This window comes from Streptococcus oralis (assembly GCF_019929345.1).
Classification (GTDB): Bacteria; Bacillota; Bacilli; order Lactobacillales; family Streptococcaceae; genus Streptococcus.
Map to the genome: position 1 here is coordinate 1 of NZ_JAHZPJ010000007.1, position 57,671 is coordinate 57,671.

60 protein-coding genes, 1 pseudogene and 1 CRISPR repeat array (1 of these 62 running past the window's edge) are annotated in these 57,671 nt (G+C 39.3%); of the genes and pseudogenes, 21 read left to right on the plus strand and 40 right to left on the minus strand.

Annotated elements, in window-relative coordinates; all coding sequences use genetic code 11:
• The first annotated feature begins 398 nt into the window (after nt 1-398).
• From cas9 to csn2, 4 genes are read left to right on the plus strand one after another with little or no spacing between them, the layout of a single operon-like run.
• Nucleotides 399-4,571 (plus strand): type II CRISPR RNA-guided endonuclease Cas9, encoded by a 4,173-nt coding sequence (cas9, locus tag K1I97_RS05735; RefSeq protein ID WP_223331901.1) that lies wholly within the window; start codon nt 399-401, stop codon nt 4,569-4,571.
• The gene (gene cas1, locus K1I97_RS05740) at nt 4,571-5,437 is read left to right on the plus strand and encodes a type II CRISPR-associated endonuclease Cas1 (RefSeq protein ID WP_223331900.1); all 867 of its coding nucleotides are present in this window, start codon (nt 4,571-4,573) and stop codon (nt 5,435-5,437) included. Before cas9 ends, cas1 begins: the two co-directional genes overlap by 1 nt.
• Nucleotides 5,434-5,778 carry a CRISPR-associated endonuclease Cas2 gene (cas2, locus tag K1I97_RS05745; RefSeq protein WP_002876413.1) on the plus strand — a complete coding sequence of 115 codons (345 nt, stop codon included), beginning with the start codon at nt 5,434-5,436 and terminating at the stop codon, nt 5,776-5,778. The genes cas1 and cas2 overlap by 4 nt, the downstream gene beginning before the upstream one ends.
• Nucleotides 5,768-6,430: a type II-A CRISPR-associated protein Csn2 gene (gene csn2, locus K1I97_RS05750; protein ID WP_223331899.1), complete on the plus strand. Its 663-nt coding sequence runs from the start codon at nt 5,768-5,770 to the stop codon at nt 6,428-6,430. The genes cas2 and csn2 overlap by 11 nt, the downstream gene beginning before the upstream one ends.
• Nucleotides 6,431-6,520: 90 nt before the next feature.
• Nucleotides 6,521-7,018: direct repeats of the CRISPR family, unit length 36 nt; unit sequence GTTTTAGAGCTGTGCTGTTTCGAATGGTTCCAAAAC.
• A 48-nt stretch (nt 7,019-7,066) separates the two neighbouring features.
• On the opposite strand, the gene K1I97_RS05755 is transcribed toward csn2, so the two are convergent.
• From K1I97_RS05755 to pbp1b, 6 genes are all read right to left on the minus strand, one after another.
• Nucleotides 7,067-7,747: a rhomboid family intramembrane serine protease gene (locus K1I97_RS05755; RefSeq protein ID WP_223331898.1), complete on the minus strand. Its 681-nt coding sequence runs from the start codon at nt 7,745-7,747 to the stop codon at nt 7,067-7,069.
• Entirely contained in the window at nt 7,731-8,270 is a 540-nt protein-coding gene (locus tag K1I97_RS05760; RefSeq protein WP_223331897.1) for a 5-formyltetrahydrofolate cyclo-ligase, read from the minus strand. Before K1I97_RS05760 ends, K1I97_RS05755 begins: the two co-directional genes overlap by 17 nt.
• 11 nt (nt 8,271-8,281) lie before the next feature.
• Nucleotides 8,282-9,412, minus strand: coding sequence for an N-acetyldiaminopimelate deacetylase (locus K1I97_RS05765; RefSeq protein ID WP_223331896.1), 1,131 nt, complete (start codon nt 9,410-9,412; stop codon nt 8,282-8,284).
• Nucleotides 9,413-9,472: 60 nt separating this feature from the next.
• Nucleotides 9,473-10,171 carry a 2,3,4,5-tetrahydropyridine-2,6-dicarboxylate N-acetyltransferase gene (gene dapD, locus K1I97_RS05770; protein WP_223331895.1) on the minus strand — a complete coding sequence of 233 codons (699 nt, stop codon included), beginning with the start codon at nt 10,169-10,171 and terminating at the stop codon, nt 9,473-9,475.
• A gap of 84 nt (nt 10,172-10,255) precedes the next feature.
• A complete protein-coding gene (locus tag K1I97_RS05775) occupies nt 10,256-11,167 on the minus strand; it encodes a DMT family transporter (RefSeq protein ID WP_223331894.1) in 912 nt (303 codons plus the stop codon).
• A gap of 77 nt (nt 11,168-11,244) precedes the next feature.
• Nucleotides 11,245-13,686: a penicillin-binding protein PBP1B gene (gene pbp1b, locus K1I97_RS05780; RefSeq protein ID WP_223331893.1), complete on the minus strand. Its 2,442-nt coding sequence runs from the start codon at nt 13,684-13,686 to the stop codon at nt 11,245-11,247.
• A 140-nt stretch (nt 13,687-13,826) separates the two neighbouring features.
• On the opposite strand from pbp1b, the gene tyrS reads away from it, so the two are divergent.
• Complete coding sequence (gene tyrS / locus K1I97_RS05785) at nt 13,827-15,083, plus strand: tyrosine--tRNA ligase (RefSeq protein WP_223331892.1); 1,257 nt, start codon at nt 13,827-13,829, stop codon at nt 15,081-15,083.
• A gap of 54 nt (nt 15,084-15,137) precedes the next feature.
• Nucleotides 15,138-15,986: a putative RNA methyltransferase gene (locus K1I97_RS05790; protein WP_223331891.1), complete on the plus strand. Its 849-nt coding sequence runs from the start codon at nt 15,138-15,140 to the stop codon at nt 15,984-15,986.
• Between the two features lie 96 nt (nt 15,987-16,082).
• Here the strand turns inward: K1I97_RS05790 and K1I97_RS05795 are convergent, their stop codons facing one another.
• The 8 genes from K1I97_RS05795 to malQ all read right to left on the minus strand — a co-directional run bounded on the left by K1I97_RS05795 (nt 16,083) and on the right by malQ (nt 23,841).
• On the minus strand, nt 16,083-16,517 hold the full coding sequence (locus K1I97_RS05795) for a hypothetical protein (protein ID WP_125827618.1): 435 nt from the start codon (nt 16,515-16,517) through the stop codon (nt 16,083-16,085).
• An 11-nt stretch (nt 16,518-16,528) separates the two neighbouring features.
• On the minus strand, nt 16,529-16,933 hold the full coding sequence (locus K1I97_RS05800; RefSeq protein WP_125827617.1) for a hypothetical protein: 405 nt from the start codon (nt 16,931-16,933) through the stop codon (nt 16,529-16,531).
• Nucleotides 16,926-18,188 (minus strand): hypothetical protein, encoded by a 1,263-nt coding sequence (locus K1I97_RS05805; RefSeq protein WP_125827616.1) that lies wholly within the window; start codon nt 18,186-18,188, stop codon nt 16,926-16,928. The genes K1I97_RS05800 and K1I97_RS05805 overlap by 8 nt, the downstream gene beginning before the upstream one ends.
• Nucleotides 18,189-18,244: 56 nt before the next feature.
• Nucleotides 18,245-18,928, minus strand: a complete 684-nt coding sequence (locus K1I97_RS05810; RefSeq protein WP_185756565.1) for a hypothetical protein — start codon at nt 18,926-18,928, stop codon at nt 18,245-18,247.
• Between the two features lie 68 nt (nt 18,929-18,996).
• The gene (locus K1I97_RS05815) at nt 18,997-19,152 is read right to left on the minus strand and encodes a hypothetical protein (RefSeq protein WP_223331890.1); all 156 of its coding nucleotides are present in this window, start codon (nt 19,150-19,152) and stop codon (nt 18,997-18,999) included.
• A gap of 1 nt (nt 19,153) precedes the next feature.
• Nucleotides 19,154-19,867 carry a hypothetical protein gene (locus K1I97_RS05820; RefSeq protein WP_223331889.1) on the minus strand — a complete coding sequence of 238 codons (714 nt, stop codon included), beginning with the start codon at nt 19,865-19,867 and terminating at the stop codon, nt 19,154-19,156.
• Nucleotides 19,868-20,040: 173 nt separating this feature from the next.
• Entirely contained in the window at nt 20,041-22,299 is a 2,259-nt protein-coding gene (gene glgP, locus K1I97_RS05825; protein WP_223331888.1) for a glycogen/starch/alpha-glucan family phosphorylase, read from the minus strand.
• A gap of 24 nt (nt 22,300-22,323) precedes the next feature.
• Nucleotides 22,324-23,841 carry a 4-alpha-glucanotransferase gene (gene malQ, locus K1I97_RS05830; protein ID WP_223331887.1) on the minus strand — a complete coding sequence of 506 codons (1,518 nt, stop codon included), beginning with the start codon at nt 23,839-23,841 and terminating at the stop codon, nt 22,324-22,326.
• A gap of 474 nt (nt 23,842-24,315) precedes the next feature.
• Here malQ and K1I97_RS05835 point away from each other — a divergent pair, with 474 nt between their 5' ends.
• The 5 genes from K1I97_RS05835 (at nt 24,316) to K1I97_RS05855 (ending at nt 29,827) form a co-directional block, all read left to right on the plus strand.
• Nucleotides 24,316-25,587: an extracellular solute-binding protein gene (locus K1I97_RS05835; protein WP_000095458.1), complete on the plus strand. Its 1,272-nt coding sequence runs from the start codon at nt 24,316-24,318 to the stop codon at nt 25,585-25,587.
• Nucleotides 25,588-25,713: 126 nt separating this feature from the next.
• Entirely contained in the window at nt 25,714-27,006 is a 1,293-nt protein-coding gene (locus K1I97_RS05840; RefSeq protein ID WP_223331886.1) for a carbohydrate ABC transporter permease, read from the plus strand.
• 1 nt (nt 27,007) lies between these two features.
• Nucleotides 27,008-27,850, plus strand: a complete 843-nt coding sequence (locus K1I97_RS05845) for a sugar ABC transporter permease (RefSeq protein WP_001065656.1) — start codon at nt 27,008-27,010, stop codon at nt 27,848-27,850.
• A gap of 180 nt (nt 27,851-28,030) precedes the next feature.
• Complete coding sequence (locus tag K1I97_RS05850) at nt 28,031-28,831, plus strand: DUF1189 domain-containing protein (protein ID WP_223331885.1); 801 nt, start codon at nt 28,031-28,033, stop codon at nt 28,829-28,831.
• A 9-nt stretch (nt 28,832-28,840) separates the two neighbouring features.
• The gene (locus tag K1I97_RS05855) at nt 28,841-29,827 is read left to right on the plus strand and encodes a LacI family DNA-binding transcriptional regulator (RefSeq protein ID WP_223331884.1); all 987 of its coding nucleotides are present in this window, start codon (nt 28,841-28,843) and stop codon (nt 29,825-29,827) included.
• Between the two features lie 30 nt (nt 29,828-29,857).
• Here K1I97_RS05855 and K1I97_RS05860 read toward each other — a convergent pair whose 3' ends face one another.
• The 13 genes from K1I97_RS05860 to K1I97_RS05920 all read right to left on the minus strand — a co-directional run bounded on the left by K1I97_RS05860 (nt 29,858) and on the right by K1I97_RS05920 (nt 40,387).
• Nucleotides 29,858-30,799 carry a YitT family protein gene (locus K1I97_RS05860; RefSeq protein WP_223331883.1) on the minus strand — a complete coding sequence of 314 codons (942 nt, stop codon included), beginning with the start codon at nt 30,797-30,799 and terminating at the stop codon, nt 29,858-29,860.
• Nucleotides 30,796-32,538, minus strand: a complete 1,743-nt coding sequence (gene aspS / locus K1I97_RS05865; protein ID WP_223331882.1) for an aspartate--tRNA ligase — start codon at nt 32,536-32,538, stop codon at nt 30,796-30,798. The genes K1I97_RS05860 and aspS overlap by 4 nt, the downstream gene beginning before the upstream one ends.
• A 157-nt stretch (nt 32,539-32,695) precedes the next feature.
• Nucleotides 32,696-32,926 carry a hypothetical protein gene (locus K1I97_RS05870; protein ID WP_223331881.1) on the minus strand — a complete coding sequence of 77 codons (231 nt, stop codon included), beginning with the start codon at nt 32,924-32,926 and terminating at the stop codon, nt 32,696-32,698.
• 17 nt (nt 32,927-32,943) lie between these two features.
• The gene (locus K1I97_RS05875) at nt 32,944-33,585 is read right to left on the minus strand and encodes a CPBP family intramembrane glutamic endopeptidase (RefSeq protein ID WP_223331880.1); all 642 of its coding nucleotides are present in this window, start codon (nt 33,583-33,585) and stop codon (nt 32,944-32,946) included.
• A gap of 9 nt (nt 33,586-33,594) precedes the next feature.
• A complete protein-coding gene (locus tag K1I97_RS05880; RefSeq protein WP_223331879.1) occupies nt 33,595-34,293 on the minus strand; it encodes an ABC transporter permease in 699 nt (232 codons plus the stop codon).
• A complete protein-coding gene (locus K1I97_RS05885; protein ID WP_223331878.1) occupies nt 34,286-35,110 on the minus strand; it encodes an ABC transporter ATP-binding protein in 825 nt (274 codons plus the stop codon). The genes K1I97_RS05880 and K1I97_RS05885 overlap by 8 nt, the downstream gene beginning before the upstream one ends.
• An 11-nt stretch (nt 35,111-35,121) precedes the next feature.
• Nucleotides 35,122-35,823, minus strand: coding sequence for a DUF3169 family protein (locus K1I97_RS05890; RefSeq protein ID WP_223331877.1), 702 nt, complete (start codon nt 35,821-35,823; stop codon nt 35,122-35,124).
• An 18-nt stretch (nt 35,824-35,841) separates the two neighbouring features.
• Complete coding sequence (locus K1I97_RS05895; protein ID WP_223331876.1) at nt 35,842-36,192, minus strand: PspC domain-containing protein; 351 nt, start codon at nt 36,190-36,192, stop codon at nt 35,842-35,844.
• Nucleotides 36,189-36,392, minus strand: a complete 204-nt coding sequence (locus K1I97_RS05900; protein ID WP_223331875.1) for a hypothetical protein — start codon at nt 36,390-36,392, stop codon at nt 36,189-36,191. The genes K1I97_RS05895 and K1I97_RS05900 overlap by 4 nt, the downstream gene beginning before the upstream one ends.
• Nucleotides 36,392-36,595: a helix-turn-helix transcriptional regulator gene (locus K1I97_RS05905; RefSeq protein ID WP_268722955.1), complete on the minus strand. Its 204-nt coding sequence runs from the start codon at nt 36,593-36,595 to the stop codon at nt 36,392-36,394. The genes K1I97_RS05900 and K1I97_RS05905 overlap by 1 nt, the downstream gene beginning before the upstream one ends.
• Nucleotides 36,596-36,739: 144 nt before the next feature.
• Complete coding sequence (gene hisS, locus K1I97_RS05910) at nt 36,740-38,020, minus strand: histidine--tRNA ligase (RefSeq protein ID WP_223331873.1); 1,281 nt, start codon at nt 38,018-38,020, stop codon at nt 36,740-36,742.
• 79 nt (nt 38,021-38,099) lie between these two features.
• On the minus strand, nt 38,100-39,347 hold the full coding sequence (locus K1I97_RS05915; RefSeq protein ID WP_223331872.1) for a transporter: 1,248 nt from the start codon (nt 39,345-39,347) through the stop codon (nt 38,100-38,102).
• Between the two features lie 188 nt (nt 39,348-39,535).
• On the minus strand, nt 39,536-40,387 hold the full coding sequence (locus K1I97_RS05920) for a helix-turn-helix domain-containing protein (RefSeq protein ID WP_223331871.1): 852 nt from the start codon (nt 40,385-40,387) through the stop codon (nt 39,536-39,538).
• Between the two features lie 123 nt (nt 40,388-40,510).
• Here K1I97_RS05920 and K1I97_RS05925 point away from each other — a divergent pair, with 123 nt between their 5' ends.
• The gene (locus K1I97_RS05925) at nt 40,511-40,852 is read left to right on the plus strand and encodes a metal-sulfur cluster assembly factor (protein ID WP_173277288.1); all 342 of its coding nucleotides are present in this window, start codon (nt 40,511-40,513) and stop codon (nt 40,850-40,852) included.
• A 175-nt stretch (nt 40,853-41,027) separates the two neighbouring features.
• On the opposite strand, the gene ilvD is transcribed toward K1I97_RS05925, so the two are convergent.
• Nucleotides 41,028-42,731 carry a dihydroxy-acid dehydratase gene (ilvD, locus tag K1I97_RS05930; protein ID WP_000137343.1) on the minus strand — a complete coding sequence of 568 codons (1,704 nt, stop codon included), beginning with the start codon at nt 42,729-42,731 and terminating at the stop codon, nt 41,028-41,030.
• A gap of 183 nt (nt 42,732-42,914) precedes the next feature.
• Here ilvD and K1I97_RS05935 point away from each other — a divergent pair, with 183 nt between their 5' ends.
• The 6 genes and pseudogenes from K1I97_RS05935 to K1I97_RS05960 form a co-directional block, all read left to right on the plus strand.
• A complete protein-coding gene (locus tag K1I97_RS05935; RefSeq protein ID WP_223331870.1) occupies nt 42,915-43,922 on the plus strand; it encodes an SPFH domain-containing protein in 1,008 nt (335 codons plus the stop codon).
• A gap of 2 nt (nt 43,923-43,924) precedes the next feature.
• Entirely contained in the window at nt 43,925-44,125 is a 201-nt protein-coding gene (locus tag K1I97_RS05940; protein ID WP_223331869.1) for a PTS ascorbate transporter subunit IIC, read from the plus strand.
• Nucleotides 44,126-44,277: 152 nt separating this feature from the next.
• Complete coding sequence (gene rpmF / locus K1I97_RS05945; RefSeq protein ID WP_000290417.1) at nt 44,278-44,460, plus strand: 50S ribosomal protein L32; 183 nt, start codon at nt 44,278-44,280, stop codon at nt 44,458-44,460.
• Between the two features lie 15 nt (nt 44,461-44,475).
• Nucleotides 44,476-44,625 carry a 50S ribosomal protein L33 gene (gene rpmG / locus K1I97_RS05950; protein ID WP_001265622.1) on the plus strand — a complete coding sequence of 50 codons (150 nt, stop codon included), beginning with the start codon at nt 44,476-44,478 and terminating at the stop codon, nt 44,623-44,625.
• Between the two features lie 232 nt (nt 44,626-44,857).
• Nucleotides 44,858-45,220, plus strand: coding sequence for a hypothetical protein (locus K1I97_RS05955; protein ID WP_000819424.1), 363 nt, complete (start codon nt 44,858-44,860; stop codon nt 45,218-45,220).
• A gap of 420 nt (nt 45,221-45,640) precedes the next feature.
• Nucleotides 45,641-46,099, plus strand: a pseudogene (locus K1I97_RS05960) (IS3 family transposase); the annotation flags it as partial.
• 44 nt (nt 46,100-46,143) lie between these two features.
• Here the strand turns inward: K1I97_RS05960 and K1I97_RS05965 are convergent.
• From K1I97_RS05965 to K1I97_RS06020, 12 genes are all read right to left on the minus strand, one after another.
• Nucleotides 46,144-47,463 (minus strand): DNA cytosine methyltransferase, encoded by a 1,320-nt coding sequence (locus K1I97_RS05965; protein WP_000391068.1) that lies wholly within the window; start codon nt 47,461-47,463, stop codon nt 46,144-46,146.
• Between the two features lie 278 nt (nt 47,464-47,741).
• Nucleotides 47,742-48,461 (minus strand): HaeIII family restriction endonuclease, encoded by a 720-nt coding sequence (locus tag K1I97_RS05970; RefSeq protein ID WP_223331868.1) that lies wholly within the window; start codon nt 48,459-48,461, stop codon nt 47,742-47,744.
• Nucleotides 48,458-48,676, minus strand: coding sequence for a hypothetical protein (locus tag K1I97_RS05975; protein ID WP_223331867.1), 219 nt, complete (start codon nt 48,674-48,676; stop codon nt 48,458-48,460). The genes K1I97_RS05970 and K1I97_RS05975 overlap by 4 nt, the downstream gene beginning before the upstream one ends.
• A 61-nt stretch (nt 48,677-48,737) precedes the next feature.
• Nucleotides 48,738-48,947 (minus strand): helix-turn-helix domain-containing protein, encoded by a 210-nt coding sequence (locus tag K1I97_RS05980; RefSeq protein WP_000614445.1) that lies wholly within the window; start codon nt 48,945-48,947, stop codon nt 48,738-48,740.
• Nucleotides 48,948-49,065: 118 nt separating this feature from the next.
• Nucleotides 49,066-49,350: a DUF5960 family protein gene (locus K1I97_RS05985; RefSeq protein WP_000087381.1), complete on the minus strand. Its 285-nt coding sequence runs from the start codon at nt 49,348-49,350 to the stop codon at nt 49,066-49,068.
• Nucleotides 49,343-49,705, minus strand: a complete 363-nt coding sequence (locus K1I97_RS05990) for a hypothetical protein (protein ID WP_000567225.1) — start codon at nt 49,703-49,705, stop codon at nt 49,343-49,345. Before K1I97_RS05990 ends, K1I97_RS05985 begins: the two co-directional genes overlap by 8 nt.
• Nucleotides 49,702-51,117, minus strand: coding sequence for a Y-family DNA polymerase (locus K1I97_RS05995; protein WP_000511336.1), 1,416 nt, complete (start codon nt 51,115-51,117; stop codon nt 49,702-49,704). Before K1I97_RS05995 ends, K1I97_RS05990 begins: the two co-directional genes overlap by 4 nt.
• 3 nt (nt 51,118-51,120) lie before the next feature.
• A complete protein-coding gene (locus K1I97_RS06000) occupies nt 51,121-51,807 on the minus strand; it encodes an XRE family transcriptional regulator (protein ID WP_000284679.1) in 687 nt (228 codons plus the stop codon).
• A gap of 8 nt (nt 51,808-51,815) precedes the next feature.
• Complete coding sequence (locus K1I97_RS06005; RefSeq protein WP_000344042.1) at nt 51,816-52,673, minus strand: ImmA/IrrE family metallo-endopeptidase; 858 nt, start codon at nt 52,671-52,673, stop codon at nt 51,816-51,818.
• 97 nt (nt 52,674-52,770) lie between these two features.
• A complete protein-coding gene (locus tag K1I97_RS06010) occupies nt 52,771-53,724 on the minus strand; it encodes an HNH endonuclease (RefSeq protein ID WP_000717713.1) in 954 nt (317 codons plus the stop codon).
• A complete protein-coding gene (locus tag K1I97_RS06015; protein ID WP_023917066.1) occupies nt 53,711-55,210 on the minus strand; it encodes an AAA family ATPase in 1,500 nt (499 codons plus the stop codon). The genes K1I97_RS06010 and K1I97_RS06015 overlap by 14 nt, the downstream gene beginning before the upstream one ends.
• Nucleotides 55,211-55,242: 32 nt before the next feature.
• Entirely contained in the window at nt 55,243-55,590 is a 348-nt protein-coding gene (locus tag K1I97_RS06020) for a helix-turn-helix domain-containing protein (protein ID WP_000395989.1), read from the minus strand.
• Nucleotides 55,591-56,448: 858 nt separating this feature from the next.
• On the opposite strand from K1I97_RS06020, the gene K1I97_RS06025 reads away from it, so the two are divergent.
• The 3 genes in view from K1I97_RS06025 to K1I97_RS06035 are tightly spaced (at most 22 nt apart) and all read left to right on the plus strand, a layout consistent with a single transcriptional unit that may run on beyond the window.
• Nucleotides 56,449-56,745, plus strand: coding sequence for a hypothetical protein (locus K1I97_RS06025; protein WP_000611955.1), 297 nt, complete (start codon nt 56,449-56,451; stop codon nt 56,743-56,745).
• Between the two features lie 22 nt (nt 56,746-56,767).
• On the plus strand, nt 56,768-57,223 hold the full coding sequence (locus tag K1I97_RS06030) for a hypothetical protein (protein ID WP_001062571.1): 456 nt from the start codon (nt 56,768-56,770) through the stop codon (nt 57,221-57,223).
• A 10-nt stretch (nt 57,224-57,233) separates the two neighbouring features.
• On the plus strand, nt 57,234-57,671 hold the start of the coding sequence (locus K1I97_RS06035; RefSeq protein ID WP_000765653.1) for an FtsK/SpoIIIE domain-containing protein. The gene runs 1,251 nt beyond the window's last position; 438 of the gene's 1,689 nt are visible here — the first part of the coding sequence; it begins with the start codon at nt 57,234-57,236; its stop codon lies off the right edge, out of view.

Sequence of the window (57,671 nt, forward strand, 5' to 3'; positions counted from 1 at the left end):
TATCTTCATAACTCAATTTCATAATAAAACACCCCAAAAGTTAGATTTTTTCTGTCTAACTTTTGGGGTGCAGTTCAATAAATTAGTATAATAAAATAAAAAGCACCGAATCGGTGCGCACTTTTTCAAGTTGTGTACGGACAAAAGCCTTATTTTAACTTGCTGTGTTGTTTCGAATAGTTCCAACAATTATATTATATACCATTCTTTTAAAAATAGCAAGAAAAAATCTATATAAAATAGAATAACATTTTATTTTACAACTATAAAAAAATTATATTGAAAGCGTTTTATAATTCGTTGCTTTTAATAGCAAAAAGATATATAATTTAGTTAAAGTTAATATATTAGCATTTGCTGATGCGACTCTAAAATTACAATAGAATGGAGAGAAATAGATGACTAAAAAACCTTACTCTATCGGACTTGATATCGGGACAAACAGCGTCGGATGGGCCGTCATTACAGATGACTATAAAGTTCCATCGAAAAAGATGAAAGTTCGGGGTAATACTGATAAACACTTTATCAAGAAAAATCTCATTGGGGCTTTATTATTTGATGAGGGGGCTACTGCTGAGGATAGACGTCTCAAACGAACAGCACGTCGTCGCTATACTCGTCGGAAAAATCGTCTTCGCTATCTTCAAGAAATCTTTTCTGAGGAAATGAACAAGGTGGATAGTAGTTTCTTTCATCGATTAGAGGACTCCTTTTTAGTTCCTGACGATAAGAGAGGTAGTAAGTACCCTATTTTTGCTACCTTGGCAGAAGAAAAAGAATACCATAAGCAATTTCCAACTATCTATCATTTGAGAAAGCAACTGGCAGAGTCAAATGAAAAAGCAGATTTGCGTTTGATCTATCTAGCTCTTGCTCACATGATTAAATACCGCGGACATTTTTTGATTGACGACCCCAAGTTTAAAGTTCAAAATAATGACATCCAAGGACTGTTTGAAAAATTCGTTGAAGAGTATGATAATGTTCAAGAAACCTCCCTTTCCAAAATCAAACTGAATGTCACAGAAATTCTAACTGCTAAAATCCCTAAGTCCGAAAAACAGGAACAACTTCTTAAGAACTACCCAAGTGAAAAGAAGAATACCTTATTTGGTAATTTAATTGGACTAGCTCTAGGATTGACACCTAATTTTAAAACAAATTTTAGCTTAGAGAACGATGCTAAATTACAAATATCATCGGAGAGCTATGAAGAAGATCTTGGAAATCTCCTTGTACTAATCGGAGAAAATTTCATCGAACTCTTTTCTGCAGTGAAAAATCTAAGTGATGGTATCTTATTAGCAGGTATCGTTTCAGATGAATCACCACATGCGCCTTTATCAACAAAAATGGTCATAAGAGTCAAAGAACATGAAGAAGACCTAGTCGCTTTAAAACAATTCATCAAAAACAATCTTCCAGAAAAATATGATGAAGTTTTTTCTGACCAATCTAAAGACGGGTATGCTGGGTATATCGATGGCAAGACCACTCAAGAAGCATTCTACAAATATATCAAAAATCTTCTCTCTAAATTCGAAGGGGCAGACTATTTCCTTGATAAAATTGAACGCGAGGATTTTCTAAGAAAACAGCGCACCTTTGATAATGGTTCTATTCCTCATCAAATTCATCTTCAAGAAATGAATGCCATTCTCCGTCGGCAAGGAGAACATTATCCATTTCTGAAGGACAATAAAGAAAAGATAGAGAAAATCTTGACTTTCCGTATTCCTTATTACGTTGGCCCGTTGGCTCGTGGCAATCGTGATTTTGCTTGGCTTACTCGAAATTCTGATGAAGCAATTCGACCTTGGAATTTTGAAGAAATTGTTGATAAAGCAAGCTCTGCAGAAGACTTTATCAATAAAATGACTAACTACGACTTGTATCTACCAGAAGAAAAAGTTTTGCCTAAGCACAGTCTGTTGTATGAAACATTTGCTGTCTACAATGAATTGACAAAAGTAAAATTTATTGCAGAAGGGTTGAGAGACTATCAATTCCTTGATAGTGGGCAGAAGAAGCAAATTGTTGATAGATGTTTCAAAGAAAAAAGAAAAGTAACTGAAAAGGACATTATCCATTATCTACACAATGTTGATGGTTACGATGGAATCGAACTAAAAGGAATTGACAAACAATTTAACGCTAGTCTTTCTACTTACCATGATCTGCTCAATATTATCAAGGATAAAGAGTTTATGGATGACCCTAAAAATGAAGAGGTTCTTGAAAATATCGTCCACACGCTAACTATCTTTGAAGATCGTGAGATGATTAAGCAACGCCTTGCTCAATATGACTCCATCTTTGATGAAAAAGTGATTAAAGTACTGACTCGTCGACACTATACTGGTTGGGGAAAACTCTCTGCAAAGTTGATTAACGGCATCCGTGATAAAAAAACCGCCAAAACGATTCTTGATTATCTGATTGATGACGATTACAACAATCGTAACTTTATGCAGTTAATAAAGGATGATGACCTTTCTTTCACTGAAATTATCAAAAAAGCACAAGTTGTGGGTGACACAGAAAATTTACGACAAGTTGTTCAAAATCTTCCTGGAAGTCCTGCAATTAAAAAAGGAATTTTACAGAGTATAAAGTTAGTTGATGAACTTGTAAAGGTTATGGGGCACGATCCTGAATCCATTGTGATTGAAATGGCTCGCGAAAATCAGACAACTGCCAAAGGGAAAAAGAATTCCCAACAAAGATATAAACGCATTGAAGATTCACTGAAAATCTTAGCATCTGGACTTAACTCCAAAATTCTAAAAGAACATCCAACAGATAATAACCAACTTCAAAATGATCGCCTCTTCCTCTACTATCTCCAAAATGGAAAAGATATATACACAGGGAAACCTCTTGATATCAACCAACTGAGCAGCTATGACATTGACCACATCATCCCGCAGGCCTTTATAAAAGATGATTCTCTTGATAACCGTGTCTTGACTAGTTCAAAAGAAAATCGTGGTAAATCTGATAATGTTCCTAGTCTGGAGGTTGTTCAAAAAAGAAAAGCTTTTTGGCAACAATTGTTGGATTCTAAATTGATTTCAGAACGTAAATTTAATAATTTAACCAAAGCTGAACGCGGCGGACTAGATGAGCGAGATAAAGTTGGTTTTATTAAACGCCAACTAGTTGAAACACGGCAAATCACAAAACATGTTGCACAGATTTTGGATGCCCGCTTCAATACAGAAGTGAATGAGAAAAACCAGAAGATTCGTACCGTCAAAATCATCACTTTGAAATCCAATCTAGTTTCCAACTTCCGTAAAGAATTTAGGTTATACAAGGTGCGGGAAATCAATGACTACCACCACGCGCATGATGCCTATTTAAATGCAGTGGTTGCTAAAGCTATCCTTAAGAAATATCCTAAACTAGAGTCTGAATTCGTCTATGGGGACTATCAAAAGTACGATCTTAAGCGATACATCTCAAGATCCAAAGACCCTAAAGAAATCGAAAAAGCAACTGAAAAGTATTTCTTCTACTCAAACCTGTTGAACTTCTTTAAAGAAGAGGTGCATTACGCAGACGGAACCATCGTAAAAAGAGAAAATATTGAGTATTCCAAAGATACCGGAGAAATCGCTTGGAATAAGGAAAAAGATTTCGCTACAATCAAAAAAGTGCTTTCACTTCCGCAGGTGAATATTGTGAAGAAAACAGAAATTCAGACACATGGTCTAGATAGAGGTAAGCCTAAAGGATTGTTCAATTCTAATCCATCTCCTAAACCATCAGAAGGTAGTAAAGAAAATCTTGTTCCAATTAAACAAGGACTTGATCCACGAAAATACGGTGGTTACGCTGGTATTTCTAACTCATACGCGATCTTAGTTAAAGCTATTATCGAAAAAGGAGCGAAAAAACAACAAAAGACAATTCTTGAGTTTCAAGGTATCTCTATTTTAGATAAAATAAATTTTGAAAATAACAAGGAAAACTATCTTCTTGAAAAAGGATATATAAAAATTCTTTCAACTATTACATTGCCTAAGTATAGTTTGTTTGAGTTTCCTGATGGTACAAGAAGGAGGCTAGCAAGTATTCTATCAACAAACAATAAACGAGGAGAAATTCATAAAGGTAATGAATTGGTCATCCCCGAAAAGTATACGACTCTTTTGTATCATGCTAAGAATATTAATAAGGCACTCGAACCAGAACACTTAGAGTATGTTGAGAAACATAGGGATGAGTTTGCCAAACTCTTAGATTATGTACTTGATTTTAACGAGAAGTATGTTGGGGCGTTAAAAAATGGAGAGAGAATCCGGCAAGCATTTACAGATTGGGAAACAGTAGATATCAAAGAATTGTGTTTCAGCTTCATTGGTCCAGAAAATAGTAAAAATGCTGGTTTATTCGAATTGACATCACAAGGAAGCGCCTCTGATTTCGAATTTTTAGGAGTAAAAATTCCACGATACAGGGACTATACACCTTCATCACTCCTCAACGCCACCCTCATTCACCAATCTATCACTGGTCTCTACGAGACTCGGATTGATTTAAGCAAACTAGGAGAAGACTAATGGGATGGAGAACTGTTGTTGTCAATACGCACTCTAAACTTTCCTACAAGAACAATCACTTGATTTTTAAAGATGCCTCTCGGACAGAGTTGATTCACCTGTCCGAGGTGGATATCTTACTTTTGGAGACGACAGATATCGTACTCTCAACCATGTTGATTAAGCGATTGGTAGATGAAAATATTCTGGTCATCTTTTGTGATGATAAACGCTTGCCAACTGCATACTTAATGCCCTACTACGGTCGGCACGATTCCAGTTTGCAACTTTCTCGGCAAATCACATGGAATGAGAAGGCTAAAGCTCAAGTTTGGACGACTATTATTGCACAAAAAATTCTCAATCAGGCTTTTTATCTGGGGAGTTGTGGTTTTCTAGAAAAATCTCAGTCCGTCATCGATCTCTATCATGGGTTGGATTTATTTGATCCGAGCAATCGTGAGGGACATGCTGCTCGGATTTATTTTAATACCTTGTTTGGAAATGATTTTAGTCGTGAGCAAGATAATGATGTCAATGCTGCCTTGGACTACGGCTATACCTTGATTTTGAGTATGTTTGCGCGTGAGATTGTGCTATCTGGCTGTATGACTCAGTTTGGCTTGAAACATGCTAATCAGTTTAATCAATTCAACCTAGCTAGCGATATTATGGAGCCTTTTCGTCCGATTATTGACAGAATCGTCTATGAAAATCGAAACAGTTCTTTTGTCAAAATCAAGCGAGAACTTTTCACTATTTTCTCGGACACCTTCCACTACAATGGCAAAGATATGTACCTGTCTAATATCGTCAGCGACTATACTAAGAAAGTCATCCAAGCCCTTAATCAACCGGAGAAAGGAGTTCCTGAGTTTAGGATATGAGTTATCGATATATGCGTATGATTTTAATGTTTGATATGCCGGTTGATACTGTAGAGGAACGCAAGGCCTATCGGAAATTTCGGAAGTTCCTCATAGATGAGGGATTTATCATGCACCAATTCTCCATCTATAGCAAGCTTTTGCTCAATAACTCTGCTAATAATGCCATGATTGAGCGACTCAAGACTCATAACCCTAAAAAAGGGAACATCACTCTCTTAACCGTCACAGAAAAGCAGTTTTCTCGCATGATTTACTTAAATGGCGAGCGAAATACCAGCGTAGCAAACTCCGACGCACGTTTGGTTTTTCTAGGAGAGGAGCCTAGAGATGAAGATTAATTTCCCATTATTGGATGAACCATTGGCTATTGAAAATGCAACCTTTTTAGTGTTGGAAGACCAGTTTACCTTTTCAACTATCGTCAAGCAGTTCTACCAGTACACTGATGATGGAGAGTTAAAGTTGTTTGATAGAAATCTAAAAGCTCTGAAAGAGGCTGAGTTACTAGTGATAACGGATGTCTTAGGATACAATCTCAACTCACCCACTATGCTCAAGCTGATACATGCGGATCTTGAAAATCAGCTCAATGACAAACCAGAAGTCAAATCCATGATTGAAAAGTTAGTTGCTACGATTACAGAATTGCTAGCATTTGAGTGTTTGGAAAACGAACTAGACCTAGAGTACGATGAAATCACCATTCTAGAGTTGATCGATGCGTTAGGGGTCAAAGTGGAAACTCTAAGTGATACACCTTTTGAAAAGATGCTAGAAATTGTTCAGGTTTTCAAATATCTTTCCAAAAAGAAACTCCTTGTCTTCATCAATGCGACCGCCTATCTATCAAAGGATGAGTTAGTAAATCTGATAGAGTATATCCAACTCAATCAACTAAGAGTCTTATTTGTTGAACCTCGAAAAGTCTATGATTTTCCGCAGTATGTGCTGGATCAAGACTATTTCTTGAATCCTGAAAATATGGTATAATAAGAGTAACAATTGGAATCAGACGAACTGAAGTCTGGCTGGGACGAATGGCGCGATTACGAAATTTCGTGAGAAAAATTTTTCTACGAGGTTTTAGAGCTGTGCTGTTTCGAATGGTTCCAAAACTTCAGGGTAAAAAGTATGATAGTTTTTACTGTTTTAGAGCTGTGCTGTTTCGAATGGTTCCAAAACGAGGTGATTAGATGGCTTACTTAACTAAAGGTTTTAGAGCTGTGCTGTTTCGAATGGTTCCAAAACTAAAGCTGTGATTGAGGCATCAACCGCTGAGTTTTAGAGCTGTGCTGTTTCGAATGGTTCCAAAACAGAGTGAGAAAAGGATCTATCGAACTTGCAGTTTTAGAGCTGTGCTGTTTCGAATGGTTCCAAAACGCAAGTAACAGACAGCTGGACAGGCTTAAAGTTTTAGAGCTGTGCTGTTTCGAATGGTTCCAAAACGGGTGTTTGATTGTTCAGGTGTGGAAGTTCGTTTTAGAGCTGTGCTGTTTCGAATGGTTCCAAAACCCCTATCGGATTCTATCACTTTGCACGCTTGTTTTAGAGCTGTGCTGTTTCGAATGATTCAAACTTACATAAAAAGCTACTCAAAAAATGAGTAGCTTTTTAACTATTCCAACCCTACACATAGCTCATTCCTTTGTAGAAAAGGAAAACGGCCAATGCAATAAAAAGTACAGTGGCTCCGATTCTCTGGCTAGTACTATACATCCTTCTCTCCCCTTTGACTGGAAAGATGACTGCCAGAAAGGCCCCTCCTACTGCGCCACCGATATGCCCAGCTAGGCTGATTCCTGGGATCAGAACACTTCCAATGATATTTATCACGAAAAGTGTAAGATAGGATTGCCCCAACTGCTGGATATAGGGGTTGCGAGTTGCATAGCGCAAGACGATAATCGCAGCAAATAGTCCGTAAAGAGAAGTGGACGCTCCTGCTGCTAGGACTTTCGGTGTGAAAGCAAAAACAAAGAGATTGCCCATCATTCCTGATAAGAGATAGAGAAAAAAGAACTGTCTGGAGCCGAAAATCTCCTCCACCTGTCGTCCAAGAAAGTAGAGTGAAATCATATTGACAATGAAATGCTCCCAACCGATATGCACAAATATAGCCGAAAAAAGGCGCCAAATCTGCTCGGGGAACAGGCGAATGATCGGTCCATACATGGCTCCAAACTGAAAAAGAGTTTTTGCTTGATCAAAGTTGATACCCGTAGTAATCAGCATCAAGAGAAATACCAATGCTGTTACTAGGAGAAAGAAACTAGTCACAGGGTAACGTTTATCAAAGATTTCCTTCATAGATTAGCACCTCCTGAACGGGAATATCATGGTCTTCCGAGTTGAAATCCTGGATTTGACAAGGATAAATTGTACTTAGGCTATGCCCACCAAAATTCTCCAGATAGCGGTCGTAGTAACCTCCGCCATATCCGATCCGATAGCCCTCTGTTGTAAAAGCCAGCCCTGGAACATGAATCAAATCAATCTGAGACGGTTCCACCACTTCCAAGTCTCCTTGCGGTTCCAGTAAACCAAAGGAAGTTTTTACCAACTGCTGCGGATCATATACCACAAACTCCATGCGCCCCTTGGGATGGGTTTTGGGTATCAGAACCTTTTTGCCGTTCTTCAGCGCCCGCTCGATCAGTTCTTGCGTTTGAAATTCATGAGGAAAAGAGAGATAGGTTGCGATGGTCTTGGCTTCTTGGTAAAAGGGATGTTGTAAGAAACGCTCGGTTAAAGCTCGATCCATAGCCTGTTTTTGCTCCTGAGATAGAGCCTTCATTTCTTGCAAAATTTTCTTGCGTAGTTCTGCTTTCATAGACAACACCTCTACTCTGCTGCCTTCTTTTTCAGGAAACTATATACTGCTTCCACCCCGATGGCTAAGGCTTCTTCCTTAGGACTCATCTGAGGGTGATGAAGGGCGTAAGGACTATCGATACCTAGCCAGAACATAACGCCATCTACCTTCGAAAGGAGATAACCAAAGTCCTCACCAGTCATAGCAGGCTCGATATCAATCAACTCGATTCCGTCTTTCTCTTCAAAAAAGTCCATCAGTTCACGCGCCAAGGCTGGATTGTTCTCAACAGGCAGGTAGCCCCCTTGTTTGAGTTCCACTTCTACTTCCATACCAAAGGCTGCTGCAACCCCTTCTGCGACTGTTTTGACTCTCTTTTGCACCAAAAGGCTCATGTCCTGGGTCAAGGCACGAATGGTCCCATGCAAAAAGGCTGTATCTGTGATGATATTATTGGTTGTCCCAGCTTGGAAAAGGCCAAAGGTCACCACCGCTCCCTCGATGGGATTGACATTGCGGCTGACAACTGATTGCACCTGGGTTACAAAGTAACTAGCAGCCACCAAGGCGTCATTGGCTTCATGCGGAAAGGCTGCATGTCCCCCTTTTCCTTTGAAACGAATCTTCACCTCACAGGTCCCTGCAAAGAGCGTATGGGTATTGGTCGCGATCTGTCCAACCTTCAAATCCGGACGAACATGGAGTCCATAAAATTGGTCTGGCAACCAATTTCCAAAAGCGCCATCCTCATACATGAGCATGCCACCAGCTTCATTTTCTTCAGCAGGCTGAAATAGGAAGAGCAAATTATTCTTGGGTTGCTCCTCAAGGGCGCGTTCTAGACAGCCCAAGGCAATAGTCATATGAAAATCATGGCCACAAGCATGCATACGACCTTGATGTTGGGAAGAAAAAGAAAGGCCTGTTTGTTCGACGATAGGCAGACCATCAATATCCGTTCGCCAACCAATGGTCCGCTCCGGCTGACTCCCCTGCAGGTAGACCAAAATACCTGTCCGCCAAGTACGAACTTGAACAAAGTCCTTGCCCGTGGTCAATTTTTCAATCACATCCAACAAATAATCCTGAGTCTTGAATTCTTCCAAACCAATCTCTGGAATCTGGTGCAAATCTCGTCTAGTCTGAATCAAATCTAACATCTATCTATCCTCCGATATAGCAGAAAGAGGCTGGAAAAAGGGTCCCGCCTCTTTTTATTTTTACAAGGTACGAAGCGCATCCTCAAGCGCTGTTTTTTGTTGAGTTTGGGCATCAATCTCTTTGATGATACGAGCTGGAACACCTGCTACCACAACGTTTTCTGGGACATCTTGGGTAACGATAGCTCCTGCGGCGACAACTGAACCACTACCGATTTGGACTCCTTCGATAACCACTGCATTAGCACCGATAAGAACATTGTCTCCGACACGGACTGGTTCAGCACTAGCTGGTTCAATCACACCTGCCAAAACTGCACCTGCACCAACGTGGCTGTTCTTCCCAACGATAGCACGACCACCAAGGATGGCACCCATGTCAATCATGGTTCCTGCACCGATTTCAGCACCGATATTGATAACAGTTCCCATCATGATAACAGCATTGTCACCAATTTCCACCTGGTCACGGATAATAGCACCTGGCTCGATACGAGCGTTGATAGCACGTTTATCTAGCAAGGGAACTGCCGAATTACGAGCATCTTGCTCGACAATATAATCTTGATTTTCTACTAAACCTTCGAGAAGCGGAGCCACGTCCTTCCAGTCTCCGAATAGAACATTTCCTAGTTTGACAACAGAGCTAGGCACAGCAGTTGCGAGTTGCCCTTCAAAGGTTACTTTGACACTAGTTTTCTTTTCAGCATTGGCGATAAATTGGATAATTTCTTGAGCGTTCATTTTTGTAGCAGTCATAGGCGCCTCCTGGTTCGTTATAATGATACCTATTCTACCAAAAAAGGCTTCAAATTTGAAGCCTCAACTATCAAATAATCATCTTTACTTGGCTTGTTTTGCTTCTTCTACAGATAAGAAAATCATCGGAACGATAATCAACACCATAGCCAAGGCCAAAAAACTATCCATGACCAATCCCAGAAAAAGAACACTTAATAATGCTGAAGAAAGAGGTTCGCTAGCACTCACCACCGATACAACCAGCGGGGAAACGAGTGATACAGCCTTCATAGATAGGAAAAAGGCAAAAGCAGTGCCAAATACGGCAATCGTCAGACAAATCAGCACACTTACCAGGTCCACTTGAAAACTTATCCGATAAATAGGGTAGAGGAAATTACTAAAGAGCCCTGCCAGAATCATCCCCCAGCCAACAGTCGGAACGAAACCGTAGCGCCGTGCAAAACGCTGAGGCAGGATAACATTAAACATGACTCCTACTGCACTAAGCAAACCTGTCACTAGAGCCAAAGGTGTCATGGATAACTGGGACAAATCCCCTTTTGTAGCCATCAAAAATACACCTAGCATGGCAATCAAAACATAGAAAACAGCTGTAATAGAAGCCTTCTTCTGGTAAATGATTCGATTGTAAAACAGGATAAAAACTGGGCTGATAAATTGCAAAATGGTCGCCGTCGTCGCATTCGAATACTCAACGCAGAGATAAAAGAAAAACTGCACAGAAAAAATACCTAGAATAGCATAGGCTAAAAAAGGTAGATAATTTTTCTTATCACGCCAGATGTCCAATAATCGAGTGCGCAACTGAAAGGCTGATAGACCTAAAACCAAACTCCCCGCCACTAGTAAACGCATAGAAGTAATCCATCCAGAAGATACTGGATAATGAGTGAAAAAATACTCTCCTAAAATCCCACAAATCCCCCAGATTAGGCCTGAGAGTAACGAGTATACTGTTCCCTTAACAATCTTTTTCTGATAATGATTCATATTATTATTGTAACACGAAACCAACAAAGAAAAAAGTAGCAACAAGGGGAAATTACTAACCTTGCTACTACTCTTTCTTAGCGATTAAATAGACGTGAACGTCCTGAAGAACCACTTTGAGTACTTCCACTCGATCTTGTGCTTCCTGAGCCACTGCTTGAACTTGGAGGAGTTACTGCAGGAATGCTTCCTAGAATATTCTTCCAAGCATTTTGATAATCGGTATCGCTTCCTCCAATAGCGAAACGATAGGTGGTCACTGGGGCACCCTCTTTAGTAGCCCAGTAGCTCGTCACAGTGGAACCGGAAACGGTGACTTCTTTACCATTGATTGTGACCTTTCCAGGTTTCTCTCCTGTCGATTTGAGAACTTGTGACTTGGTCACACTTGAATCCAGATTAAAGCGCTCATTCCCCCATATTCCAGGTTCAGCTTGCTGGATAGCATTAACCAAGTGGGCCATATAGTTGGCATTGCGGTAGTGACCTGCTCCTTTGGCTAGTGGTCGGTTGTCATCGTGTCCTAACCAGCCCCCTAGAGTCAAGCGTGGCGTAGAAAGCATGAGCCACATATTTTCATCTTCATTGGTCGTACCAGTCTTTCCAATCCAGTCAGCACGAGCCAGACTTGGGTTGATAGAGGCCAAATCAGTCTGAAAGCTTGACGTAACTCGAGATGAAATAACATCACGAAGTAGACTTTGCATGATGGTCGCTGTCGCTTTTGAATAAACTTGAACAGGTTGAGTTTTATATTCATAAATCACTTGTCCAGTCGTCGATTCGATCTTCGCAATCATATGTTTCTTATGGTAGACCCCATTATTAGCCAAGGTCTGATACCCATTGGTATGCTGGGCAACTGTAACTTCAATCCCCCCACCCATCGGCAGACTTTCAATATCATATTCTGGGATTTCATAACCCATTTTTTCCATATAACCCTTGACATCAACACCCTTCTCTCGAAGTGTGCGATAAGTCCAGTAGGCTGGGATATTCCATGAATAATTGAGGGCCTCTCCCAAGGTCATCATACCTGTACCAGGACTATTGACATACATGATGGGATTGCCGTTTGAAAAGTTTGTCGGGTAGTTAGACAAGATGCTTGCGCTTCCCATCAAACCTTGATCTATGGCAATACTGTAAGCCAATATCGGCTTAGTAGTAGAAGCTGGAGAACGCTTGGTGTCAATAGCGTGATTGTTCTGATTCTCCTGATAATTACGACCACCAACAAATCCAAGAATAGCTCCCGTTTGGTTGTCCATAAGGACATTTCCTACCTCAGGCTGGCCTGTCGAATCGTCTACCAGACTACCATAATTTGCCACTGCATTCTGCATGGCTGTATGAACTTTTTTATTAATGGTAGTGGTAATTTTATAACCACCGTTTTCGATTTCCTTGACTGCCAACTCACGATAAGCCTTCTGGATAGACTCATTCTTTAGTTCTTGGGCAGATACATGATCTCTCGCAACCAGATAGTCATACATCCGGTCTGTGGCTTCTGACAAAGCCGCAAAATAAAGATAACCACGTGAAGCAGTACTTACTCTACCTGATGGTAAGAAATCTTTTCGTACATCATAAGACTTATACTGCTCATAGTCTTTCTGACTCAAAGCACCTGTTCGATACATATTATAAAGAACATCTTTCCCACGCTTCAAACCGAGTGCCATATCCTCATCACTCTTCAAGCTTCCGTCCGATTCATAAGGAGAATAACTAATCGGACTCTGTGGTAAGCCCGCGATAAAAGCCGCTTGAGGTACCGTCAAGTCTGAAGCATCAACACCGAAAATTCCTTCTGCAGCTTGCTGGGCACCTGCAATATTTTGACCTTTGTGATTGCGACCAAAAGGAGCAATATTCAGATAGGTTGTCAGAATTTCGTCCTTGCTCATGACGCGCTCCAAGGCAAGAGCATCTACGATTTCTGTCGCCTTACGAGCTAAAGTCGGAGCATCTCCAACCACCTGTTGCTTGATGACCTGTTGTGTCAAAGTTGATCCACCACTAGATGAACCCAATCCCACAAGCGTCCCTAAAGTTGCACGAATAACAGCCTTTGGAACTACGCCTTTATGCTCAGTAAAATGCTCATCCTCCGTCGCAATGATGGCTTTTTTTAGATTATCAGATATAGCATCTGATGCTACTGAAGTGCGCAATAAATCGCCCTCAATCGAAGCAATGGTGCTCCCATCAGCATAATAAATCTCCGAGATGGAAGTAATGTCTTTGACCCGATTAACCAACTCCGCTGATTGAGGGATAGAGACCTTATCAAATAAGGCGACACCATAGCCCATCGCTACTCCAGCACCAAAAAATCCAGCTATAACAGCCAAGATGAAAAGCGTATTAAAGGTCACTTTAAGGCCATTCAAAATCTTGGAAAGAGTAGATATTACTCTAGATTTACTTAAGGCACTTGAACCTGAGACTCTTTTACTTGATCTATTTTGGTTTATTACCGTTTTTACTTCATTGTTTCTTTTTTTCATGAATGTCCTCACTCTCTTTATTATACCATAAAAGGGAAACTTTCAATAAAATAGCCACTTTCTTCCCTATTCTACTAGGCTATTGTCCGAGTTTGTGATACAATAGGTAGAAACAATATTTTATAAAGGAGAAAAGACACATGCACATTTTTGATGAGCTAAAAGAGCGTGGTTTGATTTTTCAAACGACTGATGAAGAAGCTTTGCGCAAAGCCCTAGAAGAAGGTCAAGTTTCTTATTATACTGGCTACGATCCAACTGCTGATAGCCTTCACCTAGGTCACCTTGTTGCAATCTTGACAAGTCGTCGTCTGCAATTAGCAGGTCACAAACCTTATGCGCTCGTTGGCGGTGCCACAGGTCTCATCGGAGATCCGTCCTTCAAAGATGCTGAGCGTAGTCTCCAAACAAAAGACACAGTAGAGGGCTGGGTCAAGTCTATCCAAGGACAACTTTCTCGCTTTCTTGACTTTGAAAACGGTGAAAATAAAGCTGTCATGGTCAACAACTACGACTGGTTTGGCAGCATCAGCTTCATTGACTTCCTCCGTGATATCGGGAAATACTTCACTGTCAACTACATGATGAGCAAGGAGTCTGTGAAGAAACGGATCGAGACAGGGATTTCTTACACTGAGTTCGCTTACCAAATCATGCAAGGATATGACTTCTACGTCCTTAACCAAGAGCACAATGTAACCCTTCAAATCGGTGGTTCTGACCAATGGGGTAATATGACTGCTGGTACAGAATTACTTCGTCGTAAGGCTGACAAGACTGGTCACGTTATCACCGTTCCCCTTATCACTGATGCGACTGGTAAGAAATTTGGTAAATCAGAAGGAAACGCAGTCTGGCTCAATCCTGAAAAGACTTCTCCATACGAAATGTACCAATTCTGGATGAACGTCATGGACGCTGACGCTGTTCGCTTCTTGAAAATCTTTACTTTCTTGACACTGGATGAGATCGAAGACATCCGTAAACAGTTTGAAGCAGCTCCACACGAACGCTTGGCTCAGAAAGTCTTGGCTCGTGAAGTCGTTACACTTGTTCACGGCGAAGAAGCCTATAAGGAAGCCCTCAATATCACAGAGCAACTCTTTGCTGGAAATATCAAAAACCTTTCTGTCAAAGAACTCAAACAAGGACTTCGTGGTGTACCAAACTACCAAGTACAAGCTGACAAAAATCTTAACATTGTCGAAATCCTCGTATCAGCTGGTGTGGTCAACTCAAAACGCCAAGCTCGCGAAGATGTGCAAAACGGAGCTATCTATATCAACGGCGACCGCATCCAAGACCTGGACTATATTTTGGGTGACGCAGACAAGCTCGAAAACGAACTAACTGTTATCCGCCGTGGTAAGAAAAAATACTTCGTTCTTACATACTAAAAAAGCAGACTGGAGGCATTTGCCATCCAGTCCTTTTTTTGCTAGACTAAAACTATGAATACAAACCTCAAACCCAAACTCCAGCGCTTTGTTGCTGCTAGCTCCTTTGCCTGCCCCATCTGCCAAGAAAATCTGACCTTGGTCGAAACTAGTCTCAAGTGTAGCAATCGCCATTCTTTTGATCTGGCAAAATTCGGCTATGTCAACTTGGCTCCTCAGATCAAGCAATCTGCCAACTACAACAAGGAAAACTTCCAAAACCGCCAAGAAATCCTAGAAGCTGGATTTTATCAGGCTATCTTAGAAGGCATCTCAGACATACTAACGACTAAATCATCTGCCAAAACTATCTTGGATATCGGCTGTGGCGAAGGCTTCTACTCTCGTAAACTCCAAGAAACACACTCTGACAAAACCTTCTACGCCTTTGACATTTCAAAAGATTCCGTTCAAATCGCTGCTAAAAGCGAACCTAACTGGGCTATCAATTGGTTTGTTGGTGACCTGGCTCGCCTTCCTATAAAAGACACCAGCATGGATATTCTGCTTGATATCTTCTCCCCTGCTAATTATGGAGAATTTCGCCGCGTTTTATCCAAAGACGGTATCTTGATTAAGGTCATCCCAACTGAAAATCACCTCAAGGAAATCCGTCATATGGTGCAGGACCAGCTGACAAAGAAGGATTATTCTAATCAAGATATTAAGGAACATTTCCAAGAACACTTCCGTATCCAATCTCGTCAGATTGCTTCCTTAACAAAACCTATCTCGGCTGAGCAACGCCAAGCTCTGCTTGCCATGACACCCCTTCTCTTTCACGTTGATCAGAGCAAGATTGACTGGAGCCAACTGACAGAGATTACCATCGAAGCAGAGATTCTGTTTGGGAAAGCACTGTAAACAAATCTTTCAGATAAGACAAAACCCGCACCCTTGATTGAGGTGCGGATTTGATTTTTGTAAAAAAATAGTGAGTCAACTATTCTCATTTTCGCTTTAAACCAATTTCTCCCACTTGAGATTTTCTTTACTAACTGTATCTTGAATGGCGTTTGAAAACTCCCCTTTGATTTCCGCATCGATTTGATTATTAACGGAATCAATCTCTTCCTTCGTCTTTGTACCTATTTTCTCCACTTCTTTGTCAAATTTCTGAATAATCCGAGCCGTAGCTCGTTTTTTAGCTGGCACATACAAGGTTTTGATAAGTGATCTTTCTAATTTCTTCTCAATTTCGCTATAGGCTTCAAAAGAGCGTAACTGATCCATCCCCCAGTCATAAGCCCCGTGTATAGCATCCTCTACTTCTCTCACACCTGGAATATGCTTCCTAGTAAAATCATTGATACCAGAAATTCCATTACCGATGTTGTCCATTGTGTCTGAAGCAAAGTCATAAATTCCAGTACCGACATCTTCAAATAACCCCATCCTTCTTCCTCCTATTTTTCATCCGTCTGACATGCTCTTAGTTCACTAGAAAGTTGCTCAATAACTGCCTCTTGCTTTCTAGACTTTTTCTTATAGCTATCTTCTAAGTCGTCATATTTTCTTTCTAGTTCGCGTTGCCGAGTTTTAAACTCCTCTTCATTCACCATCCTATATCGGCGAATAGTCTCCACTGCAGCATCCAGCATATCCTCAGTCGCATCCGGCATTTTTGAATAAGCTGATAAAATAATAGAATGCTTTTCATCAAATCTTTGGTTTAAACCTCTATAAAAATCTCCCAAAAAATTCCACTTAGTATCCAACTCATTCTTTGATTGCCGATATTCATCGTCTATCTTGTAAAGTTCTTCTTGAGCGTCCACTAATTTAGATCTAATCTTACTCCACTTATCCATGGGCAATTAATCCTTGTAATTCTGTATCTTTCTGAACGGTTTGTTCAATTCCTGACTTAATCTTTGTCTCTAAACTTGCAAATGAAGTAGCTACCGTCTTCGCGGTCTTTTTAACAGTTCGACAATGACTATCTACCGCTTCAACAATAGTTCCATAGTTGATATTGCTTTCATTGTAAGTTTCTCGAACTTCATCTGAGAATAGGAGAAAACCGAATGGTACATCTCCGAGGCTTTTATACACGGTCAGAGCCTTATCGACTGCACTTGTCCCTTTTGCACCTATCAAATCAACCGTTGCATTAGAAGTAGTCGACAATCCGCTAGCAACAACCAGCGCCTGCTCTGAGTCCAGCGCGATGAGTTCTGCCTTGGACAAGCCATTTGGAGAAGCCGTACCGATGTCATTGACTTTAAAGCGATCTTTCTTGCTCTGTACACGTTTTAGGCCTTGATCCATATTTCTTTTCATGTTGTCCATCGCAATCGTATACTTGATATCACCAGCGACTGCCCGCAAATCCTCCATCATGTGACCGCCTGAATCAGGGATGATATACTCTTTCCCTACATAAACTCCACCAACTAGATCAGATATATTATTCAGAGGATCTTGTTTTGTCGTAATACGTGTGATGTTTCCCGTAAACTGAGCTATATCATTCTTTATCTTAGCTATGTTACTTGCGGAAGGGAGTACTAAATGAGGATTACTGATAAGTGCATTCATAACATCCGCACCTAGAGGAACATAGAGAGGTGCTGCATTATAGACAATGGTTTCCGGAGCGTTGTATTTGAGAGCGACACGCTGAGCGACATTCCCACCTAGCGAGTGCCCTGTCAAGATAACATCTTCTGGATTTAAGCCGTTCTTTTTTAGAACATCCTCATAAAACTGATAAGCCGAATCATAGTGATGCCCCGTACCAAAGGCGATACTAACTCCATCGGTCATGATTGCGTCGTTTACTAAGTCACTATTAGGGTTGGTTCCTGTAAAAGCAATGATGGTTTTTCCACTTGGCTTATCTCTAAAGGCAACCCCACTCGTCCCTGTCTCAGGATCACGGAAACTGGATAGATACTGAAAATTCTCGGGCATAATTTTATTTTCGGTATCAGAATACTTATCCAATAGCTCTCTATCTGTTGCTCCCTTAATCCTAGCCTTTTCAAATTCATAAGACAAATCCGAAGCATCTAGTGTTGGATTAGTTCCATCTAGAATAACTGATGAAGTTTTTTCACTCATATTTTTACCTCGCAGTGCTTTTTACACAAATTTATTACTCTTTCCGTAATATAACTTTAGTAACCTTCAATTAATTCTGTATGATAGTTATGACCATCTTTAATATCTAAAGTATAGCTATAAGCCTTGTTTTCAACCGTCTCATGCATAATATAAATAATCATTTTTAATTCTTTATCCTGCTCCACTCCCATGTAGGTGTTTAAAATAGGATCCGATAGAGTATAGTCAATGTCTGCACTCCCAGTTTCATAGCTATAACCTTTTCCTCCCATTTTTAATTTGGATAGACTGTCTTTATTAATCGTAAATTCTTGGAGCAGTAATGTTGGGCTTTTTATTTTGATATTCGCTGTTGGATCTTTTAATTGAATTTTACCATCTTGATAAACGACCTCACCCGTATACACAAAATTTTCACTACGCTTTTCATCTTGATCAAAACTAACTTGTTTCTCTGATATTGTGCCTGAAATCTGTCTAGTTTGAGAATTCCCATGTAAACTGATTGATTGGAGTTTATACCCACTTTCTTCATATTCGTATAAATCCTTTGAGGTAATCTGGAACCCACCTGGAAACTTATCAAACAGGTCTTCCAGATTCTCTGTCGGATAGACCTTACTTAATGCTGCAGCCTTTCCCTCAATAAATTTACGGCTACTCTTATTACTACATCCAGCTAACACCATTATTCCAAGCCCTCCTACTAACATCATCATTGCAATTTTTTTAAACATGGATTGCTCCTCCTCTCAGAATCCAAGATAGTCACTTCATTATACCAGTTTTAAGCTTCTGGTTCAATCTAAACAACCGTCAAGTTATTCAGAGGGTCTTGCTTTGTCATAATACGTGTGATATTTCCTGTGAACCTAGCCTTTTCAAATTCATAGGACAAATCCGAAGCATCAAGTGTTGGATTAGTCCCATCTAGCACTGTGTATTCTCTATAATCGCTCATTTTAATTACCTTTTAGTTTTCCAACAATACCTTCTGAATGAGAGAGCTTATCTTTTCTAAAAATGATGGAGTAGCTGTAGTTCTTTCCTGATACCGTTGGTTCAGGAATATTAATAATCATATTAGGTTGAGCATTATTTTCTAAACCTAAATAATCATTCACTTGTTCATTTTTGAGCTTATAGGTGATACTGGCAGAACCTGTCTCAAAACTATAGCCTTTCCGAACTACTTCTAGACTTTTTAAACTCGACCTTGAAATAGAGAATTCCTGCATTAAAAGTCGTGAGTGTTTTAAGTCACCTTTTTCTTTATTATTAGAAGAGCTTCCTTCCGATAAATGAAGACTGCCGTCTTTGTAGTAGATATTTCCCTTATATAACATTTCCTTTTCAATTTTCCCATCTGAATTTTCGAATGAGCTTTCTTTGGTAATTTCTCCTTTTATTTCTTTGATTTCAGAGATTCCATTTAAAACCGTTTGGTAAATTATTGTTGGTGAGTTTTCATCTTTCTTTTCAGTATCTGTTATACGAATCTGAAATCCATCCGGAAACTTTTCAAACAAGTTTTCCAGATTCTCCGTTGGATAGACCTTGCTGAGCTCTGCAGCCTTTCCCTCGATAAATCTTCGGCTACTTTTTGTAAAGCAACCTGTCAATGTCAATAGTGCCATTCCCAAAAGTACCACTGCTAGTGCTAGTTTTTTCATCATAAATTCCCCTCTTCTTTATCCGATTCAGTCTAATTAACAATAGTATACCTGTTTTTCCTCTGTTGTGCTAGCGTTTTAACGGTATGGAGAATTTTCTATTAAAGTCTCTACTTTGTTTCATCAAAAAAGCGCATCTTTTTAGATGCGCTTTTTATAATCTGATGCAATGAATCTTAGTTCAAGTGCCAGATATCTTCGTTGTACTGAGCGATTGTACGGTCAGATGAGAAGAATCCTGCTTTGGCAATGTTAACGATGACTTTATCCAACCATGCGTCACGGTCTTCGTAGTCAGCAAGCATTTGCTCTTTGACTTTGATGTAGTCTTCCAAGTCAAGGAGAGTCATGAACCAGTCTTTGTTGATCAATTCGTTGTAAAGACGTTCCAAGCGTTCTTTCTTACCTACTGCAAGAACAGCATCGCTCACGATGAAGTCAACCAATGGTTTGATAGCTTCACGAGCATAGTATTCGCTTGATTTATAAGCTGATTTTGCGTAAAGGTCGATAACAGTTTCTGAATCTTCACCAAAGATGTAGATGTTTTCGTCGCCAACCAACTCAGCGATTTCCACGTTAGCTCCGTCCATAGTACCAAGAGTCAAAGCTCCGTTCAACATGAATTTCATGTTACCAGTACCTGAAGCTTCTTTAGAAGCAAGTGAGATTTGTTCTGAGATGTCACATGCTGGGATAAGGAAGCTTGCTGCAGTAACATTGTAGTTTTCAACCATTACAACTTGCAAGTGTGGAGCTACTGCTGGATCGTTTGCAATCACTTCTGACAAGCAAAGGATCAAGTGAATGATGTCTTGAGCGATTGTGTAGGCAGGAGCTGCTTTACCACCAAAGAAGACTGTGATTGGACGAGCAGGGATGTTACCAGCCTTGATATCAAGGTATTTGTGGATCACGTACAAAGCGTTCATTTGTTGACGTTTGTACTCGTGAAGACGTTTGATTTGGATATCAAAGATAGAGTTTGTATTGATATCCACACCTTGATGTTCTTTCAAGTGACGAGCCAATTTACGTTTGTTGTGAGCCTTGATACTTTCCAATTTTTCTTTGACAGCAGCCTTGTCTTCGTATGACAAGAGTTTTTCAAGCTCATCTGCTTCATGGTGCCAACCACGGCCAATAATCTCATCCAAGTAGTGAGACAAGCTTGGGTTAGCATGCATGAGCCAACGACGGAAAGTGATACCGTTTGTTTTGTTGTTGAATTTTTCTGGATAGATGTCGTAGAAAGCTTTCAACTCTGAGTTCTTCAAGATCTCAGTGTGAAGAGCTGCAACCCCGTTTACGCTGTATCCGTAGTGGATATCCATGTGAGCCATGTGGACACGTCCACTCTCATCGATGATTTGAACAGCTGGATCTTTGTATTCTGCTTTCACACGGCGGTCCAATTCTTTGATGATTGGTACCAAGTGAGGAACCACTTCTTGCAAGAATTCAAGAGGCCATTTTTCAAGGGCTTCAGCAAGGATTGTGTGGTTAGTGTAGGCAGTCATACTACGAACGATTGAGATTGCTTCATCAAGCTCGATACCTCGCGCAGTCAAGAGACGGATCAATTCAGGAATCACCATTGATGGGTGAGTATCGTTGATTTGTACAACAGCGTAGTCTGCAAGGTCATGCAAGTTGCTTCCTTTTTCGATTGCTTCGTCGATGATCAATTGCGCACCGTTTGAAACCATGAAGTATTGTTGGAAGATACGGAGCAATTCACCTTGCTTGTCGCTATCGTCTGGGTAAAGGAAGAGAGTCAAGTTGCGAGCGATATCTGTCTTGTCAAAGTTGATACCATCTTCGATGATAGAAGAATCAACTGAATCCAAGTCAAACAAACGCAAGCGGTTTTTAGTAGCTGTCTTGTAACCAGGTACATCGATATCGTAAAGAGTAGATGTCAATGTGAAGTGTGCAAATGGCACTTGGTAGCTACGGCTTGAGCGTACCAACCAGTTTTGCTCTGTCAACCAAGCGTTAGGAATCGTTTCTTGTTGGTTGTTTTTAAGAACTTGTTGGAAAAGACCAAAGTGGTAGTTCAAACCAACACCGTCACCATTCAAACCAAGTGTAGCGATTGAGTCGATAAAGCAGGCTGCCAAACGTCCCAAACCACCGTTACCAAGTGATGGTTCCAATTCTACTTCTTCGATTTCGATCAACTCTTTACCTGCAGCAGCAAGTTCTTTTTTCACATCGTCGTAAAGACCAAGGTTAATCAAGTTGTTTGACAAGAGTTTACCGATCAAGAACTCAGCTGAGATGTAGTAAACTTTTTTCTTACCAGTGTTGACTGGTTTTTGGCTGCTAGCAAGCTTGCTGTAGTTAAGAAGAGCAAGGTAAAGCTCTTCATTGCTACATTCTGCAATGGTTTTATTGTAACGCTTTTGTACAAATTCGTTTAATGGTAACATGTTTATGTGTCTCCTGATATTGTCTTATTTCTTTAATTCTACCAAATTTTCATTGATTCGGCGATAAATTGTAGTCAAGTCAAGCAAAGTTTCTTCAACCGCTGGTGTCAATTGATCTTCAGTCATACGCCATGACCAGTTTCCGCCAAGAGTAGACGGGAAGTTCATACGAGCTGACTCATCTAGTTCTAGCAAGTCTTGCATGGTTGCAATAGCCATGAAGCTAACGGATGAAAATACTGTACGAAGCATAGCGTGTGGCACTGTTTCGTATTCTTTACGGTTAGTGTAGCGAGCCATGTACTCACGTGTCGCATCATCGATTTCATTACGGTACCAACCAAGGACCGTATTGTTGTCGTGTGTTCCTGTGTACATAACAGAGTTGGCAGGTGCCAAGTGCGGGCTATCGATACTTTCATCTTCTGGGTTGAAGGCGAATTGAAGAATCTTCATTCCTGGGAAGCCAGTGCGTTCACGCAACTCGATCACTCCATCTGTCATGAAACCAAGGTCTTCTGCGATGATGTTTAGCTCACCAAGCTCTTCCTTAACGGCTGCGAAGAGTTTGTACCCTGGACCTTTCACCCATTTACCAGGTGCTGCTGTATCGGAACCAGCAGGAATTTCCCAGTAAGATTCGAAACCGCGGAAGTGGTCGATACGAACGATATCGTAGATTTTGAAGCTTTCACGCAAACGTTCAATCCACCATTTGTAACCGTCTTTGTCCATTGCTTCCCAGTCATAGATTGGGTTGCCCCAAAGCTGACCAGTTGCAGAAAACTCATCTGGTGGGCATCCTGCAATGCAAGTTGCTTTACCATTGGCATCTGTCTTGAAGAGGTGTGGATTTGCCCACATGTCGCTTGAATCTTCCGCTACGTAGATAGGCATGTCCCCAACGATTTCGATGTGGTTATCGTTAGCGTAAGCTTTCAATTTCAACCATTGTTGGAAGAAGAAGTATTGAGTCACACGGTGGTAAACCAACTTGTCTGCCAATTTCTCACGGTAGCTTTCAAGCGCTGAAGCTTTACGGGCACGAGCATCTGCATCTGGCCATTCTGTCCAAGCAAGATTGTCAAAATGCTCTTTGATCGCCATATACTCAGCAAAGAGTTCAAGCCATGATTGGTTGTCTTTAGCAAACTTCTCAAAATCTTTGACATCTCCCACTTCCAAGAAGCGTTTCACTGCTTTTTCTAAAAGCGGACGACGTGCGTAGTAAATCTTCGCATAATCAACTTCAGATGCATCGCTACCAAAGTCAACACCTTTAAGATCACTGGCTTCGAGCAAGCCTTGCTCTACCAAGATATCAAGGTCGATAAAATGCGTATTTCCAGCAAAGGCCGAGAATGATTGGTATGGAGAATCTCCATAGCTTGTTGTCCCGAGAGGGAGGATTTGCCAGTAACGTTGCTTCGTACGAACCAAGAAATCAACGAAATCATAGGCAGTTTGGCCAAATGATCCAATCCCGTATGCTCCTGGCAGAGAAGAGATGTGCATCAACACACCACTTTGACGTTTTTTCATAATAGCACCTCATGTGTTTGTTATAAAACGTTGCGCAATTAAGGCGCAAACGTTTGCGTTAATTTAAGTATAACGCATTTCAAAAACAAATGCAAGCGTTTTTAAAAAATTTTTTTGAATTATTTTAATCAAACAAAACTTGTTGCCACTGATATTTTATGAAATAAGCGAAAAAATTTTAAAGATTTTCTGATTTAAGATAATTCATTCCCAATATCTGCTCTATTTTCTGAAAAACCGAGCCGAATTTACGCAATCGTTTTCCTAATATATTTTCAATTCAAAAAAAACAAACATTTTAAGTTCTTTCCTATATATGGGCTTTAACAAATGTTTGAAACCTTAAAATTTTTTTAAAAAATTTCCTAAAAACGCTTGCAACCGTTTTCTGTTTGTGCTATACTAAGTTCGTAAAAGAAAACGTTTGCGTTTTCTCATTAAATTATTTTTGTTATTCTTTAGGAGGAATACACTATGTCATCTAAATTCATGAAGAGCGCTGCTGTGCTTGGAACTGCTACTCTTGCTAGCTTACTTTTGGTAGCTTGCGGAAGCAAAACTGCTGATAAGGCTGCTGATTCTGGTTCATCTGAAGCAAAAGAAATCACTTTCTACGTTGAAGACCAATACAAAGCCTACGCTGAAAAAGTTGCTGCAGCTTATGAAAAAGAATCAGGTACAAAAGTTAACATCAAATCAGGTGACCAACTTGGTGGACTTGACAAACTTTCACTTGACAACCAATCAGGTCAAGCTGCTGACGTTATGATGGCACCATACGACCGCGTAGGTAGCCTTGGTACTGACGGACAACTTTCAGAAGTTACTTTGAGCGATGGTGCAAAAACAGATGATAAAACTAAATCTCTTGTAACAGCTGCTGACGGTAAAGTTTACGGTGCTCCTGCCGTTATTGAGTCACTTGTTATGTACTACAACAAAGACTTGCTTAAAGAAGCTCCAAAAACTTTTGCTGAATTAGAAGAACTTGCTAAAGACAGCAAATACGCTTTCGCTGGTGAAGATGGCAAAACTACTGCATTCCTAGCTGACTGGACAAACTTCTACTACGCATACGGACTTCTTGCTGGTAACGGTGGTTACGTATTCGGACAAAACGGTAAAGACGCTAAAGACATCGGTCTTGCAAACGACGGTTCTATCACTGGTGTCAACTACGCTAAATCTTGGTATGAAAAATGGCCTAAAGGTATGCAAGATACTGAAGGTGCTGCAAACTTGATCCAAACTCAATTCCAAGAAGGTAAAACAGCTGCTATCATCGACGGTCCTTGGAAAGCTCAAGCATTCAAAGATGCTAAAGTAAACTACGGTGTTGCTACTATTCCAACTCTTCCAAATGGTAAAGAATACACACCATTCGGTGGTGGTAAAGCTTGGATCATCCCATCAAGCACTAAGAACCTTGAAGCTGCACAAAAATTTGTAGACTTCCTTGTTTCAACTGAACAACAAAAAGCATTCTACGATGCAACTAACGAAATCCCAGCTAACACTGAAGCTCGTTCATACGCTGAAGGTAAAAACGATGAGTTGACAACAGCTGTTATCAAACAGTTCAAGAACGCTCAACCAATGCCAAACATTTCTCAAATGTCAGCAGTTTGGGATCCAGCTAAAACAATGCTCTTTGACGCTGTAAGTGGTAAAAAAGATGCTAAGACAGCTGCTAACGATGCTGTAACATTGATCAAAGAAACAATCAAACAAAAATTTGGTGAATAATTGAATTCGTTACAAGGGGGGAGAATACAGATCCCCCTTTGATTTTATAAATTTACGAATGATTGCAGTTGCCTATCTAGCGATTGGAGACAAACTTCAATCTCGTATCCTATGAAAGGAGTATTCATGGAAAACCAACAACCTAGCAAAGCAGCCTTGCTTTCAGTGATTCCTGGGTTAGGACAGATTTACAATAAACAAAAGGCGAAAGGTTTTATCTTCCTTGGTGTAACTATCGTATTTGTTCTTTATTTCCTAGCACTTGCAGCCCCTGAATTGCACAATTTGATCACTCTTGGTGACAAGCCAGGTCGTGATAATTCCCTCTTTATGCTGATTCGTGGTGCCTTCCATTTAATCTTTGTAGTCGTTTATGTGCTCTTTTATTTCTCAAATATTAAAGATGCACATACAATCGCAAAACGTATTAACAATGGAATTCCTGTCCCACGTACTTTTAAAGATATGATCAAAGGTATTTATGAGAATGGTTTCCCTTACCTCTTGATCATCCCATCTTACGTCGCTATGACATTTGCGATTATCTTCCCAGTTATCGTAACCTTGATGATTGCCTTTACCAACTATGACTTCCAACACTTGCCACCAAACAAATTGTTGGACTGGGTTGGTTTAACTAACTTTACAAACATCTGGAGCTTAAGTACCTTCCGTTCAGCCTTCGGTGCAGTTCTTTCTTGGACCATCATCTGGGCCTTGTCTGCTTCTACTTTGCAGATTGTGATTGGTATCTTCACCGCCATCATTGCTAACCAACCATTTATCAAAGGAAAACGTATCTTTGGTGTTATTTTCCTTCTTCCTTGGGCTGTTCCAGCCTTCATCACTATTTTGACATTCTCAAACATGTTTAACGATAGTGTCGGTGCTATCAACACCCAAGTCTTGCCTCTTTTGTCTAAGATCCTTCCTTTCCTAGATGGAGCTCTTATCCCTTGGAAAACCGATCCGACTTGGACTAAGATTGCCTTGATTATGATGCAAGGTTGGCTAGGATTCCCATACATCTACGTTTTGACTTTGGGTATCTTGCAGTCGATTCCTAACGACCTCTACGAAGCGGCTTACATCGATGGTGCCAATGCTTGGCAAAAATTCCGCAACATCACTTTCCCTATGATTTTGGCTGTTGCAGCACCAACATTGATCAGCCAATACACCTTCAACTTTAACAACTTCTCTATCATGTACCTCTTCAACGGCGGAGGTCCTGGTAGCGTTGGTGGTGGAGCCGGTTCAACTGATATCTTGATCTCATGGATTTATCGTTTGACAACAGGTACATCTCCTCAATACTCTATGGCGGCAGCTGTTACCTTGATCATCTCTATCATTGTCATCTCTATCTCTATGATCGCATTCAAGAAACTACACGCATTTGATATGGAGGACGTCTAAGATGAATAACTCAATCAAACTCAAACGTAGACTGACTCAAACCCTCACTTACCTCTACTTGATTGGTCTTTCAATCGTGATTATTTATCCACTTTTGATCACCATTATGTCAGCCTTCAAGACTGGTAACGTCGTAGCTTTTAAACTAGATGCTAACGTCGACTTTAGCTTTGCCAACTTCCAAGGGCTCTTCACTGAAACCTTGTACGGCACTTGGTACCTCAACACTTTGATTATCGCCTTGATTACCATGGCTGTTCAAACAAGTATCATCGTACTTGCTGGTTATGCCTACAGCCGTTACAACTTCTTGGCTCGTAAACAAAGTTTGGTCTTCTTCTTGATCATCCAAATGGTGCCAACTATGGCCGCTTTGACAGCCTTCTTCGTTATGGCCCTTATGTTGAATGCGCTTAACCAAAGCTGGTTCCTCATCTTCCTTTATGTTGGTGGAGGTATTCCGATGAATGCTTGGTTGATGAAAGGCTACTTCGACACAGTACCGATGTCTCTTGATGAATCAGCAAAACTAGATGGTGCAGGACACTTCCGTCGCTTCTGGCAAATTGTTCTCCCACTCGTTCGCCCAATGGTGGCTGTACAAGCGCTCTGGGCCTTCATGGGACCTTTCGGAGACTATATCCTCTCTAGTTTCTTGCTTCGTGAGAAAGAATACTTTACAGTTGCCGTTGGTCTACAGACCTTTGTCAGCAATGTGAAAAACTTGAAGATTGCCTACTTCTCAGCAGGTGCTATCCTCATCGCCCTTCCAATCTGTATTCTCTTCTTCTTCCTACAAAAGAACTTTGTTTCAGGACTTACAAGTGGTGGCGACAAGGGATAATTTATCCCCGCCACCCTTTTTCATTTTGATCTTGTTTCTAAAGTTGAAAGATTAGACACAAGACCGCAAATAGTAGCAAAATCAGCTTTTCAGTAAGCAATTTATCTACTAGACTTGAAATAAAGCACATTTCTCTATATAATAATACTCATATAGAAAACACCTTTTAGAAAGATACAAATGCTTCCATATCCATTTTCATATTTTTCAAGTATTTGGGGATTTCGTAAGCCCCTGTCAAAACGTTTCGGACTCAACTGGTTTCAGCTTCTCTTTACTAGCATTTTCCTCATCAGCTTGTCCATGATTCCAATTGCCATTCAAAACAGCTCACAGGAAACGTATCCACTGGATACCTTTATCGATAATGTCTACACTCCACTGACAGATGAAGCGATCATGGACTTGTCAGAGAATGCACAAATCGTTGATGGAAAGCTGAACTACTCAGGTACGAAGAATCAGCAGCCTTCTCTTTTGATTGGCCCGAGCCAAAGCAAAGAATTGCCAAAGGACTTGCAACTTCATTTTGATACGGAAGAACTCGTCATCAGTAAGGAAAGTAAGGAACTAATTCGCATTCGCTACCACGCGATTCAAACGGAGAGTTTCCAGAGCAAGGAAGATTTAACCCAGGCCATTTCTAAAGACTGGTACCAACAAAACCGGGTCTATATCAGTCTCTTTCTCGTTCTTGGTGCAAGCTTCCTCTTTGGATTAAATTTCTTCATTGTCTCTCTTGGGGCTAGCTTTCTCCTTTATATCACAAAAAAATCACGCCTCTTTTCATTTAAGACCTTTAAAGAGTGCTATCATTTTATCTTGAACTGTTTAGGATTACCAACTCTGATTACGCTTATTTTGGGACTTTTTGGCCAAAATATGTCAACCCTTATCACTGTACAAAACATTCTTTTTGTTCTTTATCTGGTCACTATTTTTTACAAGACACATTTCCGTGATCCAGATTACCATAAATAGGAGATTTTTATGCCCGTGACGATTAAAGATGTGGCTAAGGCAGCAGGTGTCTCACCTTCAACTGTTACCCGCGTCATTCAAAATAAATCAACGATTAGTGATGAAACCAAAAAACGAGTTCGTAAGGCTATGAAGGAACTCAACTACCATCCCAACCTCAATGCTCGCAGTCTAGTTAGCAGCTATACTCAGGTTATCGGCCTGGTGCTTCCTGATGACTCGGATGCCTTTTACCAAAATCCTTTCTTCCCATCTGTCCTTCGTGGTATCGCCCAAGTCGCGTCTGAAAACCACTACGCTATTCAGATTGCAACAGGGAAAGATGAGAAAGAACGGCTCAATGCGATTTCTCAGATGGTTTATGGCAAGCGTGTTGACGGTTTGATTTTCCTCTACGCTGAGGAAGAGGATCCTCTGGTCAAACTAGTAGCCGATGAGCAGTTCCCTTTCCTCATTCTCGGAAAATCTACTTCACCCTTTATCCCTCTTGTTGATAATGACAATGTACAAGCGGGCTTTGATGCGACAGAGTATTTCATCAAAAAAGGATGCAAACGAATTGCCTTCATCGGGGGGACAAAGCGACTCTTCGTAACGCAAGATCGTCTAACTGGCTATGAATCCGCACTCAAACAACACCAACTTCCGATTGATACCAACTTAACCTACTTTGCGACCGAATTTCTAGAAGAAAAAGGGTATCAGTTCAGTGAACTCCTGTTCAATCACGATCCGCAGATTGATGCTATCATCACAACCGATAGTCTCCTAGCAGAAGGAGTTTGTGACTACATCAGTAAGCATCAGTTAACTGTTCCTGTCTTGAGTTTCGACTCTGTCAATCCTCGACTCGATCTCGTAGCTTATGTCGATATCAATAGTCTGGAACTTGGACGTGTTTCCTTTGAAACCATTCTCCAGATCATCAACGATGCTAAAAACAATAAACAAATTTGTTACCGTCAGTTAATTGCCCACAAAATCATCGAAAAATAAAAACCAGCTCTGGAGCTGGTTTTTTCATGTCTAATTGTCTGTTTCTACGAATCGTCCTAGGATGTGGACATTTTCAGATACAGAGACAAAGGCTGTCGGATCGACCTGTTTCATGATGTGTTTAAAATCATTAAACTCTGCTCGCGTGATAACAGTAATCAAGACTGCTTTTCTCTCATGATTATAGGTTCCTTCTGCATCGTGGATCATGGTAGCCCCTCGGTGCAATTTTTTATGGATTTTTTCGATTACCTTGTCAGGATTACTGGTCACAATCATGGCCTGCATGCGTTTTTGCTTGGTAAAGACTGCGTCTGTCACACGGCTCGATACAAAAATGGTAATCATAGAGTAGAGAGCGTATTTCCAACCAAAGGTCAAACCTGCTATCAGCATAATCGTCCCATTGACCAAGAAAGAAATACTACCAACATTCCTCCCTGTTTTCTTGCGAATGGTCAGACTGACAATATCTGTACCCCCGCTAGAAATATTGTTACGGAGTGCAAAACCAATCCCCAATCCCATGACAACACCCCCAAAAAGGGCATTGATAATGGGATCCTCTGTCAGCGTCACAACGGGCACAAGCTGGATAAAAAGGGAACTCATGGATACCGTGATAAAGGTAAAGACCGTAAATTTATGTCCAATCTGATACCAAGCCAAGACCATCAAAGGGAAATTAATGGCGTAAAAGGTTAGCGAAATCGGAATATGAAAACCAAACCAGTGATTACTCAAGGCAGAGACAATCTGCGCCAGACCTGTCGCACCACTCGAATACACATGCCCTGGTTGAAAAAAGAAATTGACCGCTACTGCTGATAAAAAACCATAGACCAGAGAAGCCGAGATTTTCTCATCATATTTTTCCCGAGAGATGCTTTGTAAGACACGTAAAATTTTTATCTGATAAGCAAAGCGGCGCAGATAATAGCGCCACCGCTTAGTTCGTTTCGCTTGTTTCATTCTTCTACTTGTAAGCTGAGTTCCTCTAGTTGTTTGAGAGCGACTGTTGATGGAGCTTGTGTCATTGGATCAGTTGCCTTGTTGTTCTTAGGAAAAGCAATGACTTCACGGATGTTTTCTTCTCCTGCTAAGAGCATGACAAAACGGTCAAGCCCGATAGCCAAACCACCGTGTGGTGGGAAACCATAGTCCATGGCTTCAAGAAGGAAACCAAACTGGTCATTGGCTTCTTCCGCTGAGAAACCAAGAGCCTGGAACATGCGTTCTTGAAGGTCTTTTTGGTTGATACGAAGGCTACCACCACCCAGCTCATAACCGTTCAAGACGATATCATAGGCAATGGCACGAACTTTAGCTAAATCACCTTCTAGTTCGTGAGCTGTCTCTTCCTGTGGAAGAGTGAACGGATGGTGGGCGCTCATGTAACGACCTTCTTCTTCAGACCATTCAAACATCGGCCAGTCAACAACCCAGAGGAAGTTAAATTTGTCGCTATCAATCAAGCCAAGCTCTTTGGCAATACGTCCACGAAGGGCACCTAGTGTTGCATTGGCCACCTCAAGCGTATCTGCTACAAAGAGAACCAAGTCCTTATCTTCAAGACCAAGGGCATTTGTCAAATCTGCTTGAATGCCAGTCAAGAACTTAGCAACTGGTCCGTTTAATTCTCCATCCACAATCTTGACCCAAGCAAGTCCTTTGGCACCGTACTGCTTGGCTACTTCGGTCATCTTGTCGATGTCTTTACGCGAATAGTTGTCCGCAGCGCCTTTAACGACAATGGCTTTAACAGCGGGTGCTTCTGAGAAAACTTTGAAGTCAACACCTTTGACCACTTCTGTCAAGTCTTGAAGCAACATGTCAAAACGGGTATCTGGCTTGTCAGAACCATAAAGAGCCATAGCATCGTCATACTTCATACGAGGGAATGGAAGCGTCACTTCGATGCCTTTTGTTTCTTTCATCACGCGCGCAATCAATCCTTCTGTAATATCTTGGATTTCTTGCTCAGTAAGGAAGGAAGTTTCCAAGTCGACCTGAGTAAATTCAGGCTGGCGGTCTCCACGCAAGTCTTCGTCACGAAAACATTTGACGATTTGGTAGTAACGGTCAAATCCAGCATTCATCAACAACTGTTTGGTAATCTGTGGACTTTGAGGAAGAGCGTAGAAATGACCTTTATTAACACGAGATGGCACCAAATAGTCACGTGCCCCTTCTGGTGTCGACTTAGAAAGGAAAGGCGTTTCCACATCGATAAACTCCAACTCATCCAAGTAGTTTCGGATAGAGTGGGTCACCTTAGCACGAAGTTTAAGGTTTTCCAACATTTCTGGACGACGAAGGTCAAGGTAACGGTAACGTAGACGCGTATCATCATTTGCCTCAATGCCATCCTTGATTTCAAAAGGTGTTGTTTTAGCTGTATTAAGCACTGTCAAAGCTGTCACGTTTAACTCAACTGCACCAGTCGCCAACTTGTCATTTGCCTGCTCACGCGCAGCGACCTGTCCAGTCACCTCGATAACAAATTCACTACGAAGGTTTTCAGCTGTTGCCATAACCTCTGCAGATACTTTTTCAGGGTTGATAACCAACTGCATAATCCCTTCACGGTCACGAAGGTCGATAAAGATCAAACCGCCCAAGTCACGACGACGGCCAACCCATCCTTTCAAGGTAATTTCTTGTCCGATGTGTTCCTCACGAACACGACCAGCATACATACTACGTTTCATTTTTTCTCTCCTCTTTTATTCTGTTACTATTTTACCATAAAAGCGCAGGCTCTTCATGAAAATCAGCAGAAAAGTTTGCCAGTCTTTAAAAATCAAGTGAAGAGCTAAAAAATCGTGACAACATCAAAAAATCCGATGAAGACGCCATCGGATTTTCTTATTTTGATTCTTGACCTTCTTTACGTTTTTCTGCAATCTCAGCTGCCTTTTTAGGTAGGATAATCTCCGTTGCATAGGCCGTTGCAAAGCGCATGATTCCTGCAATAGGTGCAAAAATCACTGCTAGATAGTTGTAAAAGAAATCGCCTTTAAAGGCATAGGCAAGGCCCCCGATAATAAAGAAGAGAACGACTGCCTGTATCACTGCTAATAAAATTACTCGTTTCATGTGACCTCCTGACTCTATTATAGCATGAGTATCATCAAAAAGCCGATTAAATTATTCAAAGCGTGCAAAAAAATACTGTAAAGAAGGCCTTTTCGACTCACATAAGCCAGTCCCAAACTCAATCCTAGACTAGCATAGACTAAAAACTGTTGCAAAGTCCCTGGAAAATGAATCAAGGCAAAAAGGACACTCGATACAAGGAGAAACAGAGCTGTCTGTTTGCTATTGTCCTGCATAGGAAAGAGATAGCGCGCCAGCATCCCTCTAAAAATGAGTTCTTCCGTCAGAGGAGCAAAGACCACCACCATAAAGAAACCAAATGCAGGCTGTGCCACTGTCAGTTGGGATACGATTTGTTGATTGGTCGACGGATCGTCTGGTAAAAAGAACTGGGCTGTAATAGCCACTAGTAAAACCAGAGTAGGCAACCAGATATAACGATTAAAAGCAGTTGTCTGGATGCTAACCTTTTCTGTCTGATACCACTTGTAAACTCCATAAACATAGGCTCCTGACAGGGCGATATAAAGTGGCAAGACTCCATAGATTGAGGCCCCTAGTCCAAGAGCTGACAGTGCCATACTCTGAACCAGACCATAACCAAAGAAAAAGGATAGAACAGTTAGAAGAAACCAGCCAAGATTTTTAAGTAAGTTCATATGGGCCTCCTACTTTCCTTTATAACTATTTTTCAATACGAAGAGACTAGCTAATCCTAGTAAAAGGATCCATGCTAGCAAAAGACCAAGACTTCTCAAAGATAACTCTCCTCCACCTTCTTTTAATAAACTTACCAAAGGACCAATGAAGGAATAGTCCAACAATTTTTGCGCAGTTTCATTTTGAACAGCAAGAGTGGGCAAGAAAGAGAAGGTCAGCATAGGAAAAATACTATACACTTGCGCCTTAGACTGAGTATCTGATACTGCACCGATAAGAATGTTAAGAAAGATAATGCTGATAGTTGCCAGAAGCAGATAGAGACCATAGGTAAGAAAGTAGTTTGTCAAATCAACTTTAAGATATAGAGGGAGAACAACCATCGAAAAAAGCACCACTAGAAGAGGAAGAGCCATCATGCTCAGAGTATACTCCGTTGCTGTCACACCACTTAGTATGAGGGATTTAAGGTTACATTTTTCCTTATCCTCAGCCATCATAATCGATACCATATAACCACTTCCCATACTCAAGACCATCGTCAAACTCGTAGAGAGGAGAAACATAGTCAGTTCTCCACTCTTGTTTAAGAATTCATTATATAGGATAGCAATACCAAAGGGCATTAATAAAGTCGCTAATAAGGTTGAGTTGCTAATAAGAACTTGTAGTCTTAACCAAAGAAGGGCATTTAATTTTCTAAACATCTAACTTTTCTCCTGTCAATCTAATAAAGATTTCTTCTAAAGTCGGTTCACAAGAATGAACAGCTATCAGATCTCTCGTATCCAGATGAGGTATTTCTTCAAAAGAGACCACTCGTTCGCGTCCATCTTGATAACGTAAACGAACCTTTTTGTCCACATGGTACTTCTGGATAATATCTTGCGGACTTCCATACTCTATTAAATTACCCTTATTTAAAAGAGAGAGGCGATCACAAAGCAAGGTTGCTTCATTCATATCGTGGGTTGTTAAAAAGATCGTTGTTCCAGTCTGCTTTAATTCTTGTAATAGAGCATGAATCGATTTTGAAGTGGTAGGATCAAGACCACTTGTTGGCTCATCTAGAAAGAGGATTTTGGGAGCATTTAGAAGAGCACGAGCCAAGAACATTCGCTGTTTCATACCTGTAGATAGTTTTTCTGCGATAATATCTTTAGCATCTGCCAATCCAACCTGTTGGAGCACCTGCTCTACTCTATCTGACTTGAGGCCGTATAACTTAGCATAGATGAGAAGATTTTTGTAAAGACTCATCTTTTCATAAAAACCACTGCCATCACTAACAATCCCGATTTGTTCCAGATCATTTGAAGTCAAATTTTGAGAAAACTTCCCTAGGAGAACTGTCTCACCCTGATCTGCAGCTAACTGACCCGTCAGAACATTGATCATGGTTGTTTTACCTGAACCTGAAGGTCCTAGGAAGCCAAAAATTTCACCCTCCTTAATCTCAAAAGAAATCTGATGCAGAGCTTTCTTGCTTCCAAAACTTTTGCTTACATTTTCAACGCGAATCATAGAAACTCCTTTTATTTAAAGTAACGTTTTGTTTTTCTCAATTGTGCAAGGTTAATATAAATGTGAATAGCAACCGCTATAATTAAAGCAATCAACTGTACTTCACCTAACACCAGTGATAAAACCATCAAGAGAATGTAGATAGCTGGCAAGATCGTCTGATTAATCTTGAACAAGATTAAGTAAGCTTCTTCCATTTCTGCTTGCTTTTCTCCCTCATCATAAGTATCTAGGAATTCTAACATTTCCTTAGGAGTTGCCATGATAGAAAGTTTATAATTACGGATCAAGCTAGTCGTATTGAGACAGTAGCTACCCACAAAAATTACAAGTATAGCTAAGAGAAAAGGAGATAAAGATAATCTAAACCCAGGAAACATGGTAACTAAGCTAAATAACATACTAATTAGCAAAGTACTATTAGCCACTGTACCATAATCTAAGAAACGATACATCCTAATATAGTCTTGTTCACTTTGTTCGTCGTCTTCTTCTCTTTGATAGTTATTGTAGGCTTTACGACTCATTCTGGTAAAATAAAGAGCTAAAATTGTTGAAATAATCCCAAACCAGAAAAAGAAGGCATCTAGAACAAACAGTACTTGATCTTTAGAAATTTCTGAACGAAGACTAGCAAAGCCAGTACCAATCATTCCCAATAAAACACCTAACAGTACACTCCCCAACAAAATTAATAAATGTTTCTTTTTCATATTCATCTTCTTTCTAAACTACACCAATCCAACTAACCACTGACCAAATGCTTTTCCTGATTCATAAATTGCTGTCAAACCCTCTGTTCCAAGTGATACTAAAATCAAACAAACAGCAAACAAGAGAATAGCTTGGTTTCTTGCTTTTTTCGCCCCTTCTCTTAAAGGATCTCTCCCAAGCCAGCCTGCTAGATAAGCATATAGGATGACTGTTAAAATCCCAAACTCTGTTGACGAAAGAAACAACGAAATTGCTACTAAACGGATAACGTTAGTCTTGATATTAAAATAATTTCCTAAACCTGCACAGACACCTGCAAGTTCTTTGTTCTCAGTATCTACTTGAAAACCTGCTAAAAATTCTTTCATATTCCTTCACCTTTTTCACTTGCTAGATTTTTTGATTTCTTTTCAATCCATTCAATTACTGGTATGAGGGTAAAATAGGCCCAAATAAATTGGTCATTTTGATAGGGATTAAACCAGCCTAAGTCTATCCCAATCAATAGAAACACGCTGACTACTAGAGCTATAGCAACTATATAATAAATCACTTTATACTTATTCATTATTCATCCTCCTCTAAGCGAAAGACCGACTCAACTGGTTCATTGAATATCTGCGAAATCTTCAGGGCAATCACAACCGACGGGGTATATTCATCCCTCTCTAGTAGACTAATGGTCTGTCTGGAAACCCCTGCTAACTTGGCTAGTTCGGTTTGGTTGAGGCCATCGCGAGCCCGCAGCTCTTTTAGACGATTTTTAAGCATTCCTTTCTCCTTTACTCTTAACTTGCTTACATTGTAACACATCTTTTTCTTTTTGACAACAATATTTGTCAAAAAGTTTATAATTTTTGTCATTTTGCAAAAGAAAAGGGTCAGGAATAAGATCCTGACCAGTTTTAGATACTATTAAAAGCCTAATTTTTCAAAAATTTCTGAGAAGTTTTGGCTGATTGCCTCAAGTGACACTTGCACTTCTTCTCGTGTTTGGTTGTTCTTGACCGTCACTTGTCCGCTTTCGACTTCACTCTCTCCTAGGGTGATGAGGGTCTTAGCCACAAAGGCATCGGCGGATTTGAACTGAGCTTTGAGTTTCCGGTTAAGGTAATCACGCTCTGCTTTGAATCCTTGTTGGCGAAGGGCTTGTACCAACTCTAAAGCTTTGATATTGGCTCCTTCACCCAAGACTGCGATATAAACATCTAGAGAGTTTTCGATAGGGAGGGCCACACCTTGCTTTTCAAGAATGAGAAGCAGGCGCTCCACACCAAGTCCAAAGCCAAATCCAGCAGTCTCAGGACCACCAAAGTAAGCAACCAAGCCATCATAGCGACCTCCTGCACAGACTGTCAAGTCATTGCCCTCAATCTCAGTGATGAATTCAAAAATCGTGTGGTTGTAGTAGTCCAAACCACGCACCATATTGGTATCGATGATATAGTCTACACCCAGATTTTCCAACATCTGACGCACAGCATCAAAATGAGCTTGGCTTTCTGCATCAAGGAAGTCCAAGATAGACGGCGCATTTTCTACTGCCACCTTGTCTTCTTTTTCCTTAGAGTCCAAGACACGGAGAGGATTTTCCTCCAAACGACGTTGGCTATCCTTCGACAAGGTCTCCTTGAGCGGTGTCAAATAGTCAATCAAGGCCTGACGATAAGCCGCACGGCTCTCAGGATCTCCGAGAGTGTTGAGGTGTAATTTGACACCTTGGATGCCGATTTCTTTCAAGAAGTGGGCTGCCATAGCGATGGTTTCCACATCGGTAGCTGGATTGCTAGAGCCAAAACACTCGACACCAATCTGGTGAAACTGGCGTAAACGACCTGCTTGTGGACGCTCATAACGGAACATAGGGCCCATGTAATAGAACTTACTTGGCTTTTGCACTTCTGGGGCGAAGAGTTTATTTTCCACATAGGAACGGACAACGGGCGCAGTTCCTTCTGGACGAAGGGTGATATGACGATCACCCTTGTCATAGAAATCATACATTTCCTTGGTTACGATATCTGTTGTGTCCCCGACAGAACGACTGATGACCTCGTAATGCTCAAAAATAGGCGTGCGCACTTCTGCATAGTTATAGCGCTTGAAAATTTTACGGGCAAAGCCCTCAACGTACTGCCATTTAGCAGACTCAGCAGGTAAAATATCCTGCGTTCCTTTTGGTTTTTGTAATTTCATAGGGAATCCTCTTTAAACTTAATAGTTTTATTTTACCATAAATAGAGGGATTAAAACAGTGAGAAAAGAAGACTGGAATCTAAATGTCATTTTTGAGATTCAGACTTGTCAGAAGAATAGCCAGCAAAGAAAGGACAACAAATAAGATCCAAGTCAACTGCATATTCCATACGGCTACCAGTGAAAAACAGGCTGTACCAAGAGGTACTGATAAGGTAAACAATAAACCTAAAAAATTACTGATACGAGCTAGAACATCTGGAGCTAGATTTTTCATGAGCATGGCACTAATCTTTGGTGAAACTTTACCAGACACATACAGAGTAAAAAAGAGAAATAGCAAACCAAGCACGACTTGATTGAATAAGTTAGCCAGACCAACTAGACTAACCCCCAATGTCGCCCACATCATCAATCTAGGCAAGGACTGCTTCCCAAAATAATCATTGCCCGTAAGGCTACTGACGATGACTGCTAATAAAACGCAGACTTGCTCGATAAATAGCGCCTCTGTGTAAGAAAAATTCAAGAGAGAATGGCTCAAAAAGAAGATGTTATAGATGCTTCCTAAAGCGCCACCCAAGGCATTGATAAGCAAGACAGCAAAAATCATGAAACCAAAGTTTTTCTGTCCACTTTTTAGAAAAACGAGACGTAAATTTCGGTAAATCGATAGAAACTGGTCTTTGATAGAAAGCTTCTCATTTTTTAGGGTTTCACCATCAGCAGATGAAAGTGACAGGTTCAATTTGCTTCTTCCTAAAAAGAGAAGAGCAGCTGATACTAGGAAAAAACAGGCATTGATTCCAGCAACGAGAGAAAAATTATTGACCGATAGATCTAAAAGCCAGACTCCGAAAGCTTGACCACCAATAGCTGAAATATAGGTAATGAACTGGGAAAAAGAATAAGCTTCCATCAGATCTTGTTCAGCTACTTTTTCCTTGATGAGAGGCATGCGCAAACCACCAGCAAAATCACTGATTACATCGCTAATGACATTGATCAAACACAGGCTGGAAAAGGCAAAGAGACTGACTTGACCAAGTACCAAAGCTGCTAGGAAAAAGAGAAGAGCCTGAAACAAACCGCTATAGGTCATCCATTTGACCTTGTCCCTCGTGTAATCTGCCCGAATCCCTACAAAAACTGTAAAGAGAGTCGGAAGAATCATGACAATATTCGCCATAGCAACCGCAAAAGAAGCTTGTGGCAGGGTCGACGCATAAACGATAAATACTAGGTTAAAAATTGAAGCACCAAAAGCATTGAAGAATCGTGACAAAGTCAAGAGTCGATAAGCTTGATTTCTGAACAATAGATTCATAGATAATCTCCCTTCTTGTTCTAATCCCTATATGAAGTATGACTATAGTATAGCACTTAGAAATTTAAGAGGGAGAACTTTTGAATATATGCAACAAATAAAAAACGATAGAACTTCTTTAATGGCCTGAGAGAGATCAGGAGTTCTATCGCTTCAAATTTTAAATCATTTTCTTAATTTGCAGATATTCAACAATCGGGCGTGTTTCTATAGTATTCGGCAGATTTGTTACAGCCAAGCATCTCAAAAATACGAACTGCATCCTCCATCTTTTTTTGTCCTTCCTTAACTCTGCCTTGCTTGCTATCAAGGAGACCTTCCGCCCACAAATAGACAATTCGAAAATAGGTCTCATTTTCCTTGTAGAAATGCTCTTTGATGACACGTTTAAAATAAGATGCATTGGTAAATTCTTCACACTCAATGCTGGCTAAAAAACCATTCAATAGCATGGTGTGAAAAAGGTTCCGATTTCCCTTCATTTCCATTAGAAAATCGGATTTGCGGACCATTTCTCGTACATATCTAGTAAAAAGAGGAACAGATAAGAGTGGGGAACTAACTGAGAACAAATTGAGTTCATAAATTCCCCAAATCTCGGTAGAAAACAGGTAATCATGAAGGACTTTCTCTTCCTCTGCTGTTAACTCTACCGTTTCATCCATGCTTTTCATATAAGACTTGATAATAATAGCATTTAGAATATGTTTCTGTTTGTTTTGAGAATGGGCATGCTTTTGATACTCCTTACGATACAAGTCCTCGAGAGGTGCTATGTTCTTTGGATCCAAGATATCTGTGATTTCTTTTCTCAACTCAGAATCTGTATCATACTGAAAACCTCTAGCCAGAAAGAGGATTTCCTCCACACTCGCAGATATATTTTCTAAGGCAAATAGAAACTTTTCCACCGAAAGTTCACTCTGACCTGTTTCAAATCGGGACAACATGGATGGCGAAAATTGTCCCCCAGTTGCTTGTCTCAGCGAGATATTTCTTGACTCTCGTAATTGTCTAAAGACTGTTCCAATCTGCTCCATAGACTTCCCCTTGATTCCGTATTTTCTTCATTTTATCACATTTTTCAGAAAATTCATCAAAAACTTGCCAAATTGTCAGAATTATGAGAAAATAGAGGATATTTATCACGTGGAGGGACTGTAATGAGAGAGGATATCAAAATCAATGACCGTGCTTTGGCCTTGCAAGACCAAATTATCGAAAAACTAGAGAAGATTTTTGATACAGATGTGGAATTGGATGTGTACAATCTAGGGCTGATTTATGAAATCAATCTGGACGAAACAGGTCTCTGCAAGATTGTCATGACTTTCACTGATACTGCCTGCGATTGTGCCGAAAGCCTGCCTATCGAAATCGTCGCAGGTCTAAAACAAATCGAGGGTATCGAAGATGTCAAGGTTGAAGTTACCTGGTCGCCTGCTTGGAAGATCACACGAATCAGTCGCTACGGCCGTATCGCCCTTGGACTGCCACCTCGTTAATACTCTTCAAAAATCAAATTCAAACCACGTCAGCTTTATCTCCAACCTCAAAGCTGTGCTTTGAGCAACCTGCGCCTAGCTTTCTAGTTTGCTCTTTGATTTTTATTGAGTATAAGCAGGCAAATCACTTTTGAAGATGAAAAGAAGCAAGCCGAAAATGGCTTGCTTTTTGAGTTTATTTTTTACCTGACTTGTCCATATTCCAGAAGTCTGTCACGGCTCCACGAGAAGCGGATGATACGATGTGGGCATATTTACCAAGGACACCACGGCTGTAAAGTGGTGGCAAGGTTGTTTCTGCCTTGCGTTTTTCAAGTTCTTCTTCCGATACGGCCATAGAAATTTCTTTGGTATCTTGGTCAACTGTAACGATATCGCCTGTACGAAGGTAAGCAATCGGTCCACCATCCTGAGCTTCAGGAGCGATATGTCCGACAACCAGACCATAAGTACCGCCAGAGAAACGGCCATCTGTCAAGAGGGCAACCTTGTCTCCTTGACCTTTACCAACGATCATTGAAGAAAGTGACAGCATCTCAGGCATACCAGGACCACCCTTAGGTCCAACGAAACGAACAACGACAACATCGCCATCAACGATTTCATCTGTCAGAACGGCCTGAATAGCATCTTCTTCAGAGTCAAAGACCTTAGCTGGTCCAACGTGGCGACGCACCTTCACACCTGATACCTTAGCAACCGCTCCATCAGGGGCAAGGTTCCCGTTCAAGATGATAAGCGGACCATCTGCACGTTTTGGATTTTCAAGTGGCATGATGACTTTTTGACCTGGTGTAAGGTCTGCAAAGTCGGCCAAGTTTTCAGCAACTGTCTTACCAGTACATGTGATGCGGTCGCCATGAAGGAATCCATTTGCCAACAAGTACTTCATAACCGCAGGTACACCACCTACTTCGTAGAGGTCTTGGAAGACATACTGACCAGAAGGTTTCAAGTCGGCCAAGTGAGGCACACGTTCTTGGATCGTATTGAAGTCCTCAAGTGACAAGTCAACATTTGCGGCATGAGCAATGGCAAGCAAGTGAAGAGTGGCATTTGTAGAACCACCGAGAGCCATCGTTACAGTGATGGCATCTTCAAAAGCTTCACGAGTCAAGATATCTGATGGTTTGAGACCAAGCTCCAGCATCTTAACTACAGCACGTCCTGCTGCTTCGATATCTTCTTTCTTGTCAGCTGATTCAGCTGGGTGAGAGGATGATCCTGGCAAACTCATACCGAGAACTTCGATAGCAGTCGCCATGGTATTAGCTGTATACATACCACCACAGCCACCAGGGCCAGGGCAGGCATTACATTCAAGACGTTTCACGTCCTCAGCTGTCATGTCACCGTGGTTCCATTTTCCGATACCCTCAAAGACAGAAACCAAGTCAATGTCTTTTCCATCAAGATTTCCCGGTGCAATGGTTCCACCATAGGCGAAAATAGCCGGGATATCCATATTGGCAATGGCAATCATAGAACCAGGCATGTTCTTATCACAGCCACCGATAGCGACGAAGGCATCGACGTTGTGACCACCCATCGCCGCCTCGATTGAGTCTGCGATGATATCACGAGATGTCAAAGAGAAACGCATACCAGGCGTTCCCATGGCAATCCCGTCCGCTACGGTAATGGTTCCAAACTGAACAGGCCAAGCACCCGCAGATTTGACACCTTCTTTCGCCAATTTCCCAAAATCATGCAAGTGGATGTTACATGGTGTATTTTCCGCCCAAGTCGAAATCACTCCCACAATCGGTGTTTCAAAGTCCTTATCTGTCATACCAGTCGCACGAAGCATAGCACGGTTTGGTGATTTAACCATGCTGTCATAAATGCTACTGCGGTGACGTTTATCTAATTCAGTCATCTTATCCCTCCCGTTTCAGTTTTTACTATTATAGCACATTTTAAAGGCAATGAACAGAAGAAAATTCTTGAATTTTCAGAAAATTCTATACAGTAATATTTTCTTTAAAATGTTACATTTATTTCTTGACTTTATAAATTAAAGTGATATCATTTAGATATCATATAACAGGAGGTCATTCTTATGACTGAAAAACTCATCAATTCAAAACCAAATGGTGTATTTGCATTGATTCTCATTGAATTGACACTCGTACTTGGTATCTTTATATTTATAATGGGTGCTGGTTCGGAAAACGTTTTTGGAATTATTATCGGGCTTGTACTAAGCATAATTGCAGCACTAGCTCATGCTGGTTTAAAAGTTGTCAAACCTCAGGAAGCTCTGGTTCTGACACTCTTTGGTAACTATACAGGTACCATCAAAAAACCTGGTTTTTACTTTGTCAATCCCTTCAGCATAGCAGTCAACCCTGCAAACCACACTCGACTTGGGCAAAGTGGGGACGTTAGCACGAAATCTCCTTTTTCAGGGATGAAATCATCAAATGGTAATGATGTAAATCTTGAAATTGGCAAGAAACAGATTTCCCTCAAGGTTATGACCTTGAGCAATTCTCGCCAAAAAATCAATGATTGTCTAGGAAATCCCGTAGAAATCGGAATCGCGGTAACGTGGAGAGTTGTTGATACAGCTAAAGCGGTCTTTAACGTTGATAACTACAAAGAATATCTTTCATTGCAGTGTGATAGCGCCCTTCGTAATATTGTCCGCATCTATCCTTACGATGTGTCTCCTAATGTAGATACTACAGGGGATGGACAAGCAGATGAAGGAAGTCTCCGTGGTTCTAGTGAGATTGTAGCTAACCGTATTCGTGAAGAAATTCAAAGTCGCGTAGAAGATGCTGGCTTGGAAATCCTTGAGGCACGTATTACTTACCTAGCTTATGCACCAGAAATTGCAGCTGTCATGCTTCAACGTCAACAAGCATCTGCCATTATTGATGCCCGTAAGATGATTGTAGACGGCGCTGTGGGTATGGTTGAAATGGCACTAGAACGACTCAATGAAGGGGAATTGGTAGAACTTGACGAAGAACGAAAAGCTGCCATGGTTTCAAATCTCCTAGTCGTTCTCTGTGGCAATCATGATGCACAACCAATTGTCAACACAGGAAGTCTTTACTAAAGATGGCTGACGCTAAAAAAAAGCAGATCCCCCTTCGACTCTCAACAAAGTTATACGCTGCACTCGCATCATGGGCAGAAGACGACTTTCGTTCAGTCAATGGGCAAATCGAATATCTCCTCACAGAGTGTGTCAAACAACGAAAGAAAGACGGAAAATACGTATCGGAAACTATTGACGAACCATTTGAGATTGATATTTAACACCTTCTCCTGTCTGCTGGGGCGGACGGGAGAATTTTTTCATCTTTTTTTGTCAAGTAACTTTACTTTACAAAAAAAATGTGTTATCCTAGTATGGTTGATGAAAATCAGTAGATTGAATCGAATTTAAATACCTAAAGGAGAGAAAGAAAATGGCAGTACCTGCACGTCGCACTTCAAAAGCGAAGAAAAACAAACGTCGTACACACTACAAAGTAACAGCTCCATCTGTAAACTTTGACGAAACTACTGGAGATTACTCACGTTCTCACCGTGTATCACTTAAAGGATACTACAAAGGACGTAAAATTGCTAAAGCTGCATCAGCTGAATAATAGAAGGGAGATACCATGCGCGTAAATATTACACTTGAACACAAAGAATCTGGTGAACGCTTGTACCTTACTTCTAAAAACAAACGTAACACTCCAGACCGTCTTCAATTGAAGAAATACTCACCAAAACTTCGCAAACACGTTGTGTTTACAGAAGTGAAGTAAGCATTCAATACGAATCAATACAGAAGAAAAACGCTGATTTCATGCGTTTTTTCTTTTTGTTTAATTCAGTACATCGCAATATATATCATTCAAATCACTACCTTTTTCACTACCTTTTATGAAATAAGAAATTGATTCGTTCTTTTGATTTCTAAAACGATAAAACACCCTTAATGCTAACTGTCTTACACTTGTAACATTACTTTGATATAATAGAAATGGAGGTAAGCAAATGAAAAGATTTATCACATTACTTTTAGTGTCTCTATCTACAATTCTATTAGTTGCTTGTTCTAACAAATCAAGCAATTCTTTAGATGGCGAATACTACTGGATAAACGAAAGTAGAAATGAAGTCGCCTTTACCATTTCAGGTAACAAAGGAAATATCAATAAAGGGGAGGCTGATGCCTTTACAATTGATAAAGATAGTTCAACAATCGAACTGACTGGTTCTAATATCATAAACCGAAAAGAGAATTATACCTTCAAGGATGGCGTATTCACTGTAGATATCTCAGGAACGAGGCAGGACTATTACAAAAAGGATAGTGAAGCTTATAAAAAAGCATTGAAGAAATACGGCAACAAGTAAAACTCTCAAACTATTCGTTGTTCTTTATACAATAAAAACGCTTTGATTGAAGCGTTTTTTGTTGTCCCATTAACAGAGGGAAATTCGGCACAATTTATTTTTTAGTGCTTTTTAGGCTATATTTTGATCATTTGAGGGAATCAACATTGTTTTTGAATATTCATCTGATAAGATAGGAGTATGAAAAATTTAAAAGAAGATAACATTCAAAAATCCTTATGGCACATCAAACGACATTGCGAGAATATAGAGAAAAATACTGATGTTCTTAGAAGAAAAATCGAACTCCTCCATCTGAAGGAAAGTGTCGAGATACTAAAGAGAGTTTTTAACGATGAAAAACCCTATCCGAATTTGGATAGGGAGGAAGTGTTTTGAAAGAAATCTGAGCATTAAATCAGTATTCAGACTAATAAATGATATGCCATTCCAAATAGCACACAGAAACTCTATTTATCGCCTGTTTTAGATGGCTTTAACAGTGAAATTATTGCTTATCATCTTTCTACTTCGCCCAACTTAGAACAAGTAAAAACAATGTTGGAACAGGCCTTTACTGAGAAATATTATGAGAATACGATTCTCCATAGTGATCAGGGCTGGCAATACCAACACGATTCTTATCATCGGTTCCTAGAGAGTAAGGGAATTCAGCCATCCATGTCACGCAAGGGCAACAGCCCAGACAATGGTATGATGGAGTCCTTCTTTGGTATTTTGAAATCGGAAATGTTTTATGGTTATGAGAAGCACTTTAGGTCTTTAGAGGACCTTGAACAAGCTATTGTAAACTATATTGATTATTACAACAACAAACGAATTAAGGTAAAACTAAAAGGACTTAGCCCTGTGCAATACAGAACTAAATCCTTTGGATAAATTAATTGTCTAACTTTTTGGGGTCAGTACAGCAGGTACTTTTTTTAATCAATCTTTCTAATTTCTTCTAAATGAGCATTTAAAAAATCAGCGATTGGCTGAATTATAGCTCTTGCTAATAATACCGGCACAGCATTACCAATTTGCTTATAGACTTTATCTATTTGCGCATTTCTCGAAATTTCTCTCCCCGACTTACCTAATGGTGAGCCTGAGCTAAACTCAAACCAATCAGGAAAAGTTTGAATTCGTGCTATCTCTTTTATGGATAAACGTCTATTTTTACCATTAAATTTCCACCGTTTCCGCCCATCTTCTTTATCGATATACTGAGTCATCGGACTACCGCCTGGATGTTGGGGTGCTTGACGCCCACTAGCTTGTATAGTAAAACTCTGTTCTTCCCATGATTTTTTTCGATTACGAGACATATAGATGGTGCTATATGAACCTTCAAAGTACTCTCCTGGGTTATTCTCTAAATCACCAATAGCATCTCTCAATGTTACCCAAGGAATCTTTTCAGATATTAAATCAATTTCTGTTGGATTTCCATGAGTTGGAAACGGTAGTTCATAACGATAGCCAAACCTTTCCTCAATTTTTTTCTTATGAACGCCAACCAAGAATACACGTTCTCTAGATTGTGGTACCCCATAATCTCTCGCATTAACTAAGTGAGCTGAAACTGTATAACCAGCACTAGAGAAGTCCTCAATAATTTGCTTTAAGACCTCTCCTTTACCTAGAGTCATCATCCCTTTCACATTTTCAGCAACAAAGAATAATGGTTGAGTTTGGATCAACTCACGAATAAAATGAATATACAGGAAATTTCTCTCATCATCAATCAACCTAGGACCAGCTTCACTGAACCCAGGGCAAGGAAAACCACCAATTGTCAAATCATTTTTAGGAAAATGAGCGACCTTTCTGATATCTTTTTGATGTTGAATAATATTTGAGCTAAAATTGTTTTTGTAAGTTTCATTTGCTTCAACAAACATATCATTCGTGTAGATAGTATGAAATAAACCATTTTCTCTAATAGCTTGAAACTTTTTATTATCTCTTAAAGCTTCTAAAGCTTCAACAACACCAATTTTAGTTGATAAACCTGCCACCTCAGCTCCTAAATCCAATCCACCAGCTCCTGAAAATAGTGACACAACATTAATTTTATCATCTCGAAAGTCAGCATTTTGTATTAAGTTATAATCAGCTGAATCTTCGATAATTTTATTTGTTTCTTCTTCAATCTTTTGCATCAACACATTCTTAACTTCATCGCTAGTCAAGTTTGGAGCTGGTTTGAATTTTCCCCTAGATCTTTTTTGATCATCTTTAATGATAATTTCTTCCATTAATATTATTTTCTTTCTATAGATTTTTTTGGAAACTATATACCTGTTTACACAACCGCAAAGTTGCGTTGTGAAATTTACAAACTCTCTGTTCAGAGACGCTACATATTGTGATTGGTGTAAACTGATATATAATTCCCTTATTTTTTATATCATATCAGATTTCTGTCAAAAAGGCCAGCAGAAACTACTTGTTCACAACTCTTATCAAAATACTAATGTAAATTTCCACATTGTGCAATTTTAGATAACTTCTAATCTTGATTTGTATATCTAAATCAATATGGTATTTGGATAGTTAGCAAGCTGTTAGGTATCTGAATAGGTTGCGAATCAAATTTTAAACTAGTTTCTACTAAGCTAGCTGCTGAGTGTAAACGTAAGCCTACTGTCCAGTTATGATTCATTTCTATAATTAGCGTATTAGTACTTTGACTCCCATTTATATTTACTTTCCATGACTTACTTATAAAATTAGTTGGCAGAGGTACAAAAGGAACTGCCCCTCCTATCCCTAAATCTCCGTGTAGATTATAACAGTATATTGTAACTACTCTATGATTCCTATCCATTACAAATTTATAGAAATCTTTTCTTCCAGCCAAGTACTCCATAAATCTAGTAGCTAAATCTGAATGTTCTTCATCTAATTGGTTGAATTCATTCAAGAAAGTATTTAACAATGGTATATAAACGTCCTGCTCTTTACTAATTCCATAATTAGGCAAGTCTCTCCAATTCACACCACCATTTCGATAGGTTTGGAGCATTTGAAAGATAGGTTGCACATTTTGCCAGTAATTTTGTGAAACGGGATACCCTGCCCACTCGTTACCAAAATCTATACGATTAGATAACCGTTGATGTTTCAATGCTTGATGATTATGTTTACAAGAAATACCAATTTCCCAGTCATCCTTAGTTAATATTACATCTCTGACATCTCCTATTTCTCCGTAAGAATCTGGAGCGATTCTGATAATAAGATTATTAGTCATATCTTGTAAATTTTTTCCAAATTAAAAACTTCTAAGGCCGCAGACATTGCAGCACTCATCAAATTATTTTTATCATTTACCCCAAGTGCGTCAAAACTAGATTTAACATTTTGAAAATATATATCATTCACAATTTGGACTTGACCACCTTGGTGATTAACGTGGATATAAAAACTCATTGCAGTAGCATATTCAAAGGCTTTACCTGTAGACATTATTGTTCTCCTTTCAACTTCCCTAAATATTTACGTTTTTGATGTTTCAACTATATGCCTCTTACTTCAGGTCAACAAATAGCTGAGCAATCGAAATATTAAATCCATTAGCTATTTTTTCAATATTTTTCAATGAAATATTTCGTTTGCCAGACTCTACTGAAGCGAAATATGTTCTATCCATTCCTATCTTAAGTGCAAACTTTTCCTGACTTAGACCAGTTGTCATTCGTAATTCTTTAACTCTTTTTCCAAATTCAATTTGTATCATCTAGACATTACTCACTTTGATAAAATCTTTATTATATATTCTAAACAATTATGCTTATTTAGCAACGGATTATGAGCAACAAAAAAGAAGAGCGATCACTCTTCTCATGTATTTTATACTAATTATTTAGTCCGGAATAATGATATCTCCTAATCGGTCCACTTTCTTTACTGATCCCAATCTCAAAATAAAAATAATGATCCCTGCCATCCTTGGCGTTCTCTTTATTCAACTTGAAGTAGTTCTTCTGATTCATTGCCATTGTCCTAAGGATATCATCAATCAGAAAAGTTAAGGGTACGCTCATTGCTGAATACTTCTGGAAGTCTTCTTCGAATCGGATATAGTCTTCTGAGAAATAATCCATCTGCAATTTATTTTCATAGAGTTCTTTTCTACTCATAGCTAACCTCTTCTAATAACTGGATGCTCAAGAAGTCCTCCACTTGAATCAATCGATATCCTTCATAAGTCTTGAGGGATACTTCTTTTGCTGAAATTTCTCTAACTTCGCCAATCAAAATTACTTTTTGAGTTTTTTGTTTGACTATAAAGCAACCCTTTAAATTCCCAACATAAAGCTGAGAAAGTAACAATAATTTTTCTGTTCTGTTCAAGTCACTAGTTAGATCGACACGATATTTCTCTTCTCCTAGTGATGTGGTATGTTCAGATAAAAAGAAGCCCATCCACTTTTGCATACCTGAGTCTTGATATTCTCGGGCAGACTGGTAGGGCAAATAGGAACGATCAATCATTTTAAACCATCTAGTCCACCAGCAGAATGACCTCCGATTAGTTTACTTCTAACAATGCTTCTTGATGCTGATTCAAGGGCATTGGCTTTTAAAAGTGAAGTGAACCCAAACTGATCTCGGACGCTGTCAATCGCTGATTGGAGCCTTTCTTCTTTTTCTATTTTTTCAACATCATCAAATAAAGAAACTAGTCCAAACGATTCATCCACTAGACCTGAATAGTTGACGGCAACGTTCCTTACGGCACCTGAACTGTATTTCTGATGAAATAACTGTAAAACCACATTAGTTAGCGTGTCCGTATGATTAGTTGGTTCGATCTTTTTTTGTGTGTTGATTGATTTTTTATTTTCCTGTTTGGAATAGCCTACATGAATAGAGACAACCGTTGTTTTCTTACCCGCTCGTCTAAGACGAATAGCAACCTGCTCTGCCATCTCTCGAAGGACAATCTCGATATCCCGTTGCTTGATATAATCCCTTGGTAAGACTTGAGAGTTACCTAATCCTGTGCTCTTTGGTTTATATGGATTATTAACATTGCTTTCATCTACTCCATTTGCGTAAAACCAGAGACGTAGCCCTACTACTCCTAAAGACTTTTTTAATAAGTCGGGATTGCTATTAGCAAGTTCCTTGATAGAAAAGATTTCCAAGTCATTTAATCTCTTTTCCATACGATGACCAATCCCCCAAAAATCCGTCATATTAGGAATTGCCCAAACCTTGCTTTCAACGTCTTCATAAGACCAATTAGCACGCATGGTGGGCATTTTCTTAGCTTCATTGTCTAAGGCTAGCTTAGCAAGCAATGGATTACTATTTGACATACCAACGGTTGAGTAAATGCCTGTCTTTCTCCAAATATCCTTTTGAATCTTAGCAGAAATCATATCCAACTTATCTTTCCGGGATATGGTCTGATTACTAACAAAGTAGTTAAGAGAAGTTGTTAGGTCAATAAAGCCCTCATCAATCGAATAAGGGTATATTTCATTAGGGCTACCATAATCTTGGAAAACTCGTTGTATTTCCATATTAACCTCAATGTACTTGTCCATTCGAGGTGGAACTATAAAGGTGGTCTTCGCCCATTCCTCAATATAGCGTACAAAGTCTGGATCTGTTGGAAGTCCCTGCTTTTTTGCATTATAGTAAGAAAATTTTCTGGTTTTGACGTCAAAGGGTAAATCATAAGCCCGACCAACATTCTTTTTTCCAAATACTTTCTTAAACATAGGTGATGATGCCAATATCAATCCAGCAGAATTATCCGCTCGACTCATCACACAGAGGGAGGTTTTAAGAGGATGAAGCCCTCGCTCCACACACTCAACGCTTGCATAGAAGGATTTCATATCAATAAAAGCAATATCACTGACAGGCTCTTTTGAATAGTCAATGATTCCCATAACCTAGTCCTCCATAGGTATAAAGTTTCCGACAATTTTTCCAACAATCCTAGGATCATCGTCATAAGGAGCAAATTTGTCTTTATATTTTTTATTGATGGAAACGAGGCGCAAGCCGTCTTCTTCCAAGTAGACACGCTTGATATAGGTCTGCTCATTCCAAACAACTGCATAAACTGCCCCATTATAATCAAAGCCTGTCTCACGGATCAGAGCAACGGAACCATTAGGATATTTGGGTTCCATAGAATCCCCTGATACCCAAGAGGCGAAATCATGTCCCAGCTCTTCATCATAGTAAACCGTATCGTACTCTTTTTCTCCATAGATAGTGGCACCGAGACCAGCCGACATTTCTTCATATACCCGATATTCATAACGTGGTTCAGCAATAGAGACCACCTTCTTATTTTTCTCTTCTGCGACTAAGTCACGAGCATAAGACACAACTTGTTCTTTTCCATTATGTGAGAGGACATTATAAAGTCTGACAATCTCTATCTCAGTGAAATAGCCTTTTGGGACGTTCAAAAGTTTCTCTAATAATCTCACTTTCTCAGTAGAAGGTTCTTTGACTCCACGTTCCCAAGCAGAATAGGCTTGATAGCTAATTCCTAGCTTATCTGCAATATCTTTTTGTGTTAATCTTAGCTCTTTCCTCCGAGCTTTTAATTTTTCTGGTTGATACATGATTCACCTCACATGACTAATAATTCTAAATTTGCCTTTCTTCTTGCTTCTGTTTCAGATAACTTTTCACTATCCCACACATAGGCCAAGGATTTTCCCTTATTGTAAACAAGCCACACCTTGAATTTCTTTACTGCTCTAATCTCGTCCCATCTTGTCTGGTCAAGCAATTCTGGTAGTTCTTGACTCGTCACAAAATTGCTTTGTTTCAATCTCCTTTTTAGTCGTCCTATAAGAGAGGGTTGATATTGATTGAACTCTTCAATCAATATTTCTTTCAGTTGATGAAAGTAATGATGAAGGGAGGCGTTTTGACCGTCTAGGTATTCATCTACTGCCTGCTTGATGGCTGATTCAGTATCCACTTTGTAAACTCTCAACAAGTCAATCAGTCGGAAATAAAGTGCCTGCTTTGAAACTTCTAGATCCTCTTTGACCTTTTGAAAAGAATCACAAGAATAGTAAATCTTGGATAGTAGCACAATATCAGGCATCAGAACAATAGCCGAGAATACATTGGCTTCTCTCTCTATAATAGATTCCTGATTATCCACTGATTCTGTAAAATAAGAACCATCGTGTTTCAAGATAAAGTGGCCTAATTCATGACATAAGGTAAAGTGACGCTTGGTCACTGGATTGTCTTGCTCATAGGAAAAACTCGTCCCTAGTTTATCAATAACTGTCAAACCTTCAATTTTATGATTTGAAAAGTGGTGACTGATGACTTGAATGTTATTCTCATGAATGCAATAATCAAAATAATAGTGAAAGTGATAATTCAGAATCGAAATTTCTTCCTTTTTCATAAAAAAGTAGAGGGTTTGTTTTGTGATTTCACTTACTCGTAAATATAATTCATCCAATGAATAACACCTCCTTTAAATCTCAACATCTGACAAACTAAACCAGAATGGTTGAGTTTATTATACAAAAAAAGTAGACAATTGTCTACTGAAAATTCTAAAATATATCCTCAAACTTAGCAGAATCAATCTCTGATCTTCTAGCAAGAATCTTTTCCTTAATTATGGATATCAATTCATTCGGAGATTTATTTGCTAACGAATCATACATTATAAATATCAAAAATTCATCTGATATCAAACCATCTGAAAAATCAAATCTATTATATTCATCATAGTTCGTTTGAAAGTCCTTACGTAAAAATTCTTCTGAGATTAAACGTTCTGATATATCACTCCTAGCAAATTCATCGATTAACTTTAAAATATTATTTCCGACGTTAATCTTATACATCTGATCTAGATTATATAATCGTTCAAACCAATACTTTAGTCTTAGATATTGATTCTCATCTTGTATTTCAGATTCATCAAAAGATGTTAAATGAACATTTACCACGATATCCCCCCTAGATGCATATATATAACATTTTATATACTTTGCTAAAGAAACTCCATGAAAATACGCATTAAAAACACCTGTCGATTCATCTTTACCATATCCATGACGTTTTCGCTTATTACAAGTCCAGCAAGTTGTAACAAGATTACAGGGAGTTATAGCAAATTGAGGAAATTTAGACTTTGGTAAAACATGATCTAAATTTTTATCATTAAATCCCCACCGCTTATCACAAATAGGACATCTATCTGGAGTCAGAGAATATAGTCTATCCTTATAACCATGACTATCCTTCATACAATAATTGAAAATACCTTCCATTTGTTTAACAGTTATACCATATGCATCGTCCATCTCTTCCATAGTATACAATTGATGTCTATTGTCAAGATAGATTCCCTCATACAACTCTAGCTGTGCTTTCCACCCTGCTGAATCTACTTGTGTGAAAACATCCTTGATGTTCTGATCTTCCTTATTTGAAGAATCAGTGATTGCAGTATCACATACATCAGAAACTTTAAAATCCGGTTCGTCAATCTTCTTCATTTGTTTTTAATTCCTTCGATAGCCGTAATATAATTCTTGCTTCACTGCCCAAAGCGGCTTCAAAACTATCTGAAATTTGTTCTTCATCTATTTTATCTTGTAATACTTTATAGAAACCTGTATTTCTTAAGTCAGTACCAAAAATAGTATCATTAATAAAGCTAACACTTTCTCCATAAGTTTTACTTGATAGTTTCACTATACTACCCCTATGTCTATCAAAATCATATTTTAACTTCCTGATATTTGTATTAGGTATTTCCTGAAGTACGATTGCAGAGTGGGTTGCTAATAAACAAACACCATTTCCTTCCTCAACAATTTCTTCTACTGCCCTAATATACGCCTTTAAAAGTGGAGGGTGTAAGAATAGTTCAGGTTCGTCAATAATTACAAGTGTTTTTTCAAAGACCTTAATAATCAAATTCAATAAACTCAGTAAAACTATTTTTTGACCAGAACTTAATTCATTAATTATTTCTTCTGATAAATTTCTCTCTTCAATCAATGGAAGAATTCGAATAAACAAAGGATCAAAGGAAAATTTATCTATAATTTTTTTAGTTCTACTTTCATTTTTGGGGGTTGTTGCCTCCGTAAAAAGTGTTTTTATTTCCTTAGTAATATAATCCTCTAAACTAGTCGTCTTATTGAAATCGATTCCAATGAATTTATAATTTTCGCTATCTTTCTTTATAATTCCAGTATCAAAAGGACTATATGAAATTAATACAATTGACTCAAATTGATTTATATTAGAAGTAATATTATTAAATAAATCACTATTTTTTTTAATATAAAGATCAATCAAATTTTTTATAAAATAGGTTTTCCCAGCTCCATTATTCCCTACAATTGCATATAAAGTATCTGGAAAATATTCTAATGAATGTGGATTCTTGCTAAATTCTAAAACATTGTTTCCATTTTTATCGACAATACTAATTTGATATTCATCGATATATTTTCCACCCATACTCAATCTATGCAACTGATTTCTGATTTCACTTAAAGAAACACTACGTAAAAAAGAATGCTTCAATAAATAATAGTCCTCTATAGGATGATAAATTGAATCATGCTTAATTGACTCATCTAGTCTATTTAAATCATAAGCAATATCCCCCATTTTTTTGAAATACTCATCTTTTTCAGGTGAGGATAGAAAATTATTTAAAAATTCATAATACTCTTTATCTCCAAGTGAAATCAGATTATATCCTTCATCTTGAACAAGAATCGATTGTAAGTCTATTTCCTTTTCATGCTGGTAAGGAATGAATGATATTTTAAGACTACCAAAATCGTAAATTTCACCTTCAATTTTTGCTGTCAATGCATACAATGTTCTATAGCCATAATCGTTCCAATGATCAAAAGCATAATAAATACCATCTCCTAGAGAACTAAAATCCTTATCAGTTAGAGGAAAATCTTTCTTCCATGTCTTACGTATAAAAGGATATTTTTCAAAAAAATCTATCATATTTTTAACCTCATAGCTTGTCGAAGCTTCACTTAAAGCAAGTCACCTTTTTTAAAGGCTTTCTTACGTTCTTCCATAAACTCAATCAACTCTTTCTTAAAAATTTTCTTCTCCTCATCAGTCATACCTTTTGAATTCATACGAAAAAGCAACTCAATATTATCTAACTCTTTTTCTTTATTTTCTGAATTTCCAACTAAGTAATCCACAGTCACATTCAGAATCTGTGCGATTTTAACTAGATTTTCTTGTGTTGGCTTTTTGATTCCACGTTCCCATGAAGCATAAGCAGGTTGCGAAATTCCTAGTTTTTCAGCAACTTCAACTTGAGTTAAATGTGCTTGTTTTCTTAGATTTTTTAGACGTTTCGAAAATTCCATTATGTTCCTCTTAAAATTTTTAAAGAATTTTTCAAAAATCTATTGACAATTATAACCATTGGTTATATAATATAAATATAGCTGATAGTTATAGTGGTCATAAAAATAATAATGCTTAACATTCAGCATCACGATCTTTGAAAATTAAATAAAAAGTGCGTCTGACAACCAGAGGACTGATTGCCAAAACTACACTAAACTTCGTACCTTTATTGTAAACGTTTTGGAATGAAAAGTCAAGTCTGTTTGATGGTTGAAGTGAAGATTTAAAACATTTTTTGTGGACTTCCACGCATTTCGGACTTTCGCACTTTTCCGAATAGTAAAGTGAACTGGCTTCGCCAAAAGGCGTAAGAGAATCTTAAGGGTATGACAATGACTACCTGATAAGATTGGCTGGGAAAGCGATGGTAATTGATGCAAAGCACCTTGCTAAACGTTGCCACCGTGAAGGAGGAATCCTTCAACCAAATAATTTTTCTCTACTGCTGTCTATCTAATTTACTAGATAGATTTACTCTAGCTACTAAGTCCATTTTCCTAGTAGCTTTTTACTTTTATAATAAAGGAGAACACTATGTCTAACTTTTTTCGCACAACAATGTGAACGAATTTATAAAAACTACATTTTCACCTATGATATCTTTTCCTCATCGGAACAACTCCAGGGGCAACTCTATCATCAAGCCCAAAAGGATTTAGATAAACTATCCAATCAATCACTGCTTACGGGCTTTACTCATGGTGAAGTACAATTTTATACAAGAATGTTTAAACGAAAACTTTTTACTCATTACTACTCAAGAGTGAAGCAACTAGCTTAACTCTTTTTATTTTACACTCAGAAAGGAAACTCTTATGATCCCAGAAACACTTGTCATGCTACCAGAATTTATTGGCACTGCTTACTACGAAAAATTGGGAAATGCCCCACGCTATGTCTTCGGAAAAGAAGGCAAATATCAACGCCACGTGCTAAACAATGAACAACACGGAGCCTTCCACGTAATCACACCTGCTTCAGCTACCGTCTTTCCAGAAGATGCTTTGGTTGAAGTGGTTAATCCCATTTTTCTCGCAGATACTTCCCTAAACGGAAATTCTGTTGCCCCAGCACTTAATGTATTTGCTGAAAAATTGGTTTTGAAAAAATAAAAAAGAATAGGAGAAAACATACATGGCTAAAATTGGATTAAACTACGGAGAAAAACTTCAAATTGCAGATAAAACGTATCGAGTTATTTCAGAAGGTCTAAACATCCCTCAAGTCTTTGGAAAATTGACTTTCCGAGGAATTGAGGGAACAGATACCATCTATGAAATTGACCGTTCCCAACGCAATCCTGACGGATCCTACGTTCAAGTTAATACGGGGGAAATTCGGGGTGTTGTGGTAGGGATTCATTCTTCAGTCCAACATGAAACTCTCTTTTTCACCATTGCCGATATGGCAGAGTCTGAAATCGAAGACTTGGGACTTAAGTACCGTGAAGAAGTGGAGCTAGAAGACATTGTCGTAACCCATACTCACGTTAACCGAAATGATATCTATAAGCTCTTTGCTTCTAAGATTAAGAAAAAAGGTGCAAGTCCTAAAGACTCTAAACCTGTAGAAAACAAGAAAGAAAACTAGGAGGTGACACATGAAACTCTTTACCTACCGTGGACAAAGAGTTCAACTCTATCATCGACATATCAAGGCAATCACTTGGTTTATCTTGTGGTCGCCTTTTTTATTTGCCTTAGCTTACTACGGCTATCAACATCACTTGGAACTACAAGCCCAACCCTTTCCCAAAACCTACTACTTAGTTGCCTTTGCCTTACTATCCGCTCTTATCTCTCAAATCCTGAATTGGATTTGCTACGAGAAACTACTCGCTTTTCAAAAACTCAATAACTTGCGAATTCTCTCTCGTTTTCTCTTAGAAAACAATCTCTACCTAGTCAAGAAAGTCAAACGAGAGAAAAGGATGATAGAGAAAATCAGGCTTCCTCAAGTCTATCTCAAACAATCTCGTTATGGTTTGGAAGTCAGTTTTATCCTAGAAGGCAATAAGTTTCAAGATCGATTTCTCAAT

Coding starts and splice junctions, on each gene's coding strand:
- dapD (WP_223331895.1), bottom strand. CDS start 10,171: ATGACTGCTACAAAAATGAACGCTCAAGAAATTATCCAATTTATCGCC.
- K1I97_RS05820 (WP_223331889.1), bottom strand. CDS start 19,867: ATGATGAAAAAACTAGCACTAGCAGTGGTACTTTTGGGAATGGCACTA.
- K1I97_RS05765 (WP_223331896.1), bottom strand. CDS start 9,412: ATGTTAGATTTGATTCAGACTAGACGAGATTTGCACCAGATTCCAGAG.
- K1I97_RS05775 (WP_223331894.1), bottom strand. CDS start 11,167: ATGAATCATTATCAGAAAAAGATTGTTAAGGGAACAGTATACTCGTTA.
- K1I97_RS05760 (WP_223331897.1), bottom strand. CDS start 8,270: ATGAAAGCAGAACTACGCAAGAAAATTTTGCAAGAAATGAAGGCTCTA.
- K1I97_RS05955 (WP_000819424.1), top strand. CDS start 44,858: ATGAAAAGATTTATCACATTACTTTTAGTGTCTCTATCTACAATTCTA.
- K1I97_RS05800 (WP_125827617.1), bottom strand. CDS start 16,933: ATGGATAAGTGGAGTAAGATTAGATCTAAATTAGTGGACGCTCAAGAA.
- K1I97_RS05900 (WP_223331875.1), bottom strand. CDS start 36,392: ATGAATAAGTATAAAGTGATTTATTATATAGTTGCTATAGCTCTAGTA.
- K1I97_RS05940 (WP_223331869.1), top strand. CDS start 43,925: ATGGCTGACGCTAAAAAAAAGCAGATCCCCCTTCGACTCTCAACAAAG.
- K1I97_RS05895 (WP_223331876.1), bottom strand. CDS start 36,192: ATGAAAGAATTTTTAGCAGGTTTTCAAGTAGATACTGAGAACAAAGAA.
- K1I97_RS05935 (WP_223331870.1), top strand. CDS start 42,915: ATGACTGAAAAACTCATCAATTCAAAACCAAATGGTGTATTTGCATTG.
- K1I97_RS05885 (WP_223331878.1), bottom strand. CDS start 35,110: ATGATTCGCGTTGAAAATGTAAGCAAAAGTTTTGGAAGCAAGAAAGCT.
- K1I97_RS05965 (WP_000391068.1), bottom strand. CDS start 47,463: ATGGAAGAAATTATCATTAAAGATGATCAAAAAAGATCTAGGGGAAAA.
- K1I97_RS05840 (WP_223331886.1), top strand. CDS start 25,714: ATGGAAAACCAACAACCTAGCAAAGCAGCCTTGCTTTCAGTGATTCCT.
- K1I97_RS06010 (WP_000717713.1), bottom strand. CDS start 53,724: ATGAAGAAGATTGACGAACCGGATTTTAAAGTTTCTGATGTATGTGAT.
- csn2 (WP_223331899.1), top strand. CDS start 5,768: ATGAAGATTAATTTCCCATTATTGGATGAACCATTGGCTATTGAAAAT.
- glgP (WP_223331888.1), bottom strand. CDS start 22,299: ATGTTACCATTAAACGAATTTGTACAAAAGCGTTACAATAAAACCATT.
- K1I97_RS05980 (WP_000614445.1), bottom strand. CDS start 48,947: ATGATACAAATTGAATTTGGAAAAAGAGTTAAAGAATTACGAATGACA.
- K1I97_RS05975 (WP_223331867.1), bottom strand. CDS start 48,676: ATGTCTACAGGTAAAGCCTTTGAATATGCTACTGCAATGAGTTTTTAT.
- rpmG (WP_001265622.1), top strand. CDS start 44,476: ATGCGCGTAAATATTACACTTGAACACAAAGAATCTGGTGAACGCTTG.
- K1I97_RS05870 (WP_223331881.1), bottom strand. CDS start 32,926: ATGAAACGAGTAATTTTATTAGCAGTGATACAGGCAGTCGTTCTCTTC.
- K1I97_RS06020 (WP_000395989.1), bottom strand. CDS start 55,590: ATGGAATTTTCGAAACGTCTAAAAAATCTAAGAAAACAAGCACATTTA.
- K1I97_RS06015 (WP_023917066.1), bottom strand. CDS start 55,210: ATGATAGATTTTTTTGAAAAATATCCTTTTATACGTAAGACATGGAAG.
- cas2 (WP_002876413.1), top strand. CDS start 5,434: ATGAGTTATCGATATATGCGTATGATTTTAATGTTTGATATGCCGGTT.
- cas9 (WP_223331901.1), top strand. CDS start 399: ATGACTAAAAAACCTTACTCTATCGGACTTGATATCGGGACAAACAGC.
- K1I97_RS05915 (WP_223331872.1), bottom strand. CDS start 39,347: ATGAATCTATTGTTCAGAAATCAAGCTTATCGACTCTTGACTTTGTCA.
- K1I97_RS05920 (WP_223331871.1), bottom strand. CDS start 40,387: ATGGAGCAGATTGGAACAGTCTTTAGACAATTACGAGAGTCAAGAAAT.
- K1I97_RS05795 (WP_125827618.1), bottom strand. CDS start 16,517: ATGGGGTTATTTGAAGATGTCGGTACTGGAATTTATGACTTTGCTTCA.
- K1I97_RS05790 (WP_223331891.1), top strand. CDS start 15,138: ATGAATACAAACCTCAAACCCAAACTCCAGCGCTTTGTTGCTGCTAGC.
- K1I97_RS05860 (WP_223331883.1), bottom strand. CDS start 30,799: ATGAAACAAGCGAAACGAACTAAGCGGTGGCGCTATTATCTGCGCCGC.
- cas1 (WP_223331900.1), top strand. CDS start 4,571: ATGGGATGGAGAACTGTTGTTGTCAATACGCACTCTAAACTTTCCTAC.
- K1I97_RS05925 (WP_173277288.1), top strand. CDS start 40,511: ATGAGAGAGGATATCAAAATCAATGACCGTGCTTTGGCCTTGCAAGAC.
- K1I97_RS06025 (WP_000611955.1), top strand. CDS start 56,449: ATGATCCCAGAAACACTTGTCATGCTACCAGAATTTATTGGCACTGCT.
- K1I97_RS06030 (WP_001062571.1), top strand. CDS start 56,768: ATGGCTAAAATTGGATTAAACTACGGAGAAAAACTTCAAATTGCAGAT.
- K1I97_RS05810 (WP_185756565.1), bottom strand. CDS start 18,928: ATGTTTAAAAAAATTGCAATGATGATGTTAGTAGGAGGGCTTGGAATA.
- K1I97_RS05890 (WP_223331877.1), bottom strand. CDS start 35,823: ATGAAAAAGAAACATTTATTAATTTTGTTGGGGAGTGTACTGTTAGGT.
- pbp1b (WP_223331893.1), bottom strand. CDS start 13,686: ATGAAAAAAAGAAACAATGAAGTAAAAACGGTAATAAACCAAAATAGA.
- K1I97_RS05985 (WP_000087381.1), bottom strand. CDS start 49,350: ATGAGTAGAAAAGAACTCTATGAAAATAAATTGCAGATGGATTATTTC.
- K1I97_RS05755 (WP_223331898.1), bottom strand. CDS start 7,747: ATGAAGGAAATCTTTGATAAACGTTACCCTGTGACTAGTTTCTTTCTC.
- tyrS (WP_223331892.1), top strand. CDS start 13,827: ATGCACATTTTTGATGAGCTAAAAGAGCGTGGTTTGATTTTTCAAACG.
- K1I97_RS05990 (WP_000567225.1), bottom strand. CDS start 49,705: ATGATTGATCGTTCCTATTTGCCCTACCAGTCTGCCCGAGAATATCAA.
- K1I97_RS05805 (WP_125827616.1), bottom strand. CDS start 18,188: ATGAGTGAAAAAACTTCATCAGTTATTCTAGATGGAACTAATCCAACA.
- K1I97_RS05970 (WP_223331868.1), bottom strand. CDS start 48,461: ATGACTAATAATCTTATTATCAGAATCGCTCCAGATTCTTACGGAGAA.
- K1I97_RS05850 (WP_223331885.1), top strand. CDS start 28,031: ATGCTTCCATATCCATTTTCATATTTTTCAAGTATTTGGGGATTTCGT.
- K1I97_RS05835 (WP_000095458.1), top strand. CDS start 24,316: ATGTCATCTAAATTCATGAAGAGCGCTGCTGTGCTTGGAACTGCTACT.
- K1I97_RS05815 (WP_223331890.1), bottom strand. CDS start 19,152: ATGAGCGATTATAGAGAATACACAGTGCTAGATGGGACTAATCCAACA.
- hisS (WP_223331873.1), bottom strand. CDS start 38,020: ATGAAATTACAAAAACCAAAAGGAACGCAGGATATTTTACCTGCTGAG.
- K1I97_RS05855 (WP_223331884.1), top strand. CDS start 28,841: ATGCCCGTGACGATTAAAGATGTGGCTAAGGCAGCAGGTGTCTCACCT.
- K1I97_RS05845 (WP_001065656.1), top strand. CDS start 27,008: ATGAATAACTCAATCAAACTCAAACGTAGACTGACTCAAACCCTCACT.
- K1I97_RS05995 (WP_000511336.1), bottom strand. CDS start 51,117: ATGGGAATCATTGACTATTCAAAAGAGCCTGTCAGTGATATTGCTTTT.
- K1I97_RS05905 (WP_268722955.1), bottom strand. CDS start 36,595: ATGCTTAAAAATCGTCTAAAAGAGCTGCGGGCTCGCGATGGCCTCAAC.
- rpmF (WP_000290417.1), top strand. CDS start 44,278: ATGGCAGTACCTGCACGTCGCACTTCAAAAGCGAAGAAAAACAAACGT.
- K1I97_RS06000 (WP_000284679.1), bottom strand. CDS start 51,807: ATGTATCAACCAGAAAAATTAAAAGCTCGGAGGAAAGAGCTAAGATTA.
- malQ (WP_223331887.1), bottom strand. CDS start 23,841: ATGAAAAAACGTCAAAGTGGTGTGTTGATGCACATCTCTTCTCTGCCA.
- K1I97_RS05880 (WP_223331879.1), bottom strand. CDS start 34,293: ATGTTTAGAAAATTAAATGCCCTTCTTTGGTTAAGACTACAAGTTCTT.
- aspS (WP_223331882.1), bottom strand. CDS start 32,538: ATGAAACGTAGTATGTATGCTGGTCGTGTTCGTGAGGAACACATCGGA.
- ilvD (WP_000137343.1), bottom strand. CDS start 42,731: ATGACTGAATTAGATAAACGTCACCGCAGTAGCATTTATGACAGCATG.
- K1I97_RS05875 (WP_223331880.1), bottom strand. CDS start 33,585: ATGAACTTACTTAAAAATCTTGGCTGGTTTCTTCTAACTGTTCTATCC.